Below are 57671 nucleotides of genomic sequence, written 5' to 3' on the forward strand. Positions count from 1 at the left end.
TAATTCAATTGCTTCTTTTATATTTTTCAGCAATTCATCTAGGGTTTTGCCTTGTGTATGGCATCCGCGAAGAGCAGGCACGCTGCCTACATAATATCCGTCCTCGTCTTTTTCTATTACTACAGTAAAATTATGTATTTGCTTTTTCATAACATGCAGTGAGCTATTCTCACATTTAAACCTTTGTAAAGCTCTCCTTGAACCTGCAGAACTTCAAAATATAGCTTAAGAATGCATTACCAAAGTATTATTTTCAAACCTTCAATGTTTTCGAAATGTTCTTTATTCTTTGTTATAAGTGCTTCTCCATTTTTTAAGGTTATTGTTGCAATGAAAACATCAATTATACCAATCATTTTTCCTGTCTCAATCAAATCAGCGGAAATTTTTCCAGAAGTCTGCGGATAGTGGTCGAGGTAAGACAAAATTTCTATGTCCTTTATAAGCTCATCAACCTGTTTCATATTCTGCTCTGGTTTACTTGATCTGCAAACACCTTCTATTAGCTCATGTATATTAAAAACAGTTGTCCTTAAAGGCTCATCAGGGCCTATTTCTTCAAATTTTTTGACAGCATCTTTATTTTTTCTTAATATGCCCACAAGAAAATCTGTATCTAAAACTGCCATCTAAATACCGACCTTTCTTCCAATGTCTTTGTGCCTTCTTTTCAGGATGTCATTAAATATGCCATCCATCTCTTTTACATTTTCCCAAGCCCCAATTAACTTTCTCATAAATGATTTATTTTTGGTATGGTCATGTATCATAACTGTGACTTTCGTATTTTCCTCTAGCTTGATATCGTTCATGGGTAGTATTTTTCCGTTTTTATATATTCCTTCAATTTCAGTTGCCATTTTCATTCACCTTATATTTAGCAAGCAGTTTTACTATTTAAACCTTTCCATATTCACTTTATAGTTACAAAAATAGTAAAGCTTAAATATTGAAGCGGCTATCTGATGTTCTATGGCTTTGGATGCTGATATTTCAAAAGAATATGCCAGAAAAGGCTTTTATGACAGCGGAAGCTTCAGCTTGTCAACAGGCAGAAGCTTAATGCAGGATTTAGGCTATAAGCTGAGAAGCGGCTTAGAGAGATCAGTTTCCGGCGTTAACGGATTTTTTGATGGCTTAGCAGATAAAATAACTTATCAAAATTCTCAGCTTGCTTATGCATCTGATTCTGGAATGCTTCCTGATGACATCTACAATGGCGTTGTTTCAAGATTTGGAAGAGTGGGAAGGACTACATTAAAATCTTTGAAAGAGAAAGGATTAAATCTAATGCAGGCTGCTTATGACGGCGTTAAAAATATTGGCGAAAGATCTGTCAATTTATATGAAAGCGCAAAAACAGCACTGGCTGGATCATTTAAAAAGAATACCGGCAAGAAAGGAAAGGATGCATTTACATTGATTGAGCTGCTGGTTGTGATTTCGATTATTGCAATTTTAGCTGGGATATTGCTGCCTTCTTTAAAAGGTGCAAGAGATAAAGCAAAAGGGGTAGTCTGCATAAACAATCTACAAAACATCTACAAAGGCGTAGTAATGTATTATCAGGATTGGGATAAAATACCGCAATATGGGTCATCCTCTGTTGCAGTACAAATAATTAAAGGAGCAACCGATGCTCCACTCGCTTTAGGATTATTAGTAAATGATTATGGCATTAAACCAAAAACACTCGGATCTCCAGAGAATAGCGTTAGAACGCAAGATAAAGTAGAAGCTGACTGGAATACAGGAGGAATAGCTGTTTATAGTGCCTATTTATATGGTAGTATTTCAAGAGGAGCAAACTCAAAATTAGACCAGAATCAGGCTACACCGGCAATACTTGTTGATGATAATAACCTTAATGATGGCGGCATATCAAATAACGGAGAAAAAAACCATATCTGTTTTTTTGATGGAAGTATAGCAATAAAAAACAATACTAATGGAAGATTTGATCATACTACTACAGCTACAAGCAGAGAAACAGTAATGTTAAATGCAGATATGGAATATGGGAAATAATTAAACTTCTTTTAATTATTTTAAAAACCAAAGATTTATATATGAAGTATTACTTTTATTAAAAAAAATACTAGTAATACTATGACATTAACTGTAAAGGATGTTGACAAGGAAACATGGAGAAGATTTGCAGCATACTGTAAGCTAAAAAACACGAAAGTAGGCAAAGAGCTGACCGATCTCTTAAGTAAATATCTTGAATCTAATTTTAACAAACTATTAAAAAATAAAAAAGCCCAATTAGGCCATTTATCCATTATCCTCGCCGGCTTTCTCATTGTTTTTATGGTTGGGTTGTTAGTTTTTCAAAAATCAACTATAACGGGATTAGCCATTTTCTCTGATTGTGGTGGTACTAATGGTTCTGGGTATTATGATTTAAATGGGAACCTAAATTGTGATGGTAGCGGGTATACTGCAATAACCTTCAATAAAAATGATACTGAACTTAATTGTATGGGATATACTATAACAGGTGATGGTGCCGGCGGTCTTGACACTATTGTTATAAACTCTGTTAATAGCAACTTCACAATAAGAAACTGCACTTTAACAAGTGGAAGATATAACTTAAGACTTATGTCATCCGACAATATAATAATCAGGGATTCCAGTATAACCAGCGGCTCAACCAAAGACATCAACGTAACAAACTCCATCAACAACACCTTCCTCAATGTAACCTTCTCAACTGTAACTGTTGGATCAAACTCCAACTTCTCACGACAGTGGTATCTCGAAATCCAATCCAATTGGTCAAATGGAACTGTGATCCCTTATGCTAATGTCACAGCATTCAATTCAACATCCGGCACAGTGTCAACTATGAACTTTACAGGAACAGCAAATGCAACTGGATTTTTAAGATTAAATGTAACGGAGTACATCAATAATGGCGGAACGTTCATAAATTATTCCGGCTATAATGTATCTGCAACAGACGGAACAAATACAAATAGTTCTGGAGCAATAATAAATATGTCAACAAACAGATTAGTGAACATTGTTGTAGGCGTTCCAGCTGCCGCTTCAAACACCCCTCCAGCAACTCCTCTCCTTGCTTATCCTTTGAATAATTCCCAGATCAACAACACGCAGCTGATAAACTTCACATTCAATGTTACAGACGCTGAAAACTCGACATTGAACTGCTCATTGTTCATAGACAGCGCTTATAACGCATCAAACACAACAACCTTGAACAACACAATGACAAACTTCACAATAAGCTTGTCTTATGGCTACCATAATTACAGCATCAACTGCTCTGACTCGCAGTACATAAATTCATCCCAGGCTTATTACTTCTCAATAAATGACACAATTGCGCCGTCATGGAGCAATAATTTAACAAATGCCACTTTATTAAAAACAAACCAGACAGTTTACTTCAGCATAAATGTCAGCGACAATCTTGCATTGAATTACTCAATTTTCAGCTTTGACAACGGAACAGGCGCATTAGTAAATGAAACAGCAATTCCATTAAATCTTACCGCTTCGATAAAAATAAACATAACAAAGCAGATCACAGCAGCAAAAGGGCAGAATATAAGCTGGACATGGTATGCCAATGATTCTTCTAATAATTGGAACCAAACAACTGTATGGAACTTAACAATACAAAACACTGCGCCAACACATTCTACTCCATTACTTAACTCTTCAATGAAATTAAACAAAACAAATGAAACTTTGCAATGCTTCAATCAAACAACGAATGATGTTGATGCTGACGCAATAACAAACAAAATAAGATGGCTGAATAATTCAGCTGCAATTGCATCATTGGAAAATTTAACTTCAATAGGCCATGGCAATACAACAAAAGGCCAGAACTGGACTTGCGAAGTTACGCCTTATGATGGAACTGATTATGGGACTGCATTAAATTCATCAATATTGACAATAGCAAACGCAGCCCCAATCCTCAATGCATCAATTCCAGACAAATCATGGAGCGAAGCAGGTGCTGTGACAATCAATCTTTCGCTTTATTTCAAAGATATAGACAATGATGATATGAACTATAGTTCAACAACGCCTTCAGATATTTCAGTATCAATAGATCAAACAACAAATATTGCAACATTAACAGCAATTGGCAGATGGTATGGCGAGGAATTTATAACATTCAATGCAACAGACAGCTCATTAAATGCAACGAGCAATAATGCAACATTAAATGTTGCAAATGCAATAAGATGCGGCGATGGAAACAAAGAAGGATCTGAGGAATGCGATGACAGCAATACAAACAGCGGAGACGGCTGCTCTGCATCATGCGCAGCAGAAAGTGGCGGAGGCGGAGGGTCAGGAGGAGGCGGAACAACAACGCAGCCAAAACAAGAAAAAACACAAACACCGCCAACAGAGCAGCCTCAAACTCCAACATTGGAGCAGCCAAAGCCAATAGAGCAGCCAGCAGAAACAATAGAGCAGCCTTCAGATGAGCAGGCAAAGGACTTTATTGAAGAAATAATAAAGATAACAGATCCATCTATGGCATTGGAATTAGTGTCAGAGAAAACAAATGAAATAATCAACAAATACTTTGAAACAAGCAGGAATGTAAAGATAAACAGGACATTCGAGTACAACGAAACAGAAAATTCAACGATAATAAGGCTGAGGATAACGCCAGAAAAAAAGCTTTACAATTTCAGCCTGTATGAAAAGATACCGAAATGCATTGCCTTGCTGATAAAGGCAGGCATAAAGCCGAAAGGCATAGAATTCTACAATTCTGATTACGAGGTAATAAACGAAGATCCTCTCATAATGTGGCATTTTGACGTATTAGAAGAGCCAACAGAAATCGGCTACAAAGTCGATAAAAAACTGCTGGAAGACTGCGAAAAGCTGCTAATTGCATTAGGCATAGCTGAAAAAATAGAAGGCGTAACAGAAGAAAAGCCAGCGCAGATAAAAAAGCCGAATCTTTTCGCAAACATGATGGTTGGCTTAAAGACAAAAGAAGGGCAAATATCATTAATAAAAACCTCATCTCCGATATTGGTTGTTTTATTGCTCATTTATGCAATTATTTTCTTCAGCAAATTCCAGCCCGCTCCGGAGCATCATGTAAAGAAGCTCGCAGAATGGATCAAAAAGGCCCATGAAAAAGGATTGGCGCCAAAGCATACAAGAAAAATCCTCAAAAAAGCAGGCTGGCCTTCGCATACAATACATCATGCGCACATTCATGCGAAAAGGAAAAATTAAACGCAATCAATTGCTTTATCAGTTCGCTTTGCATCTTTTACCTTTCTTGCTGTTTCCTCTTTCCAAAATCATTATGCTTTAAATAAAATGTCAAAAATTTTCCACTAATCTCGGATTTGTGGCAGAAAGCCAGCCTCATTTTTTGATGCAGAAAATTTTTGAGCATGCTCAAAAACCACTTGATACTGTGAACAATAATCACATTCCACCATCCTATGGGGGTGGTTTTTGACAAGTTGTTGTTCCCATCTTATTTTTTAAGCGATTTTTCAATGTCCTTTAAGTCAAAACAATGGACTTTTTTACCTTCAAATTCATTGATTTTTTTCTTGAAAGATTTGGCAAAAACCGCAAAACTCTCTTTTCTGTTTTCGCCATTCCAGTCTGCATATTTTGCCTTTTCATTTAATTCTTTGAAAACATCATGAACATTTACGTCGTCTTTCCACTTGCATTCTGCAAATAAAATTTCTTTTGTTTGCTCATTTAAGGCAACAACATCTATTTCTTTGTCTTTCCACCACCATCTGCCGCTATGCTCATAACCCCTGAAAAAAGATAGAAAATTTTCTCTAACAAAGACCTCAAACCTTCTTCCAAAATAATCATTTAAATCTTTTTTGATTAGCTTATAGTATCCCCTCTCTATGTTTTCTCTGTTTTTATGGACAAAATTAAACCAGAAATCAAAAAAGTTATCGCTTATATAATAAACTCCTTTCTTCCTATCGCCAAGGATTGAGGTTTCTCTTGCAACAAAACCATAGCCGATTAAAAGCTCGAGATAAGGGTATATTTCCCTGGCGTTTATGCCTACAAAATTAGCTATTTCTGTTGGTTTTGAATTGCCGTATGCAATCGCATTCAAAATGGAGAAATATGTTCTGATTTCTTTAAACTCCTGAGAGAGCAGATAGAATGGTTCCCTGTAAAAGTAGCCCTCTGGCTTAAAGAACTCATTCAGAATAAATTCTTCATATGATTTATGTTTTGAGGCGACATTAAGATATTCCGGAATGCCATTTAAAGTGCATATGGTTTTGATCGAATCCTCAAAATCGAAAGGCAGAAACTCCATGCAATATCTTGCTGGAATTGGCTTTAGCAATAAGTCCCTTGTCCGCCTTCCGTAAAGCGGAGAAGAATGGGACAGCACTTCTTGGCTCATGAGCCCATAGATGGATCCACTTACAATAAAGAAAACATTGGAGTTTCTTATGAAGTCATCTATAAATTTTTGAAGAACACTGGTTATTGAATGGTCATTTTTTATCAGATAAGAAAATTCATCTATCCAGATGTAAATTCTCTTTTTCTTATCCAAAACTTTTGAAAGATAGGAAAAAAGCGAGCCCCAATCCAAAATATCTTGTTTTAGCAGAAAATCATCGTGTAGATAAGAAGCAAGAATACTCTTGAATTCGTTGATTTGAATTCTTTTGTTTGTATCTTCAGCTGTATACCTGGCTCCATCCTTATTTTGAAGAAAGTTGTCCAGTAATCTGGTCTTGCCTATCCTTCTTCTGCCAAAAACCACAATAAATGCATTTTCCTGGCTATTCCAGTCTTTCTCAAGTACTCTTGTTTCGTCTATTCTGTCAATGAACCTAATCATGATTAGTACTAATCCTAATTAGTATATAAAGCTTTCGATTTTGAACGTAGTGAGAAACCGAAAGCTAGGAATGAAGCAAAGCGAAATGAGTATGCTTTCGGTTTTTTAGAGGTCGAAAGCCTCGCCTCACAAAACCTGTCCTGCCACCATAACAATTGCCTTATTAATTCTCTTTGCATCTTGAATCAGCCCGTAATCTGACGTCAACACGTTATTGTGTCAAAAACCACCCATCATAGATGGGTGGCATGTAGCTACGTTCCATCGCATCGGGTGGTTTTTGAGCATGCTCAGAATTTTCCACATACAAAAAAGGTTGGCTTTCTGCCACCAGTCAAAGACTGGATGGAAAATTCTGACATTTTTAATAACACCTGTTATTACCTAGGATAACGCTGCTTAAATGTTTGTCAAACAAATTCTCTCAGTATGTGCTCCTTCACTATCTCGTACACAAACATTGCGTATCCTGCGATGTAGAATATCGTTGTAAGCATCATGAAGATAAGCAGGTAAGCTGAAATGAAGAAATGATGAGCAAGAAGCAGGCTGGTTATTGCTTGTATGTAATAGTTGAACATGTTCGCAAAGAAAAACCATATATAGTAGCCGAAGAATCCAAAACCTATTAAAACGCATACAACAAAAACCTTTTTTCTGGCTCCTTTATTAATGGCTAATAAATAAACAGTTAGCCCGGCAATGATCGAAATAATTGCAACAATAAAAACAGAAAGCTGGTGATTTAAAACTTTATTTATCAAAAAGCTGCTCTCTGTTATTCCCCTCGTCATTATATCTGCCCCTGTAATCCCTTCTTTCATCATTATGCTCTGGGGAATGCTCCTTATGCTGAACAAGGGCATCAAAATAAAGGACACAAGCGATGAACAGATTATGCCAAGCACAACCCTGTTCACATGAAGCTCTTTTTTATTGAACATCTTATACCACACAAATGCAGGCATCAGAAGGAAGAAGACAATTGCAATTATATTGAGCAGATAAATTATAAATACAGAAATGTTATTGAGCAGAACAGCACCCATATCATTCATCATGAGGCTGAATATCGAACTATGCCCTGCTCCAAGCTTCGCAAGAAACATCTCGTCCTTTATTCCGAAAATATAAGGCACAACAAAATTCCCAAAATCTGTGAGAAGATGCAATGCAAGTAATCCGCCAACCCCTAAAAAAACACCCCTTTTGTAATGAAATAAGCTGACAAATCCCTTGTACAGCTTGTCTCCGAAGTCGCCGGCTTTGAAAATAAGATGCTCTGCTGAAAACTTTTCGTAATGCCGCATTACAATGAAGAGATATGCTGCAATTCCAATAATTATTATCGGCGAATCAAGCAAAAACACGAGCCACCCCTCCAGCAGATTGAAAATAGTGACAAAAAATCCGCTCAGCACAAGCAGCACAATAAAAGCTCTTGTGACTTCATGAATTCCGCTTCTCTTGCCATCTTCTTCTATAACATCCATGAAGCTCGGCTTCCTGATTTCAAGCTTAAATGCCGCATATAAAGAGACAGCAATCAGCAGAATTCCTCCGGAGTAAATGCCAAAATTATCAAAGGCAGCAGAATTTGCAGCCATTGCGCTCAACACATTGTTAAAAAAATAGCTTCCTTCTGCAGCTACAGCTGCGTATGCTGTGAAATCTTTCATCACAAATAAAAAATAAGCAGCTATTATTGCAGCATCGGCAATTCTTTTCCTGCTTCCGAAAATGATTTTTGTAAAGCTTGCCTTGTACAGTATATAGCCCAATGCAGCCCATGATATTATCTTCTGCAGAACATCAAGATCTCCTTTCAGCAGCCTGAAAGCATCAAGAATGTTGAGGGCAATAATCAGTACAAGAATTATTTCTTCAACTCTATGGCTTATTTTTTCATCCATATTAGAAGCTAGCCCTTCACGATAATGCCTGATTTTGTTATGAGCATTGGACTCTCGCCCTGCCTGTGCGCTGTTCTTCTCATCTTCAAAATTTCAACAGAGCGGTTGCACTTCTTAGATTCTTCAATGATGTCTAAAACAATTACAGAATCACATACAAACTCCTCAACATTGAACCTGCTCACCCTTTTTAATTCCCTGTTTTCCGGGTCTCTCACTTCTCCGACTATCTCTGATGTTATTATTGCTGTGCACTCGAGCTTTTTCAGCTGCATGGAAAGCGAATAAAGGGCCTTTCTTATCTCGTATTCATTTCCGAATGCCATTCCAAATGCAGATGTGCTGTCTATCACAACCCGTTTCGCATTAATCCTCTGCACTTCGCTTATCAGCCTTGTCTGAAAATCCTCAAGCTCATAAGGATAGTAATAAAGAAAAGCGCATGATCCGTCCTCTTCGCATTTGGTAAAATTCCAGCCGAAGTTTTCAGCATCGCCTTTCAGATCTTCAAGATCCTCTTCAAAAGAAATAAACAATCCTTTTTCCCCTCTTTTTATCCCTTCGTGAAGAAACTGCATACCGAAAATTGTTTTTCCTGTTCCGGCCCCTCCTGTAACAAGGTTTATGCTTCTAGGCAGCAATCCGCCTTCGCAAAGCCTGTCAAATCCTGGAATGCCGGATGTTATTCTTCTATTGTTCTGCAGGGATTTTCCAGCTGTTTTCAGATTTTTTCTTTTTTTAGCCATTTAATCTCCTTATTTTTCAGATGCAATATCCAAAAATGACTTCAATGCGACAATAAATCCGCCGGATGCTATGAACACAGTCAAATTCTGCAGCATCTTGCTTAATGCATCATTAAAAACAGGCACTTTCTCGAGCATAGTATTAAAGCTTGAAAATATAACTATCATCGTTATTGTTGCAACCAGGTAAAGCATCTTCTCTTTGTCTGTTATATTCAGCAGACCAACAACAAGCCCGAGAATTGCTATAATTATCACTTCAATTGCAGCATATTCTACAGGAAGATTGAATGCTCCCATTACAATTGCGATTACCGCTCCCACCAGGAAAGAAGCAATACCTATCTTCTCCAAAAAAGTCCCCTTTGCCTTCGCCATTTTTCACCTCTGATTATCATTTCCTAACTTGTATCTTCCTATATTTAAACATTTCTTTCCTTGCAAGGTTTTAATGCCTAGCATCTGCTTACACACTTGCCTTGGGCATTAATCTTATCATTAGCAGAATTACAACAAGCAGTTTTTCCAGAATTAGTACAATCACCAGTAACATAATATTCATTAGCATCATCGCCACAACATTCAGTTGCTGCGCCCGTGCTGTATTCGCCAAATGCAGCAGTTTCGCCACCTTTAACCCATCTTAGTTTACAATCCTTGCACGCAGTTCCATCATAATCACAATCAAACCACCAGTTTGTCACCCATTCACAGTCAGCAATATTGTCATTTCCCCCAGGGTTGAATCCTGACAAAGATTGATGATTGGAATAGCACTTACCATCCAATCCCACACACTCAGATGCGCTACTGCAACAAGCAGTTATATCGCTTTTATCGCTCCATGCCACATCATAGGAATTTCCTGTCTGGCGCCCGTTTACATAATTGAGATATTTATTAGCATTGCCTTCGCAGCACTTTGCTAATGTGCTAGTGCATTCGCCACGAGAATTGACCAGGTCTTTAGGCGAGTCGCAGCAAGCGCTTTTTCCGCTCACGCCAGGGCAATTTGCAGTAACATAATATTCATTAGCATCATCCCCGCAGCACTCTGTTGATGTAGCTGTGTCATATTCACCAAATACCTTCTTTTCCCCGCTTTTAACCCATTTTAATTTGCAATCTTTGCAAGAAGTTCCATCATAATCACAATCAAACCACCAGTTAGTCACCCATTCGCAGTCAGCAATATTGTCATTCCCCCCAGAGTTGAATCCTGGCGAGGATTGATGATTGGAATAGCACTTTCCGTCCAATCCCACACACTCAGCTGTGCTACTGCAACAAGCAGTTATATCGCTTCTATCGCTCCATGCTACAGAATAATAATTTGTATCCTGCCTACCATTTAAATAGTTAAAAACATAATTGGAAGAGCAGATGGAGACGCAGATTCCATTGCTGCATGTATATCCAGAAGCACAAATTGGAGTATTTATTACAGAACCCCACTCTAAGCAGGAATCGCTGTCATAATTACCACATGTTTGATAGCCACTTCCTGAACATTGTTTTGCTCCTGAAGTTGTGCATTCATTAGTGCATGAAGCAACACATGCTCCATTGCTGCATGTGTATCCTGAAGCGCAATTTGTTACAGAACTCCACTCATAACAAGAATTACTATCATAATCCCCGCATGTTTGATATCCGGTTGTACCATAACATTGTTTAGTTCCTGATGTGCACTGATTTGTACACTGCGATAGACCCACAGAAGTAATAGCATAAATAAATCTGGAGTCTATTCCTGCTTCTCCCGCATATATTCTAAAAAAACCATCTTCCCCCCAATAAGTCCCCCAGGAATTTTTAGCAATCCAGTATGTTTTTCCATTTGAAGTGCCATAACCAACAATAACAACAACATGGTTACCTTCATAATCACCAGAAGTGTATTTATATATCCCATCACTATAAAAATAAAAATCATAATAGATATACATTCCAGTTACCAAAGGACCTTTTTCTGTTAGCGCCTGTTTTATTGCTTCGGTATTACTTAATGATACAGAACTATAAGAAATTCCGGACACCCCATTTTCCAGGTTTATACATGAATTTGAACAACTTTGGTCTGTTGCAGTGTAAGGAAAACATGATTCAGTCTTGCTTCCATCATCCTCGATATATTCTAAAGATTCACTTGCATAACCACCATCAACACAATTTCCGGCCCCGCTGCACGAAACTAAATCTTGCTCAGATAAATCAATATTAAGAGCAGGATTATCATCATAAATTCTTGCAGCTGCTTCAACAGCCCCAACAGTAGCAAATGCCCAACAACTTCCGCAAGATCCCTGGTCTTTAACAGAAGTAACATAATTTTTTCCATTATAATTTCTCCAATCAAAAGAATCTGGAGGACTTGAAGAAGTGCTTGAATAAACTTTTGTCTCTTTTGGTTTTGCTTCTTCATCATTAGACCCTAAGTGCTGTTTTTTCATTTCATCTGGCATAAGCATTATAGAATTATAATTTGCATTCCATGTTTCTGAATTTTCATTTATTTCATCCACTTCTTGGTCTATTTCTTCAGGTATTTCATATTTCTCCAGTAAAGACTTAAATTTTTGCTGCGCAGACTCTAAAGCTGCTTTTTGGGCAGATGTAATTTCTATTTTTTGATTTTCATATTGTTTAATTAATCTTTTCTGCTCTATAATATCTTTCCTTGCTTTCGCTAATTCTTTTATATCCTCTTTTGGTAATTTAGATATCTTCTCTTGGTATATCTTTTTGTAGGATTCGGAAGAGAAAGTATTGTCAAATTGAGTTCCTTTAGAAACAGCAGCCTCTCCTGTTTTTTTACAACCGGCTAAAACAAACATTAAGACCAGTAAAAAAATAACTCCAAACAACAACATCTTTTTAGCCATTTTTTCACTTTTTTTGATGAATGTCCTTTTTTAATTATCGTCATATTTAAAACTTGTTGTTTTGCCTGCCGTAGAGCAATATTCTCTCAGGAATCAATATATTATAAAAAATGTACTTCTGTTTATATCATAAACCAATAGACCAGAATATTTGATTTTTGTTTATATTATAAACATAATTATCCTGTACAAGCTGCGCTGTACGTGCTCAGATGCCCGCTGTCAAGCTTGAACCAGCTATAACTGCTCGCAGTTTCATTCACAGTGCAGTAAGGCAAAGTTGAATTGCTGAAATACAAATAATCCACCCCGCTTCTTGCATAGATCGGGATTTCCTGGGCGCTGAACTCCCCTAAATTGACAAGGCTCTCTATCCCGCTTGCATCTGAATTGAATTTTCCCTCCAATCGCATTAAAAAATTAGGAGCTGTTATTGACGCAATGTAGCGCGAATTGAGCAGATGGCCTATCAGCTCAGCATCGCTGAAATAAGTTTCATTTGACCTGGCAATTGTGTTCGTAACCCTTCCATAGCTGTATATATTGTAAAGCGGATCCTCAAACCCCTCAATGCCTATTTTTGTTGTGACATATTTTGCATTGCTCCACTTGGCTGTGTTCCTTTCATCAGCTATATTCAATGTTATGTTAAGGTCAATGCCGACAAACCACGGCTCTTGCTGGTAAATTTTAATTTCATTTACTGTAAAATCCATTATTATGCCTATTTTTCCGGCTTCTGCCTTTATTTTGTTCATCCAGTCAACAAATGTCGAGCCTTCCATGATGTTTATTTCTGTGCCGTTGTAGCTCCCGTTAATCATCAGCTCGCTGAATGCTGAGCTGGCATTTGTTATAAATGCGCCGCGCGTTACAATAAACTGCTCCATCCCGAGTATTGACCTGAATCCTGAAATATAAAGCCCGCGCCCCATGTCCTTGCCAGCATCGTCTATGAAGCTGTTCATTGTGCTTATCCTTGTTTCCACTACTGCCATCCTGTCCCTCAGCTTATATCCGCTGATTATCGAAAAAGAAACTAAAATTAATCCGACAAGCAGAATAGCTATTATTGTGAAAAATATGGCCTTCTTCTTCAATGCCATACTCTCACCTCAACTGTTGTCGGGCCCCATAAGCTTGGAACATTACCTATGCTTATTGTTTCATTGTTTATTTCGACAGCGCTGACACTGCTGCCCAAAATATTTCTCAGCCTGCTTACTGCATCAGCTACAGCTTCGTCTTCTGTTGCAAATGTGCTGCCATATCCGACAATCGATGGAACGAGAATCCTATAGCTGAACAAAGTTTCATTTAAGATATAGCAGATGGGACAGACATCTGACAGGCTTATTGCATTCGTTCCATTAAACAGGTAATTCGGATCAATGTAAAGCGAAGATGGCGTTGCGCCAGGCATTGGCGTCTTGAAAATCTGATGGCCATTGACTATTGCAGTCAAATTGCTGCTTTCAAGCTCGACCAGGCTGAGGGAGGCATCAACCACGCTGTCGCCGTCAAAATATTTCTGGTACAAAACATTTGTGCTTTTTTGCGTCATAAACTTCTCAGCAACCAGCAGATCTATCTTGCCGTACTGCAGCTTTTGGTCATTCAGGTCATAGCTGTATTCAACATAAGATGACTGGCTTGGGTCATTTTGCGGATCAGAGTAAAGCACTGTGCTGTCATCGCCCCAGAAATCATTGTCCGGGAAACAATTTAAATAAACAGCAATTGTGTTTGTTCCGTAGCTTAAGTTGTTCGTTATGTCATATGTTTTTTCAAAATCGCAGTTATTGTTTGTATTGCATGGCGGGTCTGTAAGATCAAGCGTCTTGTTGTTTACATAAATTTGTATGTTGTCTTTGTTTGCTTTGTTGTAGATGCTTTTTCCGTGGATGTAAAGCGTTGCGCTCCTGAAGCCCATATACTCTGGCTTCAGCAGGGGCATTATCGCCCATGCGCAGCTTTCCGGCTGTCCATGAGCCTGGCTTTCTATATTGTCAAAATAAGCTTTTTTTGTTACCTCTTTGCTCACGCTTCCAATGTAATCTGTCTGATATTTCACAATAAGATGTGTTCCGGGATGAAGATGAGTGTGCCATGCTGCCTGCGCATCCAATGTTATTCTTATTTCATTCCATCCGCTTTCAAGGCAGCTTAATGGAATTTCTTTCATGCCGAAAAACATATGCGTATCAGGAGTTGTTCCGGCATCCTGGTAATCAAGCTGAATAAAATCATCCTTGCTGTATTCACAGCCATTAACCTTGACATTGTTTTGGTTTGACTGGCTTGTTCCGTAATGCATTGACCAGTAGAAAGTTGCATTTTTTATATTGGTTGAATTCAGGTAAATCTTTTTTGTTATGAAAACCTTGTCTGTGGAATGCGCGCTTCCCTCTGGCTCAAATGCAAAGACTTCAGTGACGTTCTTTCTCACTTTTGCAGCATTTGCTCTTGCATTATACCCTTTTATTGCAACATTTTTTGCAATCCCGGAAATTATCTTCTTCGCGCTTACCAGGCTGATGCTGTAATTTGCTGTTCTGTCATAGATCTTCTCTCCGCCTATATAAAGCGCATATCCTGTGTTATTCTCAATAAAGCTGTCAATGATGTTTTTTGTCAGGTTTGCGGCTTTGCCGCTCTTGTTTGCAGACCAAAGCTCGCCGATCTGCTCAACAATGCTGCTGTTGAGGTCGCTCACATCATTGCTCGCAATTAAGCTCTTTACATAAGTATTGTTGTCCTTGATTTCGTAAATCTTCAATTCAGACAAAGCGTTCAGCAGGTCATACGGCAGATATTCAGCAGAGCTTTTCGGAATATCGCGGATGTAAAAAGATGATGATATTATTATGCCAAGGATAATTATGCTTGAACATATCACGGCATCTATTGTGAAAAAAATACCTTTCTTTTTTAATTCCATGAATAAACCACCATTTTCAATAAGCTCGAATTGTAAAGCACAATCCTTTCAACCTTTGCAATATTTTTTGCCATTGTATTGCTCATATTTACCAGGCATTTTGCATTTCCAACAACCCACGGCCCGGTTATATTCACAACTTCAATAGTAACTTGCGGGCTGCCGATTCCGCATGTTTCATTAAGCCTCGGCACATTGCCGTACTTGTCCTCAAAAAAAACAAAGTAATCGCTACTTATTCCAAGAAGAAATTTTGACCTGCTGTAATCCAGCGCGGCAAATGAATCTATCTTGCTCTGCTTCAGCCTGTAATTTCCGTCTGTAATCCCTATTCTGTTGACATCGAATGTGCTCCAGTTTGCAGGATATCCTTCCTCTATCAGGGAGGATGAAATTGCCTTGGCATCGAGCAGCAGGTCCTTTATCGCATTTTTATTCTCAACAGATATGCTGCTTGCATACTGATAGTAGATGATCATTGTTATTGCAAAAAGGGCGATAGCTATCATGAAATCCCCATACCATGTTTGCGCTTTTTTATTATTCATCTTTAATTTATTTGTACAATGCCGCCGATTTTTTTTATTGTATTATTCCCTTTGGCCAAAGTTCCGTTTGCATCAGGAAGCTGAAGCACATAGTCATAATTAGCGGATTGCGCAATAAGCGTTCTTCCTGTTATTGAAAGAGTATAGTCTGCTATCTCAAGCCTTTCTGGAATGTTAAATGTTCTCATATAGCCGTCATTGACAATAGAAGCCAGCACAATCTCATTCTGGACCTTATATGCGACATCCTTCAACAAGATAAACTCCTTCTCTGTATTGAATTCCTTCATCTTTTCTATTGAAGAAACAAGGAAAATCAGCAGGATGATAAATCCAATGCCTACAAAAACAATGAACTCCGCTGCCACCTGGGCTTTTATGTTCCAACCCATACATAATCCCCCCTCGCTTCAACAACAATGAATTTTATTCCCTGGCTGTTGTCTATGCTGCCCATCATGTTTGTGGCTGCAACTGATGTTATATCTGTCATGCCATTGGCAGTCGCAACCTTGAATCTTATCTCTCTTCCGCTGAAGCTTATCTCTTTGACATTTTCAGGCATATAGAGCTTCAATGTCATCTTTGACGGTTCGCCCATATAATAAACAGAGTCAGCAGCATCAGTTATCTTTTTTGCGATCTGGTCAGCTTCGCTAGTTGTGATCTGGTCTTTTGTGGAAGCGCCCTGCTTGTAGAAGATTACAATGAGAGGGATCAGAACAAGCGCAACAAAGCCAATGATTATCATATACTCTGTGCTGGCCTGTCCTCTTTTTTTCATAAAACACCTCTGTTAACAATGTCATTACCATTTTTAATAAAGCTTTCGGTTTTGTAAAGTGAAATTTTAGACCTCATAGCCGCACGCCACCACATTGGCTCTGACGGTCAAATCTCGCTTTGCTCGATTTGTCCTACTCGCCACCCCGTAAGGGACAACCCCCGGCTCGTCAGCGCCGACGTGGCGTGCGGCGAGACAGAGAATCTGCTTTCGGTTTTTAATGAGATCGAACATTAAGTCTGGCGGTGTTATTCGCAGAAATGATGTTCCTGAATAATAAATTGCCAACAGCTAAGAGGGAAAAGCACAGGTATATGAGCTTTAAGCTGTGATCCTTAAATAGTAATCTTTAAGCTTTTATCTGTAAGGCATCACATCCCATCATTGTCCATTTTTGTATGGTGTTTGTGTACAGCATTTACCCTATACGCAAATCACAGATTTGGCATAAGACAAATCCTGCACGCCCATGCTTACCCTCAAAACTGCCGGCAATCTTACCTATCTGAGATAGATAAGCTTAATCGCGTAATTGAGTTGTCCAGTTTGTCATCTGTATTTTATTATCAAGCTGTACTTTTTCAATCTCTAATTTCTCCATTTCATCCTCTATTTCAAGCTCATCGAGCTGAGCTGTCATTTCTTTCTCATCTTTGTCTCTGAAGATATAGCTTCTTCTTTTCTCAAATAAAGAGCTTAAATGAGCCAGTTTGCTCCGTATATCATTAACTTTAACTATTGCTTCAGCCAATGTTATCTTTTCTCCATTAACTGCTGTATCCAGGTTGGTTTTTTGCACCTTAATCTTTAGCTTCCTGATTTCTTCAATTTTGTCGTCGATTTCTACAGACAGCTTCTTTGGGTCAAACTTCGTTTTGTCAAAAACCACCATTCATAGGCTGGTGAAGTGTTGCTTCGTTTCACCGCATCAGGTGGTTTTTGAGCATGCTCAGAATTTTCATGATTCATACAAAAGAAGCAAAGCTTGCCACCAATCACAGACTAGATGGAAAATTCCGACATTTTGCCCTCTTCCGCATAGATGTTTTCTTTTCTCAGCAATATTAGTCTTGCTAATTTGCTTTTTTCTTTCTTTAATTTGCTTAATGCTTCTCCAAGTTTCATGTTATCAGCCTCTCTTAATTTACATTTTGTTATAAACAACTTACTTAAATAAATGGTACGTATGTTTTGGTGGGTGTAAAAACATGCCCGCAACATTTAAATATTAGTTATGTTTTATAGTGTATATTAGTGCGGGCGTGTCGGGATTGCCAGCCCCTGATATTAAAAGGGCTTTTGAACCCGAATCTATCCGTGAGTCAGACAGATGCTCTTTCCAAACTAAGCTACACGCCCTTTACACTTCTCTTTTTGGTCTAAATAGATTAATATGGCCGGTCGGTTATCTTTATCTTTAGCCAAATAACAGTACAATGCCTGGCCTTTTTCCAAACCACATCCAATCGCAACTAACTTGTTGATAGAAATACTCAAAGTAGCTCTTTTTTGGGTTATCTTGCTTTTCCAGCCTATGTTTTGGAAAGTTATTTTCATTTTCAATTATGTCAAGAACCACCCGTCAAAGACGGGTGGAATGTTGCTACGATTCACCGCATCAGGTGGTTCTTGATCATGCTCAAAAATTTCCATAAGCGAAAAAAGTTGGCTTTCAGCCACCAGTTAAAAACGGGTGGAAAATTTTTGACATATTTACGGCGCCGAGGGAGGGATTTTCAGCAACCCCTACAGTTAGCATTTGAACCCTCATAGCGTTGTGGGTTAACGCTAACTGGATCATAAGTCCAGCGTCTTAAGCCAGACTCGACCACCTCGGCTTTACCGATAATTTTATATATTAGTTGAACAATACTTTCTTTGTGGGTTAACGCTAATTGTTTTGAGTCTAGTGTCTTTGGCCATTCTCGGCCATTTTACTCTTTGTTTTTTATATGTCGTGCAGTAATTTATTAATTACCATAGTTGGTAACCAATATAGAGAACAATAAATATGTCAAAAACCACCCATCATAGACGGGTGGCATGTTGCTGCCATTTGTAGCATTAGGTGGTTTTTGAGCATGCTCAGAAATATACCATAATCACAAAAGAGATTTGGACTTCGTCTATCAGTCAATCATAGACTGATGGTATATTTCTGACATATAAATCTTTCGGTTCTTAATGATGGTTATGGAAATGCACCCGGCAAAAAGAGAAAAAATAATACACCGTAGGATTATTGAGTTTCTTAAAAATAACCCTAAGGGTTTGACTATGACTCATATAGTTAGGGGTACGAAGTTTTCTAGAAAGGCTATTGAGAAGCATTTGGAGATGCTGATTCTTGAGAACGAGATTTATATGAAGCAATTTGGAGTTACAAAAGTTTATTACCCCAACCACAGAATCCGGCACCTTGATTTTGAAAAGCTGGATTATAACAACAGGACAATATGGTTTGATATTTTAGAGAATGAATTTGGGAGGTATCTTTTGATACAGAAAAATAAAAAAGTTGAAAATGAATGGGTTCATGAGCATTCCATCACCATACCTTTAGAGCAGAGCGAGGAATTCCTGAAAGTTTTGGGCAGGATACTGCATTCGCAGAGAATGGAGAGGCTGATTAATAAATAAAATTATTTTCTATCGAAAACCACCAGTCATATGTTTAAATTGTGTTTTTAACTAATAACTATTGCAGAATAGAAATTTATATAAATTAGGATCGATTTAAGCAGAATATAATGCATATCGGGGTGGTCTGGTGAGAAAAACAATAGTTTCTTTAGCTTTATTAGTGCTGATTATGTTGAATGTTAGTTTTATTTTGGCTGATGACTGGCCCACATTCGGGCATGACAGCGCAAGAAACAGCTGGGCAGTTTCTTTTGCTCCGGATTATGATCTTTACAGCGCAGTTGGGCTGACAGACAGCATTGCGCTTACAGCAGGTGATTATGTTGAGTCAACTCCGGTTATAAAGAACAATGTGATGTATGTTGTTGCAGGGCAGCTTGATGCCAATAATATTTTTACAACAGGAACGCTTTATGCATTCAGCCTTGCAACAAATGCCAAGATATGGTCTGTTGATTTTAATTTGAGCAGCCCTAAAGCCACCCCTACAGTAAGTGATGACGGCCTGACAATATGCCATGGCGGAGGCAATATATTTTATTGCAGAAACACATTAGACGGAACAGTGATTTGGATCCAACCAGACAAATTGGGCGGCTCGTTTGAATTCTCACCTGTTATCAGCAATGGAAGAGTTTGGGCAACAACAAGAGGCAGGCCGAGCATGATTTATGCTTTCGACATCAACAATGGAGATATACTATTAAGCAAGACTGCTTGCACTGTTTGCGGTGATGCGATGTATAGCCCGGCTTTGTCAGGAGGAACGCTTTATTTTAGCGGAGAGAGCATATCTCAGTCATCAAGCGGCGCAGTTGCAGCCTTAGACGAGACTGCAATAACAGGATCTGACTTCAAGTGGGTTTATTCGCTTCCATCAGGAATGAACATAAGAAATACGCCTTCTGTTCACAATGACAAAGTTTTCATAGGAGCTGAAAATCCATATGGCATAAACGGAAAAGGCTATTTGCTTGCTTTGAGCACGAAGGATGGCAGCCTTTTATGGAAGACAGATCTTCCTATTATTGGCCAGCATTTCATCAATAGCATGCCTTCTGTTTACGCCAATAAAGTAATAATTGCATCGAGAGACGAGTCCAATAATAACCACTATGTGTTTGCGTTCAACGAGTCATCGGGAGAAGTATTATGGCAGTCTGAAGGCATAGCATCCGGCATCGGAGGCCCTGTTTCTATTGCCGACAGCAAGGTGTTTGTCAGCGGAGCTGATTCAGGTAAAATCAATGTTTTCAGCACACTGAATGGAAAATTATTATGGAGTGATACGGCATCAGGAGATGTTTATTCCACCCCTTCGATTGTAAATGGCATTGTTTATACAGGCACAACATCAGTTGGAGGCACAAATGTCATTGGGTTGTTAAAATCAGACACAACATACGAAGGCAGCATTACGCTTAATTCAGGCGCTGTAACAACAATAGATGCAAGCGCAAATTCTGATGTTATAGTGGAAATAACTCCGAATTCACAATTGCTGAAAAGCGTATCAGGCAATATCAATATTTCAGAGTTTTTGCAGCAGACAGATCTGGCAGTTGGAGTGTCGCAGCTGAACAAGTACGTTGAAATAAAAGCGGATACTGCAATATTGCTGGCTATGGCCAATGCAACCATAAAAATATATTATACAGATGATGAGCTTGCAGCTGCAAGCATCGATGAGAGCAGCTTAAAGTTATATTCTGTTGCCACTAACGGCAGCTTAACTGAATCAAAGGATACCGGCGTGGATAAAGTGAATAATTTTGTTTATGGCACAACAACGAGCTTCAGCTCATATGGCACAGCAGGAACTGTAAAGGATTATGATAATGACGGAATAGCAGATTCCAATGATAACTGCGTTAGCGCAAGTAATGCTGGTCAATCAGACTCAGACCAGGAGGGTGTAGGAGATGCATGCGACAACTGCCCTGGTGCTGCCAATCTAGACCAAAGAGATACTGATGATGATAAACTGGGAAATGCTTGCGATGATGATGACGATAATGATCGTGTTCCGGATATTGATCGTGTTACAAATATCTCTGATAACTGTAGGATTGTGGCAAATGTAAACCAATCAGATGTTGATGGCGATGGAATTGGTGATGTATGCGACAACTGCATTGCTATTGCTAATGCAGACCAGTCAGATACAGACAAAGATGGACATGGAAACGCCTGCGATATCTGCAAGACAATAATCGGAGGTTATGCTGATGCAAGCAGCAATATCAAGGATATGATAACTGCAATAGATAACGCTATAATGGCCAAAGGAACAAAGAATACGCTTACAGCGAAGCTTGACGGAGCAGTTTCAGCATTAGGTAGAGACCAGATTACTAATGCGATAAGAAAGCTAGACTCATTTAGCGATACGATTTTTAGACTTTCAAATCAGGGAAAACTGGGAAGCGGCTCTGAGTCAAATGAAGGAGCATACACTGATCTGTTCAGATGCACTGATGCCATAAAGGGGCAGCTACTTACATAATAGGATTTTTTTCTTATTTTTTTGTATATTTAACTTACATATTGGGATAGTTTATTTAAATTTAGTGTTTATTTTATGATTATTTACTTACATATTAAGAATAACTACATTATCGTATTGTTTCTTGGCAAGCACTGTGAAAGTAAAATGCAGGAATTTTCCATTGCAGGTTTCAAATTCATCCATTCACAATTTTTATCAGGTCTTCAGTTGAATATACCCTTACTTTATCTTGACATTTTAGCTTCTTGTCATTAGACCAGATTCCGCAGTTTAATTTCAATGCTAAGGCAAGGTACATTATATCTTTTTTATCTGGTGAAATTTTTTCTGCTTCATCCATAAACCCAGAATATTCTTCATTTGGAACAATGGCAATTATATCTTTCAGCATATGCATAATTTGTATGAATTCTTCCTTTGTCCTTGAAGTCTTCTTTGATATCTCTTCTTCATATTTTAGGAATTCTTGCATAATGAATTCAGGGGTAGACAAAACAATCCCCTCTTGGAATAAGAGTTCTGCGGTAATGCTGTCTTTAATCAGGGCAGAGAACAGTATATTTGCATCTATCACAAGAAGAATCATCTTGCCTTGTGCCTTTTCATTGCGTTTTCGCTGACCTTCCTGCCTAGATCTAACGCTTCCTCCTGAGTTAGAGTGCTATCTTTTGTAAATTCTTTGAATTTCTCCAACATAGATAGTTTTCTTTTTATTGCCTGCCGGGCTACTTCGCTCCAATTCATCTCTGGAAAAGCGTCCATCTCGTGTTTTATATCTTCTGGGACAGCTAAAGTTATGCTTACCATTTTTGTACCTCCAACATATTACGTTTGATATGTGTAATGTGTTCATATATTTAAATCTTCCGCTTTGTCAAGAACCACCCATCAGAGATGGGTGGAATGTTGCCATCATTTACAGCATTATGGTGGTTCTTGAGCATGCTCAGAAATTTTCCACAATCTGAATGGAGATTGGCTCTCAGCCACCAGTTTTAAACTGGTGGAAAATTTCCGACATTTTAGAAATTGCTAGCTCTAGCCAAATCAACCTGCTGATGTAGTTTACTTACATATTAAGCCAAAAATAGAAATCTTTATATATAGACTACTTACAAAGTAGTATTGAGTAAATTGAACGCCGCAGAAAAAAAGGAGGTAGAGCAATCTGGAAATAGAGGCAACGCTCTTCATGTTAGAAGGCTTGTAAAATTCTGCAATATTCTTGTCATTTTGATCTTGGTTTCTGTTGCTTTGTTCAGGCTCTTTGTTTTAATAAATCCTTCCATAACAGGATTTGCAGTTGTTCATGGAGAATATTCGCAGGATCTCAACCTTACAATAAGGCAGAGCTCTGAGCAGGCTGTTGCGCTGCAGAATCCAGGGGAGCTTTCTTCTTTGAAGATAAGCGGGAATGTGATCGGAAACGGAGTTGTCCGGGTTTATTTAAAAGTCAATGATGAAAAATACTTAATTTTTGATAATAGCTTGGAAAATAAAAATAATTTAATAACCGGAAATGTTGTTTTAGAAAATTTAACTGATGAGGGCGGGCAATATATTGAAAATACAACGCAGCACTTAAACCAAACTGAAAATATTACAATAAACAATCCGCCAGTATGGATTTCTGAAGCTTCATCATTTTTAGTTGATCAAGGAAGCTTTTTAACCCTTAATCTGAGCAATTATTTCTTTGATGCTGATAACGATACAATATCTCATCTTAGCTCAAGCAACGAGAATTTAGACGTTGTTATTGATAATTTTATTTCTTTGATGACTGTAATGCCAAAGCCTGAATTTTCAGGGAACAGCTCAATCATCTTATTTGCAGGCGACGGAAAAGAGCTTACAACAAAGGAAATTACAATAATCGTAAACCCTTCTGTTATTACGGGCTTTGAATTTGAATGTGCTGAAACATGCTTCTTAAACAATGTAAGCGCAAGCGAAATATCGTTGATCGCCGAATTGGAGAATGCTAGTTTAGTGATTTCTTCAATAAATTACAATGTTTTTGAAGCAGTCTTGAACGAAACAACAGGCAATGTTTCCAATATGACGAATGAAACAATCCCTGCTTTAGAAACAATAAACATCACAATTAAAAAATTCCATAAAACCGAGGTTGAAAATAGTTTCAAGGCCGCTGAAAACGCAGAGTTTGAGCTTGAATTTGTTAATGAGACTGAATTGATTGAAAAAGGCAGATCATTAAACAGGAAAAACTTTGATAAAAAACTCAATAAATGGATTGCTGAAAACGAAACAGTAGAAGCGAGTGTTATTTACAGCTCAAACAATGAAAAAGCCAGCTTTGATGTTGAGATTGAAGAATTAAGAGAAGGCAAATTCTCCTTCAATGTTGTAAAACCAAGGCAGTTCAGGCCAGGGCTTTACAGCTTGGAAGTCAATTTCACAAGAAGCGGGGAAACAACAATATTCAGCCAGGATTTCACATGGGGAGTTCTGGCCATAAACACGCACAAGTCAATTTATCTGCCGGATGAAACAGCAAAGCTTGGAATCGGTGTTTTGGGAGATGCGGGAAATGTTATTTGCAATGCTAAGTTATGGCTTGAGATAACTGACCCTTCCGGAACTAAAACAATGCTTTCAACAGAGAATGGCGGAATAACAGGAACTCCTGACTGCCATAAATACGGCGACAATATTCTGCCGGATTACATTGCGGATTATGCTGTGAATGTTCCTGGCATCTATATTATGAATTTGACAGCAGAGACTTATAATGGCATTAGAAATCTAATGGATAATTTTACAGTTATGCCTTCTGTTGACTTTGACATTGAAAGAATCGGACCGACAAGGATATGGCCGCCTGCTGCGTATAATGTGGGCCTTATAATAAAAGCGAATAAGAATTATAATGGCGCAATTGTTGAAAAGGTTCCTCTATCATTTGATATAAGCAATGTAAGGATCGAGGTTGTGGAAGAAAATGTTACAACAGCAGATATAACTCAATTAAATCTTGAAGCAAAGTCTTTAGATTTAGATAATCTTTCAAGCTCATCTTCTATACGCCTTGTCACAAACTCAGACCAGTTGAATTCTGGAAATCTGTCCATTACATCTTTGACTTCTGGCAAGACCGATATTGTTATGTTTGACATTTTATCGAACAAGAGCGCATATAAAGAAGTATATAAATCTTTTGAGGAAAAAGAAAACGGATCCCTCAATCAAGTAAAGTTATCTGACCAAGACAATAATGAGGTTGATGATAAAGTATATAAATCTTTTGAAAAAAATAAAGAAAACGGATCTCTCAATCAAGTAAAGTTATCTGCCCAAGACAATAATGAGATTGATGATAAAGTATATAAATCTTTCGGATTTTTTCAAGATGGTGTAAAGCCGCGGATGCTCAATCAGGTAGAGCGCTTGCCTGAAAAGCAAGTGTCTGCTCAAGACATGCGGGTTCAAAACTCTTACTCTTTCGGAGATGAGAGTCCCGTCCGCGGCGCACAAAATTCTGAAAACAGCATAACAGGCAGAATAATAGAGCTAATTAAAAATCCCGAAGCGGATATTATCGAAGCCAAAAAAACATCCCTTAACCTTGCTGCTCCTGATTTCGCGGTTGTTGATGCCGGAGACCACAAAGAAATAATCTTTAATGCGAACCTCAAGAAAGGCGGAAAATATAAGCTGAGCTACACCTTTGACGCTCCAGATGAATCTCCTCAGTTCTATTTATTGGGCAAGGCAGAGATTGGCGGCTTTTCAGAAGCAAGGTACTGGCAGATTGCATCTGACCAGATTTTAAGCGATAATGATGGCTCATCCTCAATTAATGACATGACTTTAACAGAAGGAGATCCTGCAGCTGTTACAATAAGCTATTCAACAGACAACTTTGGAGTTGGAAGCTATACTTGGGTTGTTGAGCTGAGATTAGAAGATGTAAACAAGCAAAAAACAACAATAAATGAAACATGCGGCAATGGCAATGACTTCAATGTAACTTCCATGTCCACATCTTGTCCTGGCGGCCAAACTTGCACGCTGAATGCTACAGCAGGAACAGCAACTTTGGGTTGGGCAAAGTCAAAGACAGGAACTGTAACGTGGAATATACTGGCCTGCACTGGCTCATCTGCAGCTTCTCCTTACAACATCACAACAAACGAAACATCAACTGAAACTGACCAGATGACCTGGAATTTAAATACAACTGCTAATCTGATAACAGTTGCAGCTCCGCCTGATTTAACAATTCCTTCAGTATTGCAGCAATACCCAGCCAACAACTCCATTAATAACAATGGAAGTGTTGTGTTTAACTGCTCTGCAACTGACAACTCTAATTTAAAGAACATTTCGCTGTGGGGCAATTTCACTGGAACATGGGCTTTGAATGACTCATGGTGCAATGTAACAGGAACAACTGCAAGCTGCCAGTGGAACAAAACACTGCCTTCCAACACTTACATCTGGGGCTGCCGTGCTTTTGATTTAGCTAACAATTCAAACTGGACATCGCAAAATTGGACTTTAATCGTTGATACCCTTTCGCCAACATTTTCAAATGCCTTAAACAGCTCTGGATGGCAGTATGAAAATGTTACAATGAACATCACAATAAGCAACAATGCTGTTGACGGCTATATATTTTCTACCAATATTACTGGAACTTGGGCAAATGACTCATGGGTCGATATTGCCACTAATCCAACTTCATATAATGCAGTTACAACAAAAAACATTTCTCTTGCTGCTGGCGTAAGCTATGGCTGGAAGTATTATGCAAATGACACTGCTAAAAACATTGGCGAGAGCATTACCTACAATGCGACTGTTAAAACAGATACAATGCCGAATGTTTCATTAGTTTCTCCTGCTGATGGAACAAGCTCAACACTTACAAGCTTTACATTCAATGCTTCCGGAACAGATGACAGGCAGTTAGTGAACGCTACTTTATATTGGAATTATACAGGAGTATGGCTGCCGAATGAAACCATAATCATGGGCGGAACTTCAAATTCAACTAATTTTACAAGAAGCAATATGGCAGTTGGCAACTATATCTGGAATGTGAGGTTCTGCGACAATGCAGGGAATGGCAACTGCAACTTCTCACTGAGCAATTATACGCTGACAGTAAGAGCAATAGTTACATACTGCAATGGCAACTATACAGAAGGCCAGACGATATGGAACGTAACTGGCAACATAACCTGTGCGAATGAAACAATCTACGTTGCAGGCAACATAACAATCTTCAACAATGGCAGTTTAACTTTGTATAATGTTACAATCAACTTCTCTGCATTCGCAGACGGCTCTAACTTCATAAACAAATCTCCAAATGGGGGCTTGTTTATTTATGACTTAGACAGCAATGCTTCAACGCAGGAAGACGCAAGCTGGCTCATGAGCAATGATTCAACTTATGAATATGATTTCTGGGCTTTTGGAAATGGATTGAATGACAATCTGACTATAAGAAACTCAAAATTCACAGATGTAGGGTATGCAACTAAGAGCCAAGGAATACAGCTTTACAATGTAAGCAACGCTGTTGTTTCAGGGAATAATATAAGTGAGGGTGCAAGATATGGTTTGTATCTGCAGTATTCAACGAAAAATAATATATCTGGCAACACAATAAACACAACTGGAACCTCCGCTTATGGCATTTATCTTCTTGTAGGCTCAAACTCAAACACATTGCAAAGCAACACAATAACAACAAATGGAAGCTCTGGATTTGGCATTTCTCTTCGCACAGGCTCAAACTCAAACACATTGCAAAGCAACACAATAACAACAAATGGAAGTTCTGCTTATGGCATTTATCTTGATGGAATTTCTGGAGCCACTGTTAATAATAGTATAACAAACAACACAATAAACACAGCTGGAACCTCCGCTTATGGCATTTATCTTATTGTAGGCTCAACCTCAAACAACATATCAAGCAACACAATAACAACAAACGGAAGCACTAGCTATGGCATTTATTTTGATTCAAGCTCAAGTTCAACATTATCAAGCAACACAATAACAACAAGCGGAAGCACTAGCTATGGCATTTATCTTTCTTCAAGCTCAAACAACAACGCAACAAACAACATAATAACAACAAACGGAACCTCTGGTTATGGAATTTATCTTATCACAAACTCAATAGCAAACAACATAACAGGCAACACAATAACAACAAATGGAAGCAATAGCTATGGCATTTATCTTTTGACAAGCTCAGATGCAAACATAACAGGCAACACAATAACGACAAGCAATACTAACGGATTTGGAGTTTGGATTAACGGGGCTTCTGGAGCAATTCAAAGCAATACAATAACAACAAGCGGAAGCACCGGATATGGCATTTATCTTACTTTAAGCGCAAGCACAAGAGCAAAAATGTTAAGCAATACAATATTAACAAACGGGAGCAATGCTTATGGCATCTATCTTGATGGAAGTTTATCAAATAATTTTGATAGCAACATAACAAACAACATAATAAATGCAACAGGAGCTAGTTCAGATGGAATTTATATTTCTGGTAATTCAGACAATAATATTCTCAGCCTAAACAACATCTCCAAATCAGGCAGAGACGGAATAAGGATTGAAAACTCAGGAACAAACATTCCAGAAAGAAACAACATAACGAACAATATCATTCTGAATTCAACTGGAAGCGGAATATTCCTGAGAAACACTTTAACAGCTTCTCAACTTATTTATAACAACAACATCTCTTATTCCAGCAATGCTTCAATAACATTGAACAATGCTTCAAACATAACAATCATCTCTGGCTCTCTGGAATACAGCAGAGTTGGTGTAAATGCTTCCCAGTCAGTAAATGTAACTGTAACAAATGCAACATTTGTATTAAACACATTGTGGGACTTTTACATAACAAATAATTCATGGATTATCTCATTAAACAACAGCTTCAATTCAACTGCGGTAAACATAACAGGCTCTGCAGGCGATTTCAGCAACTTTACAGTAATGTGGTATGCAAGGGCGAATGTAACTAATTCAAGCGGAATCCACATGAATTCTTCCTCTGTAACCTCAACTGATGTATTTGGAGCATCAGAATGGACAGACACAACAACTAATGGATTAACTGGATGGTTTGCAACAATAGACTATGTGCAGAATGGAACTGTGATATTGGATTACAACCTGCATACTGCATCAGCTTCGGGGGTTAGTGGCCATCTTGCCAATTCTTCAACATACAATGTAAGCGTCAAGAACATTACAGGAACTCAGGTTGATATTGTGCTGAAGAATCCAAGAAGCTTCTGCAACAATAGTTATACAGCAGGACAAGCAACATGGAATATAACATCTAATTTAACTTGCGCGAATCAGACAATATATGTTGATGGAAACATAACTATATTCAACAATGGCAGCTTAACGCTTTACAATGTAACCATCAACTTCTCTGCCTTTGCAGACGGCTCAAACTTCATAAACAAATCTCCGAATGGCGGCCTATATATTTATGATTTAGACAGCAATGCCTCAACACAGGAAGATGGAAGCTGGCTTATGAGCAATAATTCAGATTATGAGTTTGATTTCTGGGCTTTTGGGAATGGAAATAATGATAATCTGACTATAAGAAACTCAAAGTTCACAGATGCTGGCTATTCAACTAAAAGCCAGGGAATACAGCTTTATAATGTGAGTAACGTTAAAGTTACAGGGAATAATATAAGTGGTGGTGCTTACTCTGGATTGTATCTGCAATACTCAGCAAACAATAACATATCAAGCAACACAATAACAACTGTAATTGAGGGATATGGAATTTATCTTTTTTCAGGCTCAAACTCAAATACATTGCAAAACAATACAATAACAACAACTGGAACCGCTGGACATAGTATTTCTATTGCTTCAAGTTCAAATTCAAATAACATAACGAGCAATACAATAACAACAAACAGCGATGGTACTAGTTATGGCATTTACCTTTCTGCAAGCTCAAATTCAAATATACAGAACAATACAATTACAACAAGAACAATTAGTGCAAACAATGGAGTTGGCATTTATCTTGATTCGGGCTCAAATTCCAGCACACTTCAAAGCAACACAATAACAACAAGCGGAATTGCCGCTTATGGCATTTCTCTTTCTTTAAGCTCTAATTCAAACACATTGCAGAGCAACATAATAACAACAAACGGAAGCTCTGGTTATGGCATTTCTCTTTCTTCAAGCTCAAATTCAAACATATTGCAAAGCAATACAATAACAACAAGTAATCTTAATGCTTGGGGCATTTATCTTTCTTCAAGCAATAATTCAAACATATCAAGCAATACTATAACAACAAATGGAACTTTGGGATACGGCATTTATCTTTCTTCAAGTTCAAGCAACAACGCAACAAGCAATAAAATTAATGCAACTGGCACAAACGCAGATGGAATTTATATTTGGTCAAATTCAGACAACAACATCATTAACTTAAACAACATCTCCAAATCAGGCAGGGATGGAATTAGGATTGGAAACTCAGGAGCAAATCTGCCAGAAAGAAACAACATAACAAACAACATCATTCTGAATTCAACTGGAAGCGGAATTTTCCTGAACAACACTTTAACAGCTTCTCAGTTCATTTATAATAACAACATCTCTTATTCGAGCAATTTCTCGATATTACTGAATAATGCTTCAAACATCACAATAATCGGCGGCTCATTGGAATACAGCAGGGTTGGTGTAAATGCTTCTCAATCAGTAAATGTAACAATCGCAAATGCCACATTTGTCTTAAACACATTGTGGGATTTCTACATCACGAACAATTCATGGCTCATTAGCTTAAACAACAGCTTCAATTCAACTGCTGTAAACATAACAGGCTCTCCAGGCGATTTCAGCAATTTTACAGTCATGTGGTATGCAAGGGCAAATGTAACAAATTCAAGCGGAATTCACATGAATTCTTCCTCTGTAACTTCAACAGATGTATTTGGAGCATCAGAATGGACAGACACAACAACTAACGGATTGACAGGATGGTTTGCTGTGATTGATTACATACAGAATGCCAGCTCAATAAACAGCTCTAATCTGCATACAGGAACTGCATCATTGACTGGTTATCTTGCTAATTCATCAACCTACAATGTAAGCGCAAAGAACATTACAGGAACTCAGGTTGATATTGTGCTGAAGAATCCAAACAAATACTGCAATAACAGCTATATACAAGGACAGGCAACGTGGAATATAACTTCTAATCTGACATGTGCGAATGAAACGATTTATGTTGATGGCAACATAACAATATTCAACAACGGCAGTTTAACATTGTACAATGTTACAATAAACTTCTCTGCATTTGCAGACGGCTCAAACTTCATCAACAAAAGCCCGAATGGCGGTCTTTACATTTATGACTTAGATAATAATGCTTCAACACAGTATGATGCTACTAAGATAATGAGCAATAATTCCAACTTCGAGTATGACTTCTGGGTTTTTGGAAATGGGTTGAATGATAACTTTACAATGCAAAACAGCAAAGTCAGTGATGCTGGTTATTTCAATATTTTCTTAAGAAGCCAGGGAATCCAGCTTTATAATGTCAACAATGTTATAATTAGTGGAAATAATATAAGTGATGGAGCAGGATATGGTTTATATCTACAATCCTCACCAAACAACAAGTTATCAAACAATACAATAAACACGACTGTAGATATTGGCATTTATCTTTCTTCAAGCTCAAATTCAAACATAGTTCAAAGCAACACAATTACAACAAGCGGAAGCTTGGGATATGGCATTTTTCTTTCTACAAGTTCAAAAAACAATATAATAAGCAACACAATTACAACAAGCGGAAGCACTGGATATGGCATTTATATTGATACAAGTTCAAACAATATTTCAAGCAACACAATTACAACAAGCGGAAGCACTGGAACTGGCATTTATATTGTTTCAGGCTCAAGCAACAATGCAACAAGCAACATAATAAATGCGACAGGAGCAAATGCAGATGGAATTTACATTTATTCTAATTCAGACAACAACATCATTAACTCAAACAACATCTCAAAATCAGGCAGAGACGGAATAAGATTAGAAAATTTTGCAGCAGGAATGTTCGTTCCAGAGCGAAACAACATAACGAACAACCTTATTTTAAACTCAACTGGAAGCGGAATCTTCATAAACAACACATTAACCGCTTCTCAGTTTATTTACAACAATAATATTTCATACTCAAGCAATAATTCAATATCATTGAACAATGCCTCAAACATAACAATCATCGGCGGCTCATTGGAATACAGCAGAACAGGGATAAACACATCCCAGTCAGTAAATGTAACAATAACAAATGCCACTTTTGTATTAAATTCATTGTGGGATTTCTATATAACGAATAACTCTTGGGTTATAAGCTTGAATAATAGCTTCAATTCAACTGCTGTAAACATAACAGGCTCTCCGGGTGATTTCAGCAATTTCACAGTAATGTGGTATGCAAGGGCAAATGTAACTAATTCAAGTGGAATTCATATGAATTCTTCCTCTGTAACCTCAACTGATGTATTCGGAGCAGCAGAATGGACGGACACAACAACTAATGGATTAACTGGATGGTTTGCTGTGATTGATTACATACAGAACGGAACAGCAGCAGTAAGCTATAATCTGCATACAGGAACTGCTTCCTTGACTGGCTATCTTACTAATTCCTCAACTTATAATGTAAGCGCCAAGAACATTACAGGAACTCAGGTTGATATTGTGCTGAAAAATGCGAATAAATACTGCAATAACAGCTATATACAAGGACAAGCAAGCTGGAACATAACTTCTAATCTGACTTGCGCGAATCAGACAATATATGTTGATGGGAATATAACAATATACAACAATGCAAGCTTAACATTACGCAATGTTACAATTAACTTCTCTGCCTTTGCAGACGGCTCTAATTTCATCAACAAATCTCCGAATGGAGGACTATTTATCTATGACTTAGACAGCAATGCTTCAACTCAGGAAGATGGAAGCTGGCTCATGAGCAATGATTCTAATTATGAATTTGATTTCTGGGCTTATGGGAATGGCGGAAATGATAATTTTACAATGCAGAACTCTAAAGTTACAGATGCCGGATATTTAACTAAATCTCAGGGAATACAGCTTTATAATGTGAGCAATGTTGTTGTTTCAGGGAATAATGTAAGTGATGGTGCCAGACATGGATTATATCTGCTGACATCAGTAAACAATAACATAACGGGCAATGCAATAAATACAACTTTGGTAGGCATTTATCTTCAGACAAACTCGAATTCAAACACAGTTCAGAGCAATACAGTAATAACAACAGGAAGCTCTGCCTACGGCATTTATCTTCAGACAAACTCGAATTCAAACACAGTTCAGAGCAATACGGTAATAACAACAGGTGGCGCTGGATTTGGCATTTATCTTCTTACAAGCTCAAACTCAAACACATTGCAAAGCAATACAATAACAACAACTGGAAGCACTGGCTATGGCATTTATCTTTCTACAGGGTCGAACTCAAACACAATTCAGAGCAATACAGTGACAACGAGCGGAAGTGTTAATGGGTTTGGCATTTTTCTTGTTTCAAGCTCAGGCTCAAACACAGTTCAGAGCAATATAATAAACACAAATGGAAGCAACGGCTACGGCATTGCCCTTGGTGCTGGCTCAAACAAAGTAACAGGCAACAAGATTAACGCAAGCGGCCCTAATGCTGATGGAATCAGAATTGTCGCTGATACCGGCAATAATATAATTAATTTGAACAATATAACATTTGCAGGTGATAATGGAATTGAAGTGATCGGGGCAGTAGAGCGAAACAACATAACAAATAACATGATCTTAAATGCCAGCAAGAATGGGATATTTTTAAATGGAACATTGAATGCTTATCAGTTGCTCTATAACAATAACATAACATACTCTGGCATTAATTATGCGGCTATATCTTTATACAATGTCTCAAACGCCACAATAATCGGCGGTATTTTAGAGAATAATACCGTTGGAATAAATGCTTCCCTATCAATCAATGTAACCATAGCTAATGTAACCTTCATTGGCAATACGTTGTGGGACTTCTACATAACAAATAATTCATGGATTATAAGCTTAAACAACAGCTTCAATTCAACTGCTGTAAACATAACAGGCTCTGCAGGCGATTTCAGCAACTTTACAGTCATGTGGTATGTTGATGTAAATGTAACAGACTCTGATTCCTTTGCTGTATCAGGAGCAACTGTTTTCGCTTATGAAAATACAACAAGCAGCTGGTCTCAGGAATGGACAGAATCAACAGGAGCAAACGGATTCACAGGCAAGTGGGCAACTATTGAATATGTCCAGAATGCAACAACTATTGTGAATTACACATCCAACTTCACTGCAAGCTATGGCACAAAGATAAACTCTACAGCAAGATACATAACCAGCAGCCAGCAGGTTGATATAAGGATACCTGTTGTAATAAAATACTGCGCTGGAAACTACACAGAAGGAACTGACTGGACTGTTGACAGGAATATAACATGCGCCAATGAGACGATTCCGGTTGCTGGCAATATTACGATCCTAAACAACGCCAGTTTATATCTGTATAACGTAACAATCGTATTTCAGGCCTTTGCGAATGGCTCCAATTTCATCAACAAATCGCCGAATGGAGGCTTATTCATCTATGATTTAGACAATAATGCATCAACACAGTATGACGCAACAATAATAAATACCACGAGCATAGTTTATGATTTTGACTTCTGGGTGTTTGGAAATAATTTGAATGATAATTTTACAATGCAGAACAGCAGGGTTACAGATGCAGGTTATTCAACAGCCGGAACAAGCAACGGAATACAGCTTTACAATGTAAGCAATGTTGTTATCACAGGGAACAATATAAGCGATAGCGGACTGCATGGCCTATTCTTGAATAAATCCAGAAACAACAACATATCAAATAATGTGATAAATACAACTGCAGCCAACGGCAACAGCATTACTCTTTGGGCAAGCTCAAACTCCACAATACAAAACAACACAATAAACACAAAATCAGGACATGGCATTTACCTTTATTCAAGCTCAGGCTCGAACATATCAAACAATTTCATAAATATAACGGCAACAAGCAGTAAACATGGGCTCTATCTTGATACAAGCTCGAATTCAAACACATTGCAAAGCAATATAATAACAACAAGTGGAATAGGAGATATGGGCATTTATCTTCTTTCAAGCACAAACAACAATATAACTGCCAATACAATAACAACAACTGGAAGTCTTGGTCATGGCATCGAGCTTATCGCAAACTCAAATACATTAACGAGCAACGTAATAAGAACAACTGGAAGCAGTGGTTATGGCATTTATTTTGATTATGCTTCAAACACCGTTGCAACAAGCAACAAAATAAACGCAACAGGCACTAATGCAGATGGAATTTATATCGGGGATTCTGATAACAATATTATTAACTTAAACAACATCACAAAATCAGGCAGGGATGGAATTAGGCTTGAAAAGGAATTAACAGGACTTCCAGAGCGGAACAACATAACAAATAACATAATTCTGAATGCAACTGGAAGCGGAATATTCCTGAACAATACATTAACAGCATCTCAATTCATTTATAATAACAACATCTCTTATTCGAGCAATTTCTCGATATTGTTGAACAATGCATCAAACATCACAATAATAGGCGGCTCTCTGGAATACAGTAGAGTGGGAATAAATGCTTCACAATCAGTGAATGTAACAATAGCAAATGCAACATTTGTTTTAAACACATTGTGGGACTTTTACATAGCAAACAATTCATGGCTCATAAGCTTGAACAACAGCTTCAATTCAACTGCCGTAAACATAACAGGCTCTCCTGGCGATTTCAGCAATTTCACAGTAATGTGGTATGCAAGGGCGAATGTAACTAATTCAAGCGGAATCCACATGAATTCTTCCTCTGTAACCTCAACTGATGTATATGGAGCATCGGAATGGACAGACACAACAACTAATGGCTTAACTGGATGGTTTGCTGTGATTGATTACATACAGAATGCCAGCTCAATAAACAGCTCTAATCTTCATACAGGAACTGCATCATTGACTGGATACTTGTCAAATTCATCAACCTATAATGTAAGCGTAAAGAACATTACAGGGACTCAGGTTGATATTGTGCTGAAGAATCCGAATAAATACTGCAATAACAGCTACACTCAAGGACAGGCAACGTGGAACATAACTTCTAATCTGACCTGTGCAAATCAGACAATCTATGTTGATGGGAACATAACAATATTCAACAATGGTTCTTTAACGCTTTACAATGTAACCATTAACTTCTCAATGTTTGCAGACGGCTCTAACTTCATAAACAAATCTCCTAATGGGGGCTTATTCATCTATGATTTAGACAGCAATGCTTCAACGCAGGAAGATGGAAGCTGGCTAATGTCAAATGACAGCAATTATGAATTTGATTTCTGGGCTTTTGGCAATGGAGCAAATGATAACTTTACTTTGAGGAACAGCAAGGTTACAGATGCTGGCTATGGCTCTAATAGCCAAGGAATACAGCTTTACAATGTAAGCAATGTTAAAGTTATAGGGAACAACATAAGTGATGGAGCAAGTTATGGATTGTATCTGCAATATTCAACAAATAATAATTTATCAAACAATCAAATAAATACAACTGCAATTTCTGGATATAGCATTTATCTTCTTACAAGCTCAAATTCAAATACTTTGCAAAGCAATACAATAACAACGAGCAACATTAATGGATATGGCATTTATCTTGATACAAGCTCAAACTCAAACATAACAAGCAATACAATAACAACAGACGGAGGCGCCGGATATGGAATTTATCTTATTTTTAGCTCAAACTCAAACATAACAAGCAATACAATAACAACAGGCGGGGGTGGTGGTTTTGGCATTTTTCTTTCTTCAAGCTCAAACACATTGCAAAGCAACACAATAACGACAAGCAACGTTAATGGATATGGCATTTATCTTTCTTCAAGCTCAAACTCAAACATAACAAGCAATACAATTACAACAAGCGGAAGCACTGCTTATGGCATTTGGCTTTCTTCAGGCTCAAGCAACAATGCAACAAGCAACATAATAAATGCAACAGGAGTAAATTCAGATGGTGTTTACATCTTTTCAAATTCAGATAACAACATAATTAACTTAAACAACATCTCCAAATCAGGCAGAGATGGAATAAGAATTGGAAATTCAGGAACAAGCCTTCCAGAGCGAAACAACATCACAAACAACATCATTCTAAATTCAACTGGCAGCGGAATCTTAATAAACAATACAAAGACAGCTTCACAATTTATTTACAACAACAACATCTCTTATTCCAGCAATAATTCCATATTCCTGAATAATGCCTCAAACATAACGATAATCGGTGGAAGTTTAGAATACAGCAAAATAGGAATAAATGCAACCAACTCAAGAAATATAACTGTTGCAAATGCCACTTTTGTCGGCAGCACATTGTGGGACTTTTATCTTGAAAATAATTCATATATCACATCGCTTAACAACAGCTTCAACAAAGCCCTGGTGAATGTGACTAATCTGGGCAATGATTACAGCAATTTCACAAATAAGTATTACGTTGACGTCAATGTAACTTGGGCTAATGATTCTGCTGTATCTGGCGCAACTGTATTCGCTTATGAAAACAGCACCGGATCATGGACACAAGAATGGACAGAATCAACAGGAACAAACGGATTCACAGGTAAATGGGCAACTATTGAATACGTGCAGAATGGGACAACAATTGTAAATTACACATCCAACTTCACAGCAAGCTATGGCGCACAGGCAAATTCAACAATAAGGTACATAACCTCATCACAGCAGGTTGATGTGAGGATAAATATGACCCCTCCTCCAGCCACATACTGCGCTGGAAATTACACACAGGGAACTGACTGGACTGTTGACAGGAACATAACATGCGCCAATGAAACGATTTATGTTGATGGGAACATAACAATCCTGAACAATGCCAGTTTGTATCTTTACAATGTTACAATAAACTTCTCTGCCTTTGCAGATGGCTCTAATTTCATAAATAAATCCCCTAATGGTGGTCTTTATATTTATGATTTAGACAGCAATGCTTCAACTCAGGAAGATGCAACTGAGATAATATCAAACAACAGCAATTTTGAGTATGACTTCTGGGTTTGGGGCAATGGATTGAATGACAACTTTACAATGCAGAATTCTTTTGTAAGGGATGCGGGATATTACAATGCTCAATGCGGCGGGGGTTCTGAAAAAATTAGTTGCGGTATTAAGTTATATAATGTGAGTGGTGTTGTTGCTACTGGAAACAACATAAGCGGAGGAAATCAATTTGGAGTATATCTGCGATATTCAACAAACAACAATTTAACAAGCAATGCAATAAATACAACGGGAGCGGATGGTGACGGCATTTATCTTTATACAAGCGCAAACTCAAACATAATACGGGGTAATACAATTACAACAAGCGGGACCATTATTGTTTATGGCAGCAATGGCATTATTCTTGATACAAGCGCAAACTCAAATAATATAACGAGCAATACAATCACAACAAGCGGAAGCTCTGGTTACGGCATTTATTTTGTTGGGAGTTCAACTTCAAATACCTTGCAGAACAACACAATCATAGCAACTAATGGTGGCGGCATCCGTCTTACTTCAAGCCCAAATACAATACAAAGCAATGCAATAACAACAAGCGGAAGCTCGGGCTATGGCATTACAGCAGGCTCAAATAACAACATAACAGGAAACACAATAACAACAAACGGAAGCACTGCTTATGGCATTTATCTTTCTGCAAGCTCAAACAACAACGCAACGAATAATATAATCAATGCAACAGGCTCAAGTACAGACGGGATTTATGTTTTTGGTAATTCAGACAACAACATATTTAACTTAAACAACATCACAAAATCTGGGAGAGATGGAATAAGAATAGCAAACTCTGGAGCAAGCCTTCCAGAGCAGAACAATATAACAAACAACATAATACTCAACTCAACAGAGCATGGAATCTTTTTCACAAACACATTTACAGCTTCTGCATTGCTGCTGAACAACAACATCTCCTACTCAGGCAATGCTTCAATAGCATTGAGCAACGCCTCCAACATCACAATCATCGGAGGCTCTCTGGAATACAGCAGAGTGGGGATTAATGCTTCACAATCAACAAATATAACAATCACAAATACTACATTTGTCTTAAACACATTGTGGGATTTCTACATAACAAACAATTCATGGCTCATAAGCTTGAACAACAGCTTCAACAAGTCTGGAGTCAATATAACTGGCGGCAGTTCCAACACAACCACTTACAATTATTCCAATTTCCAGCAGTATTGGAACGATTCCAATTCAACAGGAACTGCCTTATATTCTGCTGGAATAGCTAATCTTGATAATGGCACTGCTGATAACGATGTTGTATGGGGAGGCACAGGCTCTGTTTCTGCCTTTAAAGGCAATAGCATGTACTGGAAATACAACATTAACTCTTATTCAAACTACATCAATAATACTTTTGTGCAGTTCTGGAACAGCTCAAATACAACAACTGCCTTGTATTCAGCAGGAATGTTTGACACCAAAGGAAACGGCAAGGAAGATTCCATTGTGTTTGGCGGTGTTGGAAAGGTTTATGCTTATAACAGCAGAGGGTATAATATTTGGAACCATACATTCAGCTCTAATTCTGGAGCTATTGTTTATGATATTGAAGTGTTTAACAGAGGAACTGGCTTTAATGACACTATTGCTTTTATTGATAGTGAAGGCTCTGCAAATGGCTCTTTGATTATTTTGGATAAGGATGGGAATAAGTTATGCAATACTGCTGATTTGGGAACTGCTTATTCTATTGCTGTTGGTGATTTTAATGAGGATGGGAATAGGAGTGAGGTTGTGGTTGGTGGTTCTGGAGCTGCTATTTGGACATTTTATTCAAATTGTACACAAATTTGGAATAATTCGTTGCTTAGTGGTGATACTGTTACTGAGGTTGAAACAGGAGATTTGGATAATGATGGCTATTATGATGATATTGCAGTAGTAGATGGAAGTGTAGTTGTAAATGGTTATCTCCAGATTTTTAATGGTTCTGGAGCATCAATATGGAATTCTTCTAATTTTGGGACTCTTCCATTTTCAATTGAAATAGGTGATATAGATAATGTAGCAGGAGAAGATATTTTAATTGACGCTACTTCGTCTGGTAAAATTAATGCCTACAACGGCTCTGGTTTTAATTTATGGAATTTCACAAACCCAACCAATATTATTTATGAAATAAGATTTGGTAATTTCTCTAATAATGGAATAATTGCTTTTGTTGATATTGGACAAGATGCTTTATTTGTTCTAAACGCTTCTGGAAACCAAAGCTGGAATGCTTCTTTAGCTACAAGATATGATACTTATTACTCTTTAGCAATTGGAGATTTGGATAATGATAATTTGGATGATATTGTTATTTCTGCGCAAGATAGTGCTGGAACAGATGAAGTTTTAATGTTCAACAACTCAGGAACTAATTTATGGAACTATACAGTTGGAAATGATATAGGCTCTTTTTATGCAGACGGAGCCCTAGAAATAGCAGACATAGACGGAGATGGAAAGAATGATGTTATAGTTGGCTCTTTAGATAATTACGGCTATGTATTAAGAGCCAACAGAACAACAACCAGAAGCACTGGCTTGGTTTATGACATTGAAGTGTTTAACAGGGGCAATGGCTATAATAATACTATTGCTGTTATTGACAGCGTTGGAAGCGCAGAAGGCTCTTTATTATTATTAGACAGGTATGGGAATAAGATTTGCAACAGCAGTGATTTGGGAACTGCTTATGCTGCTGCTGTTGGTGATTTTAATGAGGATGGGAATAAGAGCGAGATTGTAATCTCGGGGGGATTAGATATTAATACTGGATTTATATATTCATTTTATGGTAATTGTAGTGAAATATGGAACAATACAATAGAGACAAATGCTATTACAGATACGAGAAGTGATGAGATTGAGGCAGGAGATTTAGATAATGATGGGTATACTGATGATATTGTAGTTAGCATAACGGGGATAGCAGGTAATAGTTATTTCTTGGTTTATAATGGCTCTGGAAACCATCAATGGAATAAAAGTAGAATAACATATTCAATAGAAATAAAAGATATTGATGGTGTAGTAGGAGAAGATATTGTAGTTGGTACTTATACCAATAATTATGATATAGAAGCTTATAATGGTTCTGGCTCTTTGTTATGGAACTTCACAGACCCAACCAATACCATTTATGAAATAAGATTCGGCAATTTCTCAAATAATGGAATAATTGCTTTTGTTGATAGTAGTCAAGATGTTTTATTTGTCTTAAACGCCTCTGGAAACCAGAGCTGGAATGCTTCTGTTGGTAGTGATACAACTGATTCTTTAGCAGTTGGAGATTTAGACAATGATGGTTTAGATGATTTGGTTGTTTCAAATACTTCTAATATTATGGCGTTTAACTATTCTGGAAGTGGTTTGTGGAACTATACAGTTGGAGGTGCAATAGGCTCTGATTACGCAGACGGAGCTTTAGAAATAGCAGACATAGATGGAGATGGAAAGAATGATGTGATTATAGCAAGTCAGGATAAGTATGGGTATGTGCTGTATGCCAACAGAACAACAACAGCAATAATATCAAATGATTATTCTAATTTCACAAATCAATATTATGTTGATGTCAATGTAACATGGTCAAATGATTCTGCTGTATCAGGAGCAACTGTATTTGCTTATGAAAACTCTACAGGACCATGGGCTCAGCAATGGACAGATACAACAGCAGACAGCGGATTCACAGGCAAATGGGCTACAATTGAATATGTGCAGAATGGCACTTCAATTGTAAATTACACTTCCAACTTCACAGCAAACTACACAACAAGCGCAAATTCAACAATAAAATACATCACAAGCTCTCAACAGGCAGATGTAAGGCTGCAATCTCAGACAGGAGTTACAACATACTGCGCTGGAAATTATACAGCAGGGCAGGCAACATGGAACATAACATCAAATGTAACATGCGCAAATCAGACAATCTATGTAGCCGGAAACATTACAATCTTCAACAATGGCAGCTTAACCCTTTACAATGTTACAATTAACTTCTCAATGTTCGGAGACGGCTCTAATTTCATCAATAAATCTCCGAATGGCGGCCTTTACATCTATGATTTAGATAATAACGCCTCAACTCAGGAAGATGCAACTGAAATAATATCAAACAACTCTAATTTTGAATATGACTTCTGGGTGTTTGGCAACGGAAACAATGACAACTTTACAATGCAAAACTCAATTACAAGAGGTGCCGGATATACGCCAATAAGGAGCCAAGGCATTCAGCTTTTCAATATCAGCAATGTTAAAGTTACAGGAAATAACATAAGTGATGGAGCAAAATATGGGCTTTATCTGCGGATTGCTTCAGCAAACAACAATATATCGGGAAATTCAATAAATACAACAGGAAGCTCTGGGCACGGTATTTTTCTCGATAAAAGGTCAAATTCAAACATCATTACAAACAACACCATAACAACAAACGGAGATTTAAGCAACAATATCAAAAGCTCAGGAAGCTCAAATACAATCCAAAATAATATACTGGCTACAGGAGACGTTCTTACAACAAGCTCAACTGCAATCCGCCTGGATTCTGGCTCTAATTCCAGCACTATTTTGAACAATACTATTTCAACTCTTGGAAATGAAAGTCATGGGATTTTTATAACTCAAGGCTCAGTTTCTAACAACATTTCAGGCAATACAATCACAACTTATGGAAATTACAGTTATGGGGTATTTATGGGAACGGCTTCAAACTCAAATATTGTAGAAAGAAATTCAATAACAACAGGCGGATATCAGGGAGATGGCATTAGGATTTCAAACAGCGCCAATACAACAAGCCAATACAACACAATAACAACGAACAACAGCAATGGCTTCGGGGTTCATTTGTTGGGAGCTGGCGACAACTTCATTTTAAACAACACAATAAAAACAAGCGGAAGTGATGGTATGGGCATGAGGCTTTCGTCTGAAGCGAAATCAAACAGGATAGAAAACAACACAATAACAACAAATGGAAGCGCAGGCTTTGGGATTTTTTCATCTAATCATTATAACTTGACAATAAAAGGAAACAAAATAACCACTGGGTATACAAATGCTTCTGGAATATGGCTGCAATCAAGCTCGAATGACAGCCTGATAAATAACAGCATTACAACGAACAACAATTCAACTGGAATTTTCTTAGAAAATGTCTTTAATATCAGCATAATTGGAGGGGTTTTTGAAAATAATTCAGTAGGAATTAATTCAAGTGATGGAGCAAATGTCACAGTTTCAAATGCAACCTTCATTAGAAGCTCATTGTGGGACTTTTACATAACCAATAATTCTTGGGTTACGAGTTTAAACAACAGCTTCAACAAGAGCAAAGTCAATGTAACTGGCTCTGCAAGTGATTTTAGCAATTTTACAGTACAATGGTATGTCGATGTAAATGTAACTTGGTCAAATGATTCAGTTGTATCAGGCGCAACTGTATTCGCTTATGAAAACAGCACAGGAAGCTGGATTCGGCAATGGAACGACACAACAGCAGCAACTGGATTCACAGGAAAATGGGCAACAATAGAATATGTGCAGAATGCAACAGTCATTGTGAATTACACATCCAACTTCACTGCAAATTACAGCGATCAAGCCAACTCAACAATAAAATACATAACAAGCAGCCAGCAGGCTGATGTCAGACTGAATTCAACTGCAGCAGCACCTCCTGCAAATGTAACCTTCAACATAACCTTCCTGATCACAAAAACATTATCGCCAGATATGGTAATGGCAGCTTCAACTGAAACAATTAATGTAACAACAACTGTAAAAGTCAACAGGACAACAAACGATATTTCCTTCATAAACATCACAGATGAAATTCCATATGACTTCGTATATGAAAACGAATCAAGAATCTCTGTTCTTTTCATCAATTGGAGCGATGCCGGATCAAACACAATTGACATAACTGCAAATGTAACAAAAACAATAGTTGACTATGCAGGAACAGTAAACACCTGGTTAATCATAAACATCTCAAACATGTCAACTTCTTTGGGATATTACATGACTGAAAACGACAGCATACAGATCAATTACCTGATGAACAGCTCTATGATGAACCCAAACGATACAAGAATTGTCTACACAAATGTTACAGTCAAGGATATTGCGTCAAACGAAGCAGCAGACTTCAAATTGACAAACATAACATCATCTCAAATCGTATTAAGAGGCTACAAAAAAATATCAGTTGATCCAGCTAACCCTCAAAACGTGACAGTTGGCATAGAGATGCAGTCATTAGGTGGAAAATTAACAAGCATCTTATTAGTTGATTATCTGCCAAGTTCAATAACAGCAAAATCAAATTTAGTCGGATTAAACATAACTTATTACAACAAAACTTCAAACAGCTACAAGACATTGACAGAGCCAGAAGATTACAAATTAGGCAATCCTTACAATTCAACGCTGCCAGACGGCCAGCCCGCATCAGTTTTCGCATACAACTTCAGCTACAATTTCACAAATTGGGACGGAACAATATACGAAAATGATTCTATACTGATCAATTACAGCATTGCAATAGCAGGAGGCGGCTCATGGGTATTGCCTGCAATCATAGGCGGCTGGGATCCTCAATATCAGAAGCACATCAAGACAGAGATGTACACCCAGGCAGATGTGCCGAGCTTTGATGTAATCACAAAAGTCCTGACTCCAAAAATAAAAGCAGGAGAAGATGTAAAGGCACTCTTACAAATGCTCAATGTCGGCGGACCAAAAGCAAAAGTTGATGTCTTTGTGACTTACAGCATGAAAACAATGGCTGGAGAATTGATAACAGAAAGGTCGGAAACACTGGCAGTTGTCGAGCAGAAAGAAAAAGAGCTGGTGCTCCCGACTCCTTCAACCATAAAGCCGGGAATGTATACGTTTGAAACTTTTGTCACATACACTGGAAGAGAAGCAGTCTCAACAGATGTGTTTGAAGTTCTCGGGGAAAAAGGATCTGCAGGATTTAATGCACAGTGGCTCATGTTCGGGATATTCGGATTAGTCATGGTTTTAATAGTGATTTTTGTCATAATAAGGACGAGGAAAAAGTAAATGGATAAAATCAAGGCAGCAGAAACAATGAAAATGGGCGCAGATTTAGCCAGCCCTGGCTCTCGTAATTTCCTGCAGCAAAAAACAAAAGACGAGCTTATTGACCTCATCCTTATGCAAAAAGAAGAAAAAGTGCCGATCTCCATTTTCAAAAATGAACTTGGCCCCTTGGAAGCTGTTGTCAAATTTCTGAAAGAAAACAAATCACTCACAATAACGCAGATTGCAGCAAAGCTTAACAGAAGCAGCAAGACAATATGGACAACTTACAACAATGTGAAGGATAAAAAAATAAAGATCAGAGCATCCCAATACTTCATTCCTGTCTCTTTTTTATCCAAGAAAAAATTGTCAATTCTTGAATCAATTGCATCTTATCTCAAGAATGTTGAATCCCTCACATTCCACCAGATTGCTGAGCTGACAAACAGGGATGACAGGACAATATGGACATGCCATCACAGAGCTGTGCTGAAAACAGGGGATAAAAATGAAAAGGCGCATATATGAGTCAGTTTACTATTAAGTAAACATATGTTTACTATAACACAAACAAGGTGAAAACATGGCAAAAAGAGCCGTTTTGAGTTCAATTGCCGATAATGTCGGGAACAGGGCAGTTATCAAGTGATTCGCAGGAAAACCGAGACCCCAATGCGCAGCGGCTTATGTTCGGAATATTCGGGTTAGTTATCGTTTTAATTTTGCAAGAGACTCGGAAACCTCTTTTCTTGCTTGTTCGTAGGAAGGAAACTTGCTTACCAGATTTTTCAAATCTCTTTCATACTCCTCTTTTGAGGGAAATTTTAAGTTGGAAAGTTTTGCATTTTCTTCTTTAAGCTTTTCGTAAATAAGCTTCTTGTCCGCTTCAATATTTTTATTCAAAAGAACCCAAACATCATATAAATCTCTTGCATCTGCCCTGTTTACTAGAGTTCTTATTTTTTCTGCAAGAAGCTCTTTCTCATCCATTGCAGCAATTGTAAAAAGAGGAACATCTGAAAATAGCTTCTGAATAACTTTAACTGCCTTATGCTTGGCTTTTCCTTTATTGAAATCTATTTTTAATGTATTTGTTGAGGCTTGCCTGCCTATAAAAAGAGGGCCCTTAAATCTTGCTTCAATCCTAAAATTTCCTTCAAACTCTTTTTCTGAATAAATTTCATACCCTATATTCAAAAGCTCAAAGTCCTTTAGGCATTTATAAATTATATCCTTAACCCCGTTTATTGAAAGATTTGTGTTAAAATCCAAATCTTCTGATGCCCTTTCCAAGCCAAAACAAATTCTCAGGCATGTGCCGCCCTTAAAAACAAAATTTTCAGGATAGTTTGAGATAGCATTTAAAAAAATATACTGCAGATATTCTTTCTCCTCATAATAAAGGTTTGTTTTTCTTTTTTCTTTTATTGAACTAAGCTCTTCTATTGATATCATTCTGCCCTAGGTATTTACATCTAAAAGCCAGCTTTCATTTAAATTGTTTTTCCTTTTTAAGGTGGGATCAAGAGCTTCATAGCCCTTTCCAATTTTTTTCCTCAGTTTATTAATAAACCTGCTTTTCACATTTAAGGCTTCAAGAATGAAGCCCAATCTTCTTAAAACTGCCTTGTTCCCTGCTTTAAATGCATAATCTATGAGTTTTTTAATATCGATCTCATTTAAGGCAGCTTTCATGCATTTAATTATCTCTTTAATTCCTCCAGAATATTTTGGAAATAATAGAGAGTCTATTATTGCTTTTTCTTTTTCTGCGATAACTACGCCATTCAAGCCCCTGTAGCCGAAAAATCTTTTTTTCGAAATGGTCGCATATTTAAAATTTCCAACATCCCTCGTATATTTCGTTGTTGCTATGAATATTTTTTTTGGTGTTTGGTCGCTAAATCCGTAATAGTTTAAAGCTGTCCAGAAAGAGATATAAGATGGAAAATTAAGATTGGATGCTATAACGAGCTCGTTAACATCCCTGAATGAAAAAAGCCTTTTCCCTATTTTAATTATTATTTTCTTTTTCTTCAGGGATTTTACGAGGTTATATGCCTTTATCTTGTTTATTTTTAACAATAAGCGTAAATCCTTAATCCCGAATAAGAAAAGATTGTTCTTTATTAACTCTTCATACGCTGAACTTTCCATTTTGCTCATTTGCATTTTTCTTCACTTTTAGTAGTATTATTACTAATATATAAGAAATTTACTATATAAAGCTTTCGGTTTTGAGCAGAGCGAGAAACTGAAAGCTAGGAACGAAAACCAAAGGCGTTGACTCTGCTTTCGGTTTCTCAGCCGCCAAAAATCAACTTCTCGGGTTTTCCTTTAGAAAACGCACCCAAATATAAGTAAAAAAGTAAGTAAATAAATAAGTATATTTATATATGAGTTCTTTCAATAAGCAGCATATGGAGCTGAAGCGCAAGCTTTACACAAGGGGAAGCAGCTATGAAACAACTATCCCTATGCCTCTTCTTTTTTCAGTTGATCTTCAAAAAAAGCACAATGTTGTTTTCAAGTTTGACAGCAAGGCAAAGAAATGGTATGTTGAGTTTGAAGAAAGTAAGAAGGAAAATAAAAAATGAAAAAAATCCTGATTTTAAAAATGGTTTTCATTTTCTGTTTAATTATAGTTCTCTCCCATATGGCGCTTGCAGCTCCAACGCCTTATCTGACAGAAACATCAACAACAATATACAATATTACGGGCAATATTTTAAACACAACAGGAACCGGCTATGTTGAGGTTGATGCAGGCAACACAGTCGATGTTCTGCAGTATCTCAGGATCAATTTTTCAACAGCAAACAATACAAACATCAACTCAACCCAGTCTTACAGGGCAACAGCAGCATCTGTGAATGCAGGCGACAGGACAAGGATCTTTGTTGATACAAACAGCAGCCAGCAGGCCAGCTCTTATTCAATAAGCAATGTCTCAAACAGAACATCATTAAGTATGGCTTATGCCAATCTTGCAGGAGGCAATGATCTTATTCCTTTAGTCCAGAATAACTTTACATTCAACATCACAGCAGCAACAACAGCTTCAGTTCAAATAACTCTTTTCATGCAGTCAGCAAAAAATATATTGGGTGGAAATGATTCTATGAACATAACATCAGCATCAGCAACCTCAGGAACAGCAACAGTTCAGGACACTGACTCTGATTCATACAATGACATGATCAACTGGAGCGGAACATTGAATGGAAACTTAACAATATCCTTTAATGCCACTATAACGCCGGGCATAAATTATAATGAAACAGACCTTACTGTTGCGCTCAATTCAGATTACAGCGCCAATGCATCATCCAATGTAAACACAACTATCAGCGGAGTTTTGCTCAATGACACATTCTCCCGCGGCCCGATAAGAGAAGGAGTTGAGCTGCTTTATGATACTTTATGGCGCGTCCGCGGCTATATTGTCAATGTTGCCCAGGCCCTGAATTACACACTGCATTCATGGGCGCTGTACAGAGTGGATGATCTTCAGGCTGCTATTTCATCTTCAAGCCCGGAAACAGCATTAACGCCAAACCAGACTTATTATACGAGCATACAGGCGACAAACAGCACAAAGCCGTATTATACAGCAGCATTCAACTGGGAAGTTGTGTGGAACAGCCCAATCTACATCGGCTCAACAATAAGCAGGATGAGGCTTCCAGCATTGTATGAAATGGATGATTCTTTAAGCAAGGCAGTTACAACAGTAACAAACACAGAGACAAGCAGAACTGTGAATGTTACAGACTCTGTACGAAACCTTGGCCAGGCATCAATAAGCATAAATGATGTTTTGATGAACTCAACAATTCCAAGGCAGACAACAACAGGCACAGCTGCATTATGGTCTGGAAGCACAAGCTCAGCCAATGTCTTTTATGTAAATTCAACTGGAACTTATATAATGACAGGCTATGCAAACATAACAATAGTTAATGCAACCGCATCAAATGACGGCTATATCTACATGAATCTTACAAACATGAGTGCTCTTCTGAACTTCAGCCTTGGCCAGAATGAAGACATAGTGCTGCAGTATATACTGACTGGAACTCCATCAACATCAGACCAGGTATTTGATTTCCTCTCAAACATAACAGTAAAAACAATCTCTGGAACTCCGCTGACTAGAAACAGCTCAGCTGCAAAAACAATAACAGGCTACACAGTCACGCCAACTCCCACTCCAACGCCAACTCCAACTCCCTCCCCAGGTGGCGGCGGTGGCGCAGGTGGCGGCGGTGGAGGAAGCGGAGGCATTGTTTCAGGCATTACGCCGATGCTCGACATAGTTAATGAGTATGTATCTTCAAAAGTTGTTAAAAAGAATCTTATAAATGTCGAAGTCGTAGACAGGATCCAGGATTATTCAACAAAAGGCGCAAGCGAAATGAATATCTTGGTTTATCTGCCTGCTGGAAGTATATTTAATTACTCTGCCCTTAGCGTAAAGACCTTCAAGTCAAAAATCTCTAAATGGTATGAATTTAAAGAAGGCGATCTTATAATAACCGAAGGAAGCTCTATAATTGGCGCAGCAGAATACAAGACACTCAGCATACAGAGAAAAGGAGAAGCGTGGCATCTATACGACAGCGACAAGCTCTCAGTAACTTATGATGCAGAAGTCCCATACGGAACTCTTTCTTTTCCAGTAAGGGTATCTGGCTATAATCCTTACAGGGGGAGCAGGATCTTTGAAGATTCCTATATCAATATAAGAGTTGAAAAATTCATAACTCTGCCATTGCAGATAACAGAATCAAACTTCCAGCAGGAAGAGGCGCCAAAAGCCAATAAGCCGGTAAGCTGGTTCAATATAATAGAAGTTTACAACCCGAATGAAGTTGCAGTTGAACAGGGATTCAGCACGCATGTATTCAAAGATATCCTTAATGCTTATATGATTAAAGGCGAAGAAAGGTCTGCTTTAGAGCTGAAAAAGGACAACGAGCTGTTTGCATTATGGCATGACCGCTTCGAGCCGTCAATAAATCAAAAATACACGCTTCAGATATTGACCCCGCCGGTAATGGAATCAAAAAGGGAAACAACAATTTTATCAATAAACAATACATTTGTCAAATTTTTATTCAATGCAACGCTTGAAAACACTGCTCTTGAGGATTATAAGAATGTAATGTACTTCATCCCGATAGAGCTGGAGAAAATATTAAGCGTAGAAATGGGAAATGGATCTGAAAATGAATTGAATGCTGCTGACTTCGTTCTTTTTGAAGAGATAAAGAGCAATCAGACAAAAAATATCCGGATAATATATCAGGAGCATGTTCCTGTTCTGAAGGCAATAGTTGAAAAGCCATCATATATATGCAAATCAAAAGTAAATCTCACAACACTGATAATAATGGCTGCAAAGGCATACGGCTTCAATCTTGAAACAGAAGTTGTGTCAGAAAACTCTGAAAATGTCTTTTCAAGCATATACGCATTGACAAATATATCGCCTGGAAAAGAAGCAATAGTGCCTCAATTATTTGGCCTGCAGCCCCTTCCATCAGGCAGATATACTGTAATCTCAAGGCTTAGGAAAGATTTCTCAACAATATTGACAGATACAGCTTATTTTGATGTTTCCTGCCCGATAACAAGGAAATTATCTGCAATATGGACAATTGCAATTATAGCATCATTCGCATTGTTCTTCACAAGGACATATTGGTCAGGCAGGATATCAAATATAGGCCCGGCCATAACAGGGTTTGCTTCAAAAAGATACAGCGCAGTCAAAAGCCAGGCAAAAGAGCTTGAATCAAGGATGAAAAAATATGAAAGCAGGGAATATGTGCACGATCAGCAGCAGAAATTCGCGCTCAAGGAAAAGCTGGAAAAAGAGCTTGGAGTTTTGGAAGAAGCCCATAACTCAAAATTAATATCTGATGAGGCATTCGGGAAAAGCAGGATCAAGTTAATTGAATTGCTAAAGGGGTTAAGATCTAAAAGATAAGCTAACATCATTTATTGAGTGCATCATATGGTAACAACACCATACAAATATGGTAATTTTATAGAAAGATTTAAATATATGGCATTACTACCATATTAATATGGTAAGAAAAGGTATGTCGAAAACCACCCATCATAGACGAGTGGCATACAGCTGCGTTCCATCGCATCAGGTGGTTAATTGGAAATGTTCACATTTCCAATTTGCTCAAAAATGCAAACATTTTTGACATTTGAGCATGCTCAGAATTTTCCAAATACAAAAAAGGTTGGCTTTCTGCCACCAGTCAAAAACTAGATGAAAAATTCTGACATTTTTAGACCCAGCATATTGAATCTTAAGATAGTCCGTAATCTCTCTATAAATAAAGAAGGTCTTACTATTAAAAATTTGTCTAATAACCTGCAAAAAGATTACAAGAATATCCATGATGCCGTAAACCAGCTTTTTAAAATTGGAATAATCAAAAAAGAAAAAATAGGAAATTACAATATCTGCAAACTTAATTACTCTAACGACGAACTAATTGAATACTTAAAGGAGTATAATTACTATATTGCATTAGGAGAATTTAGGAAAAAGCACTCCATAGAACACAACATTATAATGGAGGCTATTAGGCAGATAATAGCAGAAAATTATATTAATCATATCTTTGTTTGCCTTGTTTTTGGTTCTTATTCGAAAGGTGAGGAGAAGAAGGATTCTGATTTAGACATATTATTTATTACGACTCATAAAAGAATTACGAGTATAAGCTGTAAAGAATTCTTAGATGAAAAAAATGCGCCATACCAGAGGAGGTTTCATGTTATTGAACAAAGTGTAACTGATTTCATGAAAGATTTGAAAAACAAAACAAAACTTAGCATAGCAATAGAATTATTTAATGAGCCGCCAGTAGTTCTTTATGGAGATGATATTTTTTTTAGATTAATTGTGGAGTTTAGTAAATTATGGTGATCTTTAATAAGAATCAAGTGGAAATTGAACTTAAGAAATACAAAATAGATGATAAAATCAAGGTTGTTTACCCGGATGATGTTTGGGCTAAATATCATTTTGGTAAAGCAGAATATAACCTGAGAATGGCAAGAATTAACTTTAATTTAAATGCGCATCCGGATTTTATGGAAGAACTAGAAAAAACAAAAAAACATGATGCCAAATTTAATACTCATGAATGGGTCATAATAATGAGTTATTACGCTATGTTCCATTCGGTTAATGCCCTATTAAGAAAGATCGGGATTAAAATCGGCAAACAATATGCCCACGAGGTTACAACTAATTTACTGCTACATTATTTTTATTATACTAAGATAATTGAAGATGAATTGCTGAAGATATATGAAAATGCCGAAGAAAAGGCAAGAGGATTAGTAGTCAGCTATATCTTTGCTAAAGAGGAAAGAACAAAGAATCAATATGAAGTAAATTTGGAATCTCAAAGAAAGAATGCAGAAAAGATATTAGATGATGCGGTGAACTTTGTTAGCAGATTAAAAGACATTAGCAAAACTTTGAGCAAAGAATCAGTAATGATCAAATTAGGTAAAAAGTCTTTGTGAGATGTAATTATGTGAAGAGAGTTTTTAAATAAAACAGGCAAAACAAAAATGCCATAGGAAAAATTTAAATATTAGATAAGGGAAGGAATAAAGGAATAGGCGATAAGAATGGTTTTAAAAGACTTGAAATATTTTTTGAGCAGCAGGTTTGCGCTGACATACCTCGGCGCTGTGTCTTCAGTATTCATAGTGATAGCCATTCTCTCGTCTTTCGGGTTTATAACTGACAATGGAAAAGAGAAGTATGCCTGCCTGTTTTCTGAAAATCTTGGCTGCCTTGATTACAAAATCACATCAACTGCAACAACTATTTTTGTTGAAAACAAGGGAAGCGATATTGTAATAAGCAATGTTCAGGTAGAAGGCTGCGAAAAAAAAGATGAGAATCTTATTTTAAAGGGCGGCGAAAGGCTCCTGCTCAGCTTGGATAACTGCAAAACTGAAGAAAGCGGAAAAAACGTAGAGAGGGGCATTGAAATAAAGTATGTTGACGCAAGCGGGAATGGCGGCACAATAACAGGCAACGTTATCGCTGTAGTTGAGTAAGATTTATATACTGGTTAAACAAATTTAAATGAAAATCGAGGTGATATTTATGTTTAAGAAAGGACAAGCTGCAATGGAATTCTTGACAACATATGGTTGGGCTATTTTGGTTGTTTTGGCTGCAATAGCTGCATTGGCATATTTCGGAGTTTTAAGCCCGGACAAGTTTTTGCCTAGCAAATGCATCATTTCGCCAGGGATTGCCTGCACAGGATATAAGGTTGAAAGCGCGCAGACAACATTAGTTTTGACAAATGCCATTGGCAAAGATTTAACAGTAACAAATATAGCAGTCGGAGCATGCACCAAGGCATTCAGCCAGAGTTTTGATAATGGGGATAAAGCAAATTTTGTTTTGACAGGCTGCTCTAATGGCGATGTCAAGGCAAAATTCAGCGGCGACATAACAATAAACTATGAGGAAAAGGACACTTTGCTTAACAAGACAACTTATGGCAGCATGGTTACAAGGGTCGAGTAAAAAGAAAACAATATAGAAAAGTTTATAAGTAAGGTTTAACAAAAACAGCATATTCATATAAATCAATAAGTCAATATAAAAAGAGGTGAAATGTATGTTTAAGAAAGGACAAGCTGCAATGGAATTCTTGATGACCTATGGATGGGCCATCTTAGTTGTTCTTGTTGCAATCGGAGCATTGGCATATTTCGGAGTTTTAAGCCCGGACAAGTTTTTGCCTAGCAAATGTGTTATGCCTAGCGGAGTAGCCTGCTTGGATCATAGGGCAACAACATCCCAAGTAACATTGGTGCTGCAAAACAGCCTTGGTTATGGCATGAGCTCAGTTGGTGTGAGCGTCAGCGGATGCGGAAGTACAAGTTCGCCTTCAACTTTGGCTAATGGCGCAAAAGGAACATACACTATAACCTGCGGCTCAACTTTGACATCAGGCGCAAAATTCAGCGGCGACATAACATTCAACTACACAAATGATGAAACTAGCCTAAGCAGGTCATTGAAAGGCGACATAACCACAAAAGTTGAGTAAATGTCCGAATAAATAGTTAGCTTTTTATATTCTTTCTTTTATATTTTTAATATGAACGAAAAAGAGGTATGCGGTTTTCGGGTTTTATTGCTTATTTTATTTCTCCTATTCTTTTTAACATCGATTGAAAATGCATCTGCCCGGGAAAAAACAATTTATGATGGCTGGCTTTACACAGGAAACAGCAGCAAAACAACAGCCGGGGAAAGTTTTACGCTTTTTCTTGATGACAGCAGGACATTGGCATCTGTAAAATTTGGCGATGGCCAGGTTTTCTTAGTCAGGCAGAACCAGAGCGAAACAAAAAGCGGCATGACTGTAAGCTTTTTAGGAACGCGTTTAGGCTATTATGATTCGCACAGGCCGAGCAGCTACGGCACTTATACGCAATACGATGAAGCACATATTGTAATTTCTGTTGAAGTTGCGAATATTGATTTTAAATTAGAGTTGAACAAAAACGAGATTGAAGTTGGCAGCACAGCCATTGTTAATACAACCTTCCTGAACAACGGAACAAAAACAGCAGAAAACATAGTTTACATTGCCTCTTTTCCTTCTTCAGTAAAAATAATGAACATCCAGGGCTGTGATTTTAAAGGTGATTATGCAGAGTGGAAGGGAAGCTTGCTGAGCTATCAAAAAGCAGGCTGCTCTCTCGCGCTATTGGCATTGCAGCCTGCTACAATCTCTGCCATTGCTGTTTTGAATTATAGTGACGGGGTAAGCAATATCAGCATTGCCAAAAATATCAACTTAAAGGTAAAAGATTATTCTCTCGATATAAAAAATCAGCTTAATAAATATAATAAAAGTATGAATGCCGGCGACATAGTGAATCTAAGCATAAACTTGACAAACATAGATCCTGAAAGGGATATGGAAGTTGATTTTTCACTGAGCATAGCTGGCGGCCTTCAGATCATAGACAAATCTGCCACGTTGTCTGGAAATGGCTGGAAAGGCACTTTAAAATCAGGCACTGCACCGGTTCAACTTTACATTATGCTCCGCGCAGTAAAAAGCGGCATACAAGAGGTTAAGGAAAAAGGCATCTTCAAGGTCGGCTTTACGCAGACAATCAATGAAAAAATCATACAGTTAAATGTTTCTTCAAAGAAGCTAAAGACAATCTACAGAATAAAGAACCAGACTAATGAAACTTATGTTGAGGTCGGCCTTGTAAACAACGAGTCAAAGCTGTCATTTAAAAATATAAATGCATCTGTCATTTTCAGCAACAATAGTTATAATTTCAGCATTGATATGATCGAGCCTGGCTATTATTTCAGCATATTCAGGAAAAATTTCAGCCTTGAAGATCTGAATATTTCAAATTTCATAAGTGTAAAAGCATATTATTCCGGGTTTTATGGAGAAAGTTTTACAATAAATGAGATTAAAAATATAACTGCGCCATTAAGTGCAAAGAGCGAAAACAAGACAACAGAATTAAACACAACGCTGAATGCAGCATCTATAAATTTAACAAACGTAACAAATATCAATGCCACAGCCAATATTTCAAATACAACATCCAATTCAAATAATACAATAAACACCGCATCAAACAAGACAAAAGCCCTGGCGCTTGGCATAGCGCCTAAAGAAGGGGATTTTACAAAAAAATTAATCGCCTGGTTCCTTGTATTTCTGTTCCTGCTGTTTTTTATTTTCCTGATAATGTCTTTTGTCAAAAGAAAAAGTATAAATACCAAAGAGCTATAACTAATGACATGACCAGAAAAGCTGTTTTTGCAGGGCAATTTTATGAATCAAATAGTTTTGCATTGGAAAGGCAGCTGAATGACTGCTTTTTGTCAAAATTCGGGCCAGGAACACTGCCAATAAGCAAAAGAAGCGGCTTTGTAAAGGCAATCATAGCGCCGCATGCAGGCTATGCGTATTCCGGCGCCTGCGCTGCATGGGCTTACAAGGAAATTGGAGAAGCAGAAATCCCAGATCTTTACATTCTGATCGGCCCAAGCCATTCAGGCTATGGCTCCGGCATATCTCTTGAAAGCATAGAAACTCCGCTCGGCTTAGTAAGGATCGACCAGAATTTTGCTAAAAGCCTGCTAAGTAAAAGCGATCTTGCAGTTAATGAAGCTGCGCATGAAAGCGAGCACTGCCTTGAAGTCCAGCTTCCCTTTCTGCAGTTTGTCAACAAAAAATTTGAAGAGAAGCTTAAAATAGTTCCAATTGTCATAAGCAATGATATTGACCTTAAAAAACTGGCTCTGGACATCAAAGAAGCCGTCATGGATTCCAATAAAAAGGTTACAGTGATAATTTCCTCTGACTTCACGCATTACGGCCCGGATTACGGCTTTGTTCCGTTCACAAACGATGTTGCGGAAAAACAGAAAAAGCTTGATCTTGGCGCCTTTGAATTTATTAAAGCTCTTGACGCAAAAGGCTTTACTGATTATGTCAGTACAACAGGCGCAACAATATGCGGCGCAATGCCTATTGCTGTTCTGCTTGGCTGCCTCAGGCAGGCCAAGGCTGAATTATTGAGGTATTACACTTCAGGTGATGTGATCGGCGACTATAGGAATTCTGTCGGATATATGAGTGTGCTGTTTAAGTGATTTAAAATAACGGGGGCCATCAAGAACAAGTATCAAGGGGACAATTTTAGTCCGTCGTTTCGTGGGGGAGGGGACGTGTGTTTTTATATATGTTCTAAATCAAAAAATTTCTTCTTGTTATTAACATATTTTAACACATCAAAAATCATTGCTAAAGATAAGGATATTGCAACTGCAATTAATAGTCCATCAATTTTTAATGGAACTGTTTCAAATACATTATTTAGGGGAGAGTAGATTATAGTAAATGTTGCAATTAGAGAGATTACAGAGGCATAAAAAAGATAAGGGTTAACCATTACTCCTCTATTAAAAATTCCTTTCTTAAATGATCTAAAATTAAATGCAGAAACTATCTCTAGACCAATGAGTGAGAACAATGCCACTGTTCGCGCATATTCATGAGTTGCCCCTAAGACATTAAAAACTAAAAAGTAGGAAGATAAAACCAAAACTGCAATCAAACTTCCTGTAAAAAATAGCAGGATGAACAATTTTTTATTGAGTATTTCCGAATTTTTTCTTGGAGGTTCCATCATAGACTCATTTGACGAGGGGTTAAAGCCCAAAGTAATTGCAGGCAGGTTATCTGTTACAAGATTCATAAAAAGAATCTGCAAAGCCAGTAAAATGGGGATTTGCCACCCAAGAAATGGCGACAATAAAACACCAACAAATAAGATTAACAATTCTGCAAAGTTACAAGAAAGCTGATATGTTGAAAATTTTCTAATAT

General features: G+C 37.6%; 38 protein-coding genes, 3 tRNA genes and 1 pseudogene (1 of these 42 running past the window's edge). 16 read left to right on the forward strand and 26 right to left on the reverse strand.

Annotated features, from left to right (window positions below):
• The 3 genes from Q7J54_00330 to Q7J54_00340 form a co-directional block, all read right to left on the reverse strand.
• Window positions 1–150 (reverse strand): type II toxin-antitoxin system HicB family antitoxin (locus tag Q7J54_00330; protein ID MDO8740005.1); only part of this gene is annotated, 150 nt, incomplete at its 3' end.
• A gap of 86 nt (window positions 151–236) precedes the next feature.
• Window positions 237–629, reverse strand: a complete 393-nt coding sequence (locus Q7J54_00335; GenBank protein MDO8740006.1) for a type II toxin-antitoxin system VapC family toxin — start codon at window positions 627–629, stop codon at window positions 237–239.
• Complete coding sequence (locus tag Q7J54_00340) at window positions 630–860, reverse strand: DUF104 domain-containing protein (protein MDO8740007.1); 231 nt, start codon at window positions 858–860, stop codon at window positions 630–632.
• Window positions 861–1365: 505 nt separating this feature from the next.
• On the opposite strand from Q7J54_00340, the pseudogene Q7J54_00345 reads away from it, so the two are divergent.
• Window positions 1366–1542 (forward strand): annotated as a pseudogene (locus Q7J54_00345) (type II secretion system protein).
• A 567-nt stretch (window positions 1543–2109) separates the two neighbouring features.
• Complete coding sequence (locus tag Q7J54_00350; GenBank protein MDO8740008.1) at window positions 2110–5253, forward strand: myxococcus cysteine-rich repeat containing protein; 3144 nt, start codon at window positions 2110–2112, stop codon at window positions 5251–5253.
• A gap of 250 nt (window positions 5254–5503) precedes the next feature.
• Here Q7J54_00350 and Q7J54_00355 read toward each other — a convergent pair whose 3' ends face one another.
• The 14 genes from Q7J54_00355 to Q7J54_00420 form a co-directional block, all read right to left on the reverse strand.
• The gene (locus Q7J54_00355) at window positions 5504–6868 is read right to left on the reverse strand and encodes an ATP-binding protein (GenBank protein ID MDO8740009.1); all 1365 of its coding nucleotides are present in this window, start codon (window positions 6866–6868) and stop codon (window positions 5504–5506) included.
• A gap of 410 nt (window positions 6869–7278) precedes the next feature.
• Complete coding sequence (locus Q7J54_00360; GenBank protein MDO8740010.1) at window positions 7279–8781, reverse strand: hypothetical protein; 1503 nt, start codon at window positions 8779–8781, stop codon at window positions 7279–7281.
• Window positions 8782–8789: 8 nt separating this feature from the next.
• On the reverse strand, window positions 8790–9527 hold the full coding sequence (locus Q7J54_00365; protein MDO8740011.1) for an ATPase domain-containing protein: 738 nt from the start codon (window positions 9525–9527) through the stop codon (window positions 8790–8792).
• A 9-nt stretch (window positions 9528–9536) separates the two neighbouring features.
• Window positions 9537–9905, reverse strand: a complete 369-nt coding sequence (locus tag Q7J54_00370; protein MDO8740012.1) for a hypothetical protein — start codon at window positions 9903–9905, stop codon at window positions 9537–9539.
• 77 nt (window positions 9906–9982) lie between these two features.
• The gene (locus Q7J54_00375; protein ID MDO8740013.1) at window positions 9983–12412 is read right to left on the reverse strand and encodes a C1 family peptidase; all 2430 of its coding nucleotides are present in this window, start codon (window positions 12410–12412) and stop codon (window positions 9983–9985) included.
• 179 nt (window positions 12413–12591) lie between these two features.
• On the reverse strand, window positions 12592–13518 hold the full coding sequence (locus Q7J54_00380) for a hypothetical protein (GenBank protein MDO8740014.1): 927 nt from the start codon (window positions 13516–13518) through the stop codon (window positions 12592–12594).
• Window positions 13509–15353, reverse strand: a complete 1845-nt coding sequence (locus tag Q7J54_00385; protein ID MDO8740015.1) for a hypothetical protein — start codon at window positions 15351–15353, stop codon at window positions 13509–13511. The genes Q7J54_00380 and Q7J54_00385 overlap by 10 nt, the downstream gene beginning before the upstream one ends.
• Window positions 15344–15901, reverse strand: coding sequence for a hypothetical protein (locus Q7J54_00390; protein MDO8740016.1), 558 nt, complete (start codon window positions 15899–15901; stop codon window positions 15344–15346). The genes Q7J54_00385 and Q7J54_00390 overlap by 10 nt, the downstream gene beginning before the upstream one ends.
• 2 nt (window positions 15902–15903) lie before the next feature.
• Entirely contained in the window at window positions 15904–16293 is a 390-nt protein-coding gene (locus Q7J54_00395) for a hypothetical protein (GenBank protein MDO8740017.1), read from the reverse strand.
• On the reverse strand, window positions 16278–16685 hold the full coding sequence (locus tag Q7J54_00400; GenBank protein ID MDO8740018.1) for a hypothetical protein: 408 nt from the start codon (window positions 16683–16685) through the stop codon (window positions 16278–16280). Before Q7J54_00400 ends, Q7J54_00395 begins: the two co-directional genes overlap by 16 nt.
• A 520-nt stretch (window positions 16686–17205) precedes the next feature.
• On the reverse strand, window positions 17206–17577 hold the full coding sequence (locus tag Q7J54_00405; protein MDO8740019.1) for a hypothetical protein: 372 nt from the start codon (window positions 17575–17577) through the stop codon (window positions 17206–17208).
• A 110-nt stretch (window positions 17578–17687) separates the two neighbouring features.
• Complete coding sequence (locus Q7J54_00410) at window positions 17688–17810, reverse strand: hypothetical protein (protein MDO8740020.1); 123 nt, start codon at window positions 17808–17810, stop codon at window positions 17688–17690.
• Window positions 17811–17942: 132 nt separating this feature from the next.
• Window positions 17943–18044 (reverse strand) — tRNA-Val (locus tag Q7J54_00415).
• Window positions 18045–18404: 360 nt separating this feature from the next.
• A tRNA-Ile gene (locus tag Q7J54_00420) sits at window positions 18405–18523 on the reverse strand.
• Window positions 18524–18869: 346 nt separating this feature from the next.
• Between Q7J54_00420 and Q7J54_00425 the strand changes: the two genes are divergently transcribed.
• Together Q7J54_00425 and Q7J54_00430 are read left to right on the forward strand one after the other, a co-directional pair.
• Window positions 18870–19325 (forward strand): hypothetical protein, encoded by a 456-nt coding sequence (locus Q7J54_00425; GenBank protein ID MDO8740021.1) that lies wholly within the window; start codon window positions 18870–18872, stop codon window positions 19323–19325.
• A gap of 130 nt (window positions 19326–19455) precedes the next feature.
• Entirely contained in the window at window positions 19456–21834 is a 2379-nt protein-coding gene (locus Q7J54_00430) for a PQQ-binding-like beta-propeller repeat protein (protein ID MDO8740022.1), read from the forward strand.
• A gap of 178 nt (window positions 21835–22012) precedes the next feature.
• Here Q7J54_00430 and Q7J54_00435 read toward each other — a convergent pair whose 3' ends face one another.
• From Q7J54_00435 to Q7J54_00460, 6 genes are all read right to left on the reverse strand, one after another.
• Window positions 22013–22423 (reverse strand): PIN domain-containing protein, encoded by a 411-nt coding sequence (locus tag Q7J54_00435; protein ID MDO8740023.1) that lies wholly within the window; start codon window positions 22421–22423, stop codon window positions 22013–22015.
• The gene (locus Q7J54_00440; GenBank protein MDO8740024.1) at window positions 22420–22644 is read right to left on the reverse strand and encodes a hypothetical protein; all 225 of its coding nucleotides are present in this window, start codon (window positions 22642–22644) and stop codon (window positions 22420–22422) included. Before Q7J54_00440 ends, Q7J54_00435 begins: the two co-directional genes overlap by 4 nt.
• A gap of 914 nt (window positions 22645–23558) precedes the next feature.
• Window positions 23559–23777, reverse strand: coding sequence for a hypothetical protein (locus Q7J54_00445; GenBank protein ID MDO8740025.1), 219 nt, complete (start codon window positions 23775–23777; stop codon window positions 23559–23561).
• 69 nt (window positions 23778–23846) lie between these two features.
• Window positions 23847–24086 carry a hypothetical protein gene (locus tag Q7J54_00450; protein ID MDO8740026.1) on the reverse strand — a complete coding sequence of 80 codons (240 nt, stop codon included), beginning with the start codon at window positions 24084–24086 and terminating at the stop codon, window positions 23847–23849.
• Between the two features lie 249 nt (window positions 24087–24335).
• Entirely contained in the window at window positions 24336–24512 is a 177-nt protein-coding gene (locus Q7J54_00455) for a hypothetical protein (protein MDO8740027.1), read from the reverse strand.
• A gap of 312 nt (window positions 24513–24824) precedes the next feature.
• A complete protein-coding gene (locus Q7J54_00460) occupies window positions 24825–24977 on the reverse strand; it encodes a hypothetical protein (protein ID MDO8740028.1) in 153 nt (50 codons plus the stop codon).
• 243 nt (window positions 24978–25220) lie between these two features.
• Here Q7J54_00460 and Q7J54_00465 point away from each other — a divergent pair.
• From Q7J54_00465 to Q7J54_00475, 3 genes are all read left to right on the forward strand, one after another.
• Window positions 25221–25330, forward strand: a tRNA-Phe gene (locus tag Q7J54_00465).
• A 233-nt stretch (window positions 25331–25563) separates the two neighbouring features.
• The gene (locus tag Q7J54_00470) at window positions 25564–45237 is read left to right on the forward strand and encodes a right-handed parallel beta-helix repeat-containing protein (protein MDO8740029.1); all 19674 of its coding nucleotides are present in this window, start codon (window positions 25564–25566) and stop codon (window positions 45235–45237) included.
• The gene (locus Q7J54_00475) at window positions 45238–45747 is read left to right on the forward strand and encodes an HTH domain-containing protein (GenBank protein MDO8740030.1); all 510 of its coding nucleotides are present in this window, start codon (window positions 45238–45240) and stop codon (window positions 45745–45747) included.
• Between the two features lie 180 nt (window positions 45748–45927).
• Here Q7J54_00475 and Q7J54_00480 read toward each other — a convergent pair whose 3' ends face one another.
• Complete coding sequence (locus Q7J54_00480; GenBank protein MDO8740031.1) at window positions 45928–46674, reverse strand: nucleotidyl transferase AbiEii/AbiGii toxin family protein; 747 nt, start codon at window positions 46672–46674, stop codon at window positions 45928–45930.
• A 6-nt stretch (window positions 46675–46680) separates the two neighbouring features.
• Complete coding sequence (locus Q7J54_00485; GenBank protein MDO8740032.1) at window positions 46681–47385, reverse strand: hypothetical protein; 705 nt, start codon at window positions 47383–47385, stop codon at window positions 46681–46683.
• A 254-nt stretch (window positions 47386–47639) separates the two neighbouring features.
• On the opposite strand from Q7J54_00485, the gene Q7J54_00490 reads away from it, so the two are divergent.
• The 9 genes from Q7J54_00490 (at window position 47640) to amrB (ending at window position 56935) form a co-directional block, all read left to right on the forward strand.
• On the forward strand, window positions 47640–47816 hold the full coding sequence (locus Q7J54_00490) for a hypothetical protein (GenBank protein MDO8740033.1): 177 nt from the start codon (window positions 47640–47642) through the stop codon (window positions 47814–47816).
• Window positions 47813–51214, forward strand: coding sequence for a hypothetical protein (locus Q7J54_00495; GenBank protein ID MDO8740034.1), 3402 nt, complete (start codon window positions 47813–47815; stop codon window positions 51212–51214). Before Q7J54_00490 ends, Q7J54_00495 begins: the two co-directional genes overlap by 4 nt.
• 297 nt (window positions 51215–51511) lie before the next feature.
• Window positions 51512–52177, forward strand: coding sequence for a nucleotidyltransferase domain-containing protein (locus Q7J54_00500; protein MDO8740035.1), 666 nt, complete (start codon window positions 51512–51514; stop codon window positions 52175–52177).
• A complete protein-coding gene (locus Q7J54_00505; GenBank protein MDO8740036.1) occupies window positions 52171–52785 on the forward strand; it encodes a HEPN domain-containing protein in 615 nt (204 codons plus the stop codon). Before Q7J54_00500 ends, Q7J54_00505 begins: the two co-directional genes overlap by 7 nt.
• A 108-nt stretch (window positions 52786–52893) precedes the next feature.
• Window positions 52894–53331: a hypothetical protein gene (locus Q7J54_00510; GenBank protein MDO8740037.1), complete on the forward strand. Its 438-nt coding sequence runs from the start codon at window positions 52894–52896 to the stop codon at window positions 53329–53331.
• A 49-nt stretch (window positions 53332–53380) separates the two neighbouring features.
• A complete protein-coding gene (locus tag Q7J54_00515; protein MDO8740038.1) occupies window positions 53381–53812 on the forward strand; it encodes a hypothetical protein in 432 nt (143 codons plus the stop codon).
• 94 nt (window positions 53813–53906) lie between these two features.
• Complete coding sequence (locus tag Q7J54_00520; GenBank protein ID MDO8740039.1) at window positions 53907–54341, forward strand: hypothetical protein; 435 nt, start codon at window positions 53907–53909, stop codon at window positions 54339–54341.
• Between the two features lie 51 nt (window positions 54342–54392).
• A complete protein-coding gene (locus tag Q7J54_00525) occupies window positions 54393–56069 on the forward strand; it encodes a hypothetical protein (GenBank protein ID MDO8740040.1) in 1677 nt (558 codons plus the stop codon).
• Between the two features lie 8 nt (window positions 56070–56077).
• Window positions 56078–56935: an AmmeMemoRadiSam system protein B gene (amrB, locus tag Q7J54_00530; GenBank protein MDO8740041.1), complete on the forward strand. Its 858-nt coding sequence runs from the start codon at window positions 56078–56080 to the stop codon at window positions 56933–56935.
• A gap of 83 nt (window positions 56936–57018) precedes the next feature.
• Here amrB and Q7J54_00535 read toward each other — a convergent pair whose 3' ends face one another.
• Window positions 57019–57671: the 3' portion of a cation-transporting P-type ATPase gene (locus tag Q7J54_00535; GenBank protein MDO8740042.1), read on the reverse strand. Its footprint extends 1990 nt past the window's final position; 653 of the gene's 2643 nt are visible here — the last part of the coding sequence; the start codon falls outside the window, past its right edge — the gene reads right to left on this strand; it ends in the stop codon at window positions 57019–57021.

The sequence above is a fragment of the Candidatus Woesearchaeota archaeon genome (assembly GCA_030651135.1).
Classification (GTDB): Archaea; Nanobdellota; Nanobdellia; order Woesearchaeales; family JACPBO01; genus JACPBO01.

What these genes read in the sequence shown, in the direction of transcription:
- Q7J54_00335 (MDO8740006.1), bottom strand. Translation starts at nt 629, where the DNA reads ATGGCAGTTTTAGATACAGATTTTCTTGTGGGCATATTAAGAAAAAAT.
- Q7J54_00340 (MDO8740007.1), bottom strand. Translation starts at nt 860, where the DNA reads ATGGCAACTGAAATTGAAGGAATATATAAAAACGGAAAAATACTACCC.
- Q7J54_00350 (MDO8740008.1), top strand. Translation starts at nt 2,110, where the DNA reads ATGACATTAACTGTAAAGGATGTTGACAAGGAAACATGGAGAAGATTT.
- Q7J54_00355 (MDO8740009.1), bottom strand. Translation starts at nt 6,868, where the DNA reads ATGATTAGGTTCATTGACAGAATAGACGAAACAAGAGTACTTGAGAAA.
- Q7J54_00360 (MDO8740010.1), bottom strand. Translation starts at nt 8,781, where the DNA reads ATGGATGAAAAAATAAGCCATAGAGTTGAAGAAATAATTCTTGTACTG.
- Q7J54_00365 (MDO8740011.1), bottom strand. Translation starts at nt 9,527, where the DNA reads ATGGCTAAAAAAAGAAAAAATCTGAAAACAGCTGGAAAATCCCTGCAG.
- Q7J54_00370 (MDO8740012.1), bottom strand. Translation starts at nt 9,905, where the DNA reads ATGGCGAAGGCAAAGGGGACTTTTTTGGAGAAGATAGGTATTGCTTCT.
- Q7J54_00375 (MDO8740013.1), bottom strand. Translation starts at nt 12,412, where the DNA reads ATGGCTAAAAAGATGTTGTTGTTTGGAGTTATTTTTTTACTGGTCTTA.
- Q7J54_00380 (MDO8740014.1), bottom strand. Translation starts at nt 13,518, where the DNA reads ATGGCATTGAAGAAGAAGGCCATATTTTTCACAATAATAGCTATTCTG.
- Q7J54_00385 (MDO8740015.1), bottom strand. Translation starts at nt 15,353, where the DNA reads ATGGAATTAAAAAAGAAAGGTATTTTTTTCACAATAGATGCCGTGATA.
- Q7J54_00390 (MDO8740016.1), bottom strand. Translation starts at nt 15,901, where the DNA reads ATGAATAATAAAAAAGCGCAAACATGGTATGGGGATTTCATGATAGCT.
- Q7J54_00395 (MDO8740017.1), bottom strand. Translation starts at nt 16,293, where the DNA reads ATGGGTTGGAACATAAAAGCCCAGGTGGCAGCGGAGTTCATTGTTTTT.
- Q7J54_00400 (MDO8740018.1), bottom strand. Translation starts at nt 16,685, where the DNA reads ATGAAAAAAAGAGGACAGGCCAGCACAGAGTATATGATAATCATTGGC.
- Q7J54_00405 (MDO8740019.1), bottom strand. Translation starts at nt 17,577, where the DNA reads ATGGTGGTTTTTGACAAAACGAAGTTTGACCCAAAGAAGCTGTCTGTA.
- Q7J54_00410 (MDO8740020.1), bottom strand. Translation starts at nt 17,810, where the DNA reads ATGAAACTTGGAGAAGCATTAAGCAAATTAAAGAAAGAAAAAAGCAAA.
- Q7J54_00425 (MDO8740021.1), top strand. Translation starts at nt 18,870, where the DNA reads ATGATGGTTATGGAAATGCACCCGGCAAAAAGAGAAAAAATAATACAC.
- Q7J54_00435 (MDO8740023.1), bottom strand. Translation starts at nt 22,423, where the DNA reads ATGATTCTTCTTGTGATAGATGCAAATATACTGTTCTCTGCCCTGATT.
- Q7J54_00440 (MDO8740024.1), bottom strand. Translation starts at nt 22,644, where the DNA reads ATGGTAAGCATAACTTTAGCTGTCCCAGAAGATATAAAACACGAGATG.
- Q7J54_00460 (MDO8740028.1), bottom strand. Translation starts at nt 24,977, where the DNA reads ATGTCAAACATAACAATATCGGTCTTGCCAGAAGTCAAAGATGTAATG.
- Q7J54_00475 (MDO8740030.1), top strand. Translation starts at nt 45,238, where the DNA reads ATGGATAAAATCAAGGCAGCAGAAACAATGAAAATGGGCGCAGATTTA.
- Q7J54_00480 (MDO8740031.1), bottom strand. Translation starts at nt 46,674, where the DNA reads ATGATATCAATAGAAGAGCTTAGTTCAATAAAAGAAAAAAGAAAAACA.
- Q7J54_00485 (MDO8740032.1), bottom strand. Translation starts at nt 47,385, where the DNA reads ATGAGCAAAATGGAAAGTTCAGCGTATGAAGAGTTAATAAAGAACAAT.
- Q7J54_00490 (MDO8740033.1), top strand. Translation starts at nt 47,640, where the DNA reads ATGGAGCTGAAGCGCAAGCTTTACACAAGGGGAAGCAGCTATGAAACA.
- Q7J54_00495 (MDO8740034.1), top strand. Translation starts at nt 47,813, where the DNA reads ATGAAAAAAATCCTGATTTTAAAAATGGTTTTCATTTTCTGTTTAATT.
- Q7J54_00500 (MDO8740035.1), top strand. Translation starts at nt 51,512, where the DNA reads ATGAAAAATTCTGACATTTTTAGACCCAGCATATTGAATCTTAAGATA.
- Q7J54_00505 (MDO8740036.1), top strand. Translation starts at nt 52,171, where the DNA reads ATGGTGATCTTTAATAAGAATCAAGTGGAAATTGAACTTAAGAAATAC.
- Q7J54_00510 (MDO8740037.1), top strand. Translation starts at nt 52,894, where the DNA reads ATGGTTTTAAAAGACTTGAAATATTTTTTGAGCAGCAGGTTTGCGCTG.
- Q7J54_00515 (MDO8740038.1), top strand. Translation starts at nt 53,381, where the DNA reads ATGTTTAAGAAAGGACAAGCTGCAATGGAATTCTTGACAACATATGGT.
- Q7J54_00520 (MDO8740039.1), top strand. Translation starts at nt 53,907, where the DNA reads ATGTTTAAGAAAGGACAAGCTGCAATGGAATTCTTGATGACCTATGGA.
- Q7J54_00525 (MDO8740040.1), top strand. Translation starts at nt 54,393, where the DNA reads ATGAACGAAAAAGAGGTATGCGGTTTTCGGGTTTTATTGCTTATTTTA.
- amrB (MDO8740041.1), top strand. Translation starts at nt 56,078, where the DNA reads ATGACCAGAAAAGCTGTTTTTGCAGGGCAATTTTATGAATCAAATAGT.